Consider the following 49,930-nt stretch of genomic DNA (forward strand, 5'->3'; position numbering starts at 1 on the left):
ATAGTGGTTACCCGAATTGGTTGTAACATTAGGATTTTTGTAGAAATCGTTCTTCTCCATTATCCTGTCGTAAAAAAAGTTATTGGTAGCAAACGTGCCCACCTGGTAAGTTTTACCATTGTATGCCGCTTTACCTGTTTGGGCAAATATGAACGCTATACGGGTAAGCTCGGTTTTACGCGGCTCTTCCCAGTAAAGTTCCCTTTGGCGCTCATCCAGTATGGTGCCTATGTTTACCTTGCTGTCATCGGTAAGCAATGCGGCATTTGCACGTGCCCTTACTTTGTTAATATCAGCCATAGCCAAGGCGGTTTGGCCTTTCCACCAGTAAGCTTCGGCACGTAACAGGTAGGTTTCTGCCAAACGGAACACATACCAATCTGTATTGGTACCACGTGGCGGGCTCCACCATTTGTCGACCGCTGTTTTGCCAGAGCCTATAAACACTTTGTAGTGCGGCCAGCCAAACCACGCGCGGATGGTATCTTTCGCACCATTCAGGAAACGCTGGTTTACATTTGCGGCAGTATATTGCTCCAGGTTTTTACCGTACCAGGCAGGGTCGGATGTTTTAAGCCCCGGTTGGTTGTAAACCAGGTCGGTCATATCTGCCCACATGCCTTTTGCATGGCGTAAGTCGGTATTGTCCGTCCAGATGTATTTGGTAGCATACGGGGTACCGCGCATACGGCCAATACCACGGCCATACAAAAGTGTAAGCGGGAACTCTTCAGTAATTTTATCAGAGATACCCGGTTTTAGCGCGCCCGGTGTAAGGATGGTTCCATTATGCCACATAGGCACACAGTTACGCATCACTTGCGAGCCGTTTGTGGTAGCACCCTCTAAAGCTTCGCGGTCTATCACCACGTAAAGTGCTTCGGTGTTTGAAGCTATAGCTTTATTTTCGGGGCGGTGCAGGTCCCAAACAACATTTTTGGTAGCATCGCCTGCAACAATACCAAAGCGGTTTGTCATTAAGGCGTACGGGCCGTTTATGGCAATGTTCGCAGATGCGATGGCATCATCAAACAAACCTAAAGCCAGGTTAATTTTGGTTAACAAGTGGGCAGCAGCACCTTTGGATGGTTCGCCTTTGTTGCCATTGTCTACCAGTTTGGTTATCGCAAATTCGAGGTCGGTTTTCATCTTTTTAAGGATCACGATGCGTTGCGTGCTTACGAACGCGGTGTTTACGATAGTTTCTTCCTTAAGTAGCAACGGTACATCACCAAACTCGTGCACCAGGCGGTAATACCTGTAGGCACGATGAAAATAAGCGCCGGCTAAAACTTTATTCTTGTCATCGTCAGATGGCCACGTAACATCATTTATCCTGCTGATAATAACGTTTGCATCGTGCACACCCTGCCACCAAACCTGCCAATAACGGCCTATTTTGTTAAAGTCGTCGCTATTTAAGTTAGCGGTTGGCGTAATGCGGATGTTTAGGTCCTGCGCCGGGGTGGTTTTATCGGTGGTACCTTCTACAGCGGCATCCGTAAATATCGACTCGGTAAGCATTGGTGCCGAATCGCCGAAGAACTCGAACCTGATGCCCAGGTTTAAATTAAGCAGCAACGCCCTGAATGCGCCTGGGTTAGTTAAAGTATTGCCTGGTGTAAATTTTGATGGCGCCTCGGGAAACAGGTCGCTTCGCTTGGTACAGCCGCCGGCCGCAAGCATGGCAGCTACGGCAAACACGGCTATTATATTTTTATTGATCTTTTTCATGTTCTGATTTTCCTTTATACTTAAAAAGTGACATTGATACCTGCAGCCAAAAATCTTGGGGTTGGGCCGCCGTTTTGTGGGTCCCACAATGGCCAGTCGGATGCTACGGCCACGTTGGTAGCGTTTACGAAAAGCTTAGCGCTGCTCATGCCAACGCGTTTGATCAAAGCCGGGGCAAATGTGTACCCTAACGATACGGTTTGCAGCCTTACAAAAGATGCTTTGCGCCATACGTTAATGGTTGTACCCGATGACCCTGAGTTTAGGCGGGCGTAATCATTAATAGGGTTATCCGGTGTCCAGTATGGTAATACGTACGAGTTCATGCGGCCGTAGCCTACGCTACCCGCGTTATTGGTTGCCTGGTTAAACTGCTTTAGCTGGCCAATGCTTGATACCAGCATGAACGAAAAATCGAAATGCTTAAAAAAGTTGAAATCGTTACGTAACGACCAGTTTAACCTTGGCGCTGTAGAACCCAGGAAAACCTTATCATCGTTGGTGAATTTAAAGTCGCCGTTCATGTCCTGCAGCTTAAAGTCGCCGGGTACTGCGCCATATTTTTTGGCTTCGTCAAGTTCCGGCGTTTGCCATACCCCCTGGATCTTGTAATCCCAAACGGCATCAATATCGTGGCCTACAAACCAGCCGTTACCGCGGTCGTCGTTCTCTTTGGTGATGTCGTTTCCATTAGCATCTTTTGTTTTGTACTCGCCATAAAGGTGTTTGATCTTGTTACGGTTCATGTAGAATGTACCTGTTGCGCTCCAGTTAAAGTTCCTGTTCTGGATTATCTTACCTTCTATCAATACCTCTATACCCTTGTTATTAACCTCGCCAATGTTGGTGTACAGGTTTGAGGTAGCCAGGCCCTGCAATTGCAGCAACTCGCGTTTTACGATAAGGCCGGTTGTTTTACGGTTGTAAACATCTATCGAGCCGCTAAGGCGATTATTGAAGAAACCAAAATCTAAACCTAAGTTAGGGCCGGTTGTACGCTCCCAGGTAAGGTCGTTGTTTTGTAATGATGTAATTAAGATGCTGTTGTTATTTACCACTGTGCCATCCGGGCCAACAGTTGGGTATTTGTTACCACTGATAACAGCTAAAGCAAGGCTTGGGTCGGCAGTACCGCTAACTAAACGGTTACCGTTGGTACCGTAACCAAAGCGCAGTTTACCATAGTTAAGCCATTTAAAGAAATCTGTTTTAAAGAAGCTTTCCTCGCTGAATGTCCACGCTACGGCTGCATCCTGGTAGTTTTGGCGCGGCCTTTTTAAACCGAACGGCGAGAAACCATCCCGGCGGGCAGTAAACGTAAAGTTATATTTACCTAACAGGTTGTAGTTGATACGCCCCATTATCGCGTCGGCGTTGTAAACGCGGTCATCGCTGCTTTCTACTGGTAATGTGCCGCCGCCAATGTTGTGGTAACCTAAAACATCGCTTGGGCTAAACTGGGAGTTATTGGTACGGGTGTACCAGGTTTGGTATTTTTCTTTATTTAACAGGAATGTTGCATCAAAGGTGTGAATACCAAAGGTTTTGTTCCAGGTTAAAATATTATCGAGGTTATACCTGTAGCGTTGCTCCATAGAGCGGTAGGCTGTGCCGGTAAGCCCGTTCACGGCTATCTCGTTAGGGTTTGCTCCCGGCCTGAAGAAGAAGTTTTTGTACGACTCGAATTGTGGCGAAAAGTTCAGCGTGTATTTGAAGCCAAAGGGAAGATCTACCTTGGTAAACAAGGTTGTAAATAACACATTTTGGGTGTACAAGTTATTGTTGTAACGGTTACCTAAAAACGGGTTACGCTGATTTAAACCGCTGTCATCTGTAGCGATACGGGTTAAACTGCCATCAGATTTATAAACATCACCATAAGGCGATGACTGGATGATCTGCCCCCAATCGGCCTCGTTAAGGTCATACCCCGAAACATTGAATGGGTTGCTGGAATGGCTTTCATCGCGTACCGCGTACTGCGCATTAACACCTACGGTTAAAAAGCTGGCGGCTTTTCCTTCCAGATTAACACGGAAACGGGTATTGTTGTAATCGCCACCGTGTATCAAGTTTTGGTTTTTGGTGAAGTTGCCCGAAAAGTAGTAGCTAACCTTATCTGTTTTGCCCGATAAACTCGCGGTGTAATCCTGGCGGATGCCATCCCTAAAGATCAGTTTAGACCAATCGGTAACTTTACCCGCTTTGTAATTGGTTATCTCGTTAGGGAACAAACCAAGGCGCTGCAGGTAAATATCAACCGGGTCGCCTGTAGCACCCGATAAAAACTGATCGAGCGTTACGCCTGATGGCAGGTTTCTTGGGTCGCTGTAAAAATAGCCTGGTTTAGATGAGTTTGCACTCCGTTGCACATCAGACCGCCAGTGGAGGAAATCTTCGCCCTGGTAAAATTTCTGATTTTGCAGCAACTGGGCCACACCCGTATTGGCATTGATGCTAACCACAGGGCCGCCTGTTTTACCTTTTTTAGTGGTAATGGCAACCACACCACCGGCAGATTGCGCACCATAAACAGCCAAAGCACTTGGGTCGCGCAGTACATCTACCCTGTCAATGTCATTTGGATTAATATCGGCAAGGTCACCAAAAAAGATCACCCCATCCAAAACGATCAATGGAGATACATTACCCGATAAGCTGGCCTTACCCCTAATTTGCAGGTCGCCGGCGCCGCCGCCTTTGGCAGATGTGTTTAGCCCCACCGAGATGCCCGGTACCGCGCCACGCAACACATCGGTTACACTGGTTGGATTATCGTTCTCAAATTTATCTGCCTTTACGCTGGTAATTGCGCCGGTTACATCTTTTACAGCACGTGTGCCATAGCCAATAACCACCACCTCGCTTAAATCGCGCGAGTTTGGCAATAATTGCACATTGTATTCGGTAGCGGCACTAACGGTTACTTCTTTTGGGTTGTAACCGATAAATGTGAATACCAGTACAGCGCCTTCGTTGGCTTCTAACGAGTATTTACCGTTAGCATCTGTAGTGATACCTATTGTTGTACCTTTTATACTTACGCTTACGCCGGGCAATGGCAGGTTCCGCTCGTCGGTAACGGTACCTGTGATTTTAGCCTGGGTTGCATCGGGGTTATTTTTTATCACCGCTTTTGCAGATCTTGCTTTCCAATCCGGGCGGGCTTTAGTGCTGTGCGCATAGGTGTTCCCGGCTACCACCAATAAGGAGATGGTGGTGAAAACAGCGTACTTTTTTAGTGTTTTTTGTAGAGGTCTATTCTTCATATTTATATGCTAAGAATTAAGTTTCAAAAAAATTGGCAAAAGGGATCCCCTGCGTGTATTGCACCGCAAATTTTTGCTTCCGATAAGGGTTATCTGATTTCTTTAAAGGCTGCCGGGGTATGGCATCAGCGGTGAATTATATCACTGGCTTCCGGGGCTTTTCTTCGTCATTGGTTTTCTGGGGTTTAGTTAACACTGGTTTATTGGTTAGATTGGTTGTGAGATAAAAGGAATGTAGCAAGGTCTGTAGCCGCCTTGTCATTATCGAATTCTGCGGGGAGGCGTCCGTTTACGTATTCATTGTAAAGCCAGGGGTCGCCAACGGCAAAAACGGTTCCCTTGCCATATTTTACAATGGCTGCTATTGTGGCACCGTTTGATGATTTTAAAATAGGTTTTGCTGTACCGGGCAGGGCTATGCTGCAAACATCTTTCATAAAAACTTTTCGGGCCGTTTTAAAGACGAAATTGTGGCGGATTAAAATCGCGCCGTCTTCAAAATGAGCGTCGTCAATCACATGGTTTTGCATATCGTTGTTAAAATGCAGGCCAAATTTTTCTGCAAGGATATTGAAGTGAGGCAGCTCCACATTGGCGCTATCGTTAGCCATCAGCACCAGTTTGCCGCCAGCCTTTACCCATTGGGCAATGTTATAGGCATCTGCTTTTTGGATATAATTTGGCGACGGATTTTCCTTTTTGCTATCGGGGTCTACAATGATATAAACGGATGTGCCTTTCAGGTTTGCAAGCGTTGGCGCAACCTCTAAACTATTTAAAACAGCACCCTGCGATTTGAAGATCCCGCCCCATTTAGAAAAACCTGTATTGGCGGTATCTTCCCATAAATAATGGTAGCGTTCGGGCTGCGTAGTTTTGTTAGCATGGGTTTCCCGGTTAAAGTAATAATCGAGCGTAACGGTTTGCCCCATCACCTTAACGGTAACAATTGAATACACGAAGAGTATTACAACAAACAGTTTGCGTTTCATTTCGGTAAAAAACTTATAATATGTTTACAGCGTTTATAATTGGTATATCTATAACTGCACTAACCAAAAATACCTTTGTTAGCTTAACCTTGTTGTAGTTTAGGCATATTTATTTACTACATCGTTTTCGCTACGTGATAGTTACGTAATATTTGACGTGTGTAACCTTGTTCGGGCGAGAGCCGTCACAAAAATATTTAAAAACACTAAGGGGGAGTTTTAAAAGAGCCGCGGACTATTTTGCTTTTGGGGCGGTAGAGTCGCGGGTTACCAACTGGGTCGGCAGTACAATTGTTTCAAATTCGTACACGGGGCGCTTGGCTAAAATAAGTTCTAAAAGCTTTTGGGTGGCCTTTTGCCCCATCTCGAAACCGGGCTGGTAAACCGAGCTGAGCGAAGGGTTCAGCACATCGGCAAGGGTGGTATTGGTGTACCCTATCAATGCAATTTCCTGCGGAATTTTGATCTTTAGTTTATTCATCAAAAACAGGGTGGTGGTGGTTATCCTGTCTGATGTGGTGAAGATGGCGTCGGGCTTATCGTCTACCGCAAGCAGATCGGCAAGGGCGTTCTCTATCTCGCCAATATCGCGGCCGCCATGCGGGCAATATTTAATGATGCTTTCGTCTATAGCAATGCCTGCTTCTTCCAAAGCTTTTTTATACCCGGCAAAACGCTCTTTGGTAATGGAAATATTTGGCGGGCTGGTAATGTGCGCTATCCTTTTATACCCCGAATCCAGCAGGTGGCGGGTGGCATCGTAACCTCCTTTAAAGTTATCGGCAATAACTTTATGGGTGTCAATCTCGTCGGTTATCCGGTCAAAAAACACAATGGGCAAGCCCTGGCGGTGCAGGGTTTTCAGGTGTTCAAGGTCGCTGGTTTCTGTCGATAATGAGATCAGCAAACCATCTATAGAATGGTGAGTAAGCTGCCCAACGTTTTTTACCTCAATATCAAACGACTCGTGCGTTTGGGTGATGATGACGTTAAATCCCGCCTCGTAAGCAACCGATTCGATACCGTTTATAACTTGGGAGAAAAACTGGTTCTCGATGGTAGAAACCACGATACCTATTGATTTGCTGTGTCCCTGTTTAAGGCTTTGGGCTATGGGGTTGGGGCGATAATTATGCTCTTTGGCGTACTCGTTTACAACTTTTTTGGTATTCTCGCTTATCTCGTAACTATCCCGCAAGGCCTTTGAAACCGTAGACACCGAGAGGTTAAGCGCCGAAGCAATATCCTTAATTGTAATTGAGCTGAAATTCATATTAGATTGCATGTTAAGCAAACATCACTGCACCGGCTTAACATTGTACCAATATAGAAAATCTTTACCTGTTTGCCTAAATTTAGGTGGCTACAATTTTACAACCTTAGATCTGGGCGACAATAAATGCATGATAAGCCACGCCAGCAAATAAGCACAGGCGCAAATAATAAACAGGATATTATAGCCTCCGGTAATGTTCCCCGCGGCCTTGGCCGAGTCCAATATCCAGCCTATAAAGAACGGGAAAGCTATACCCCCAATAGAACCGGCCATCCCCCCAATACCAACTACCGAACTTACGGCGCGTTTCGGGAAAATATCTGACGCGGTTGTAAAGATATTGGCGCTCCAGGCCTGGTGTGCCGCGGCTGCCAGACTAATTAAACCTACGGCCTGCCAGATGTTAGTTGCGTACCGTGCCGCAAATATGGGCACTACACAAAGCGCGAAAATGAACATGGCGGTTTTACGTGCCTTAAATATGGGCATGCCCCTTTTTATAAACAACGATGATAAATAGCCCCCGCCTATACTGCCAATGGTGGTAGCCGTATAGATCAAAATTAGAGGCAACGATGGCTTTTTTAGATCAAGGTTAAAGGTGCTTGAAAAATAAGAAGGAAGCCAGAACAGGAAGAAATACCACATGGGGTCGGTAAGGAATTTACCCACCACAAACACCCAGGTTTGCCTGATGCCAAATAGTCTGCTCCATTTTACTTTGTCTTCGGGTACGTTCTCTGTCGCCGGCTCTTCAATATCGCTGTGGATATGCTCAAATTCGGCCGCGTTTATTTTTTTGTGCCTTGATGGGATCTCGTATAATATCACCCAAAAAAACAACCATACAAAACCTATTGCGCCGGTTATGATAAACGCCATTTGCCAGCCATAAATGCCCAAGATCCAGGGGACCATGGCCGGTGCCAGTACCGCGCCAATGTTAGCGCCCGAATTAAAGATGCCTGTAGCCAGCGCACGCTCCTTTTTAGGGAACCACTCTGCCACAACCTTTATAGCCGCCGGGAAATTACCCGCTTCGCCCAAACCAAGTGCTGCCCTCACCGCGCCAAAACCGAGGGTAGATTTTACGATGGCATGCAGCATGGCCGCCAAACTCCAAACAATTAATGATATGGTGTAGCCCAGTTTGGTGCCTATTTTATCTATTATCCCACCAAAAGCGAGTAAACCAAGCGCGTACGCGGCAGAGAACGCCATAACAATGTGGCTGTAATCGGTTTCCGTCCAGCTAAATTCTTTCTCAAGCGTGGGCTTCAAAAAGCCGATCACCTGCCTGTCCAGGTAGTTAATGGTAGTGGCAAAAAACAACAGGGCAACTACCACCCATCGGTAGTTGGTTCTTTTGGTATCGCTCATAATTGGTTTATATTTACCTTGCCGATGCTACCATTTGCAGCGCCCGCAAGGTTTCGGTATATAATTGGTCGTATGCCTGGTTATCTACAATGTCTTTCGTGATCAGTTTGCTGCCCATCCCAACTGCTGATACACCTGCTTTGAACCAGCCGCTAATATTTTCCTGGTTCATCTCCACCCCACCCGTCGGCATCATTAGTAAACCCGGGAACAGGTCTTTTACTGCTGATACAAACCCCGGCCCCAGCACATTGGCAGGGAACAGTTTTACAAACGTGGCCCCAAGTTCCTGCGCCTCGTAGATCTCGGTTGGGGTCATACAACCGGGGATCCAAAGCAGCTTGTGCTGTTTTGCCACGGCGGCCACTTTGTGGTTCACCAACGGCGAGATCAGGAAATCGGCCCCGGCCTCAACAAATGCTTCGGCCTCCTGCGGCGATTTAATAGTACCGATACCTAACAGCAAACCCGGCAGGTCCAGGTTTTTCAACGCCTTAAAATTCGCGATAGCTGCCTCACCACGGTTAGTATATTCAATAACCCGGATGCCCGCCTCATAGAGTTTTTTTGTGATAGCAACGCTTACCTCGGCGCTGTCGTTATAAAACAGCGGCAGCATCCCCTGCTGAATAATGCTATCCTGTATGGCTTTCTTATCTGTCATGTTTAATGGCTTTAGTTATTTGCGCCACAGTGCTTTTTGTAGCATCACCGGGGATGGAAAGTTTATCGAAAGCAGCCGCTGTCGCGAAGTGTAGCGTATCGGCAGGTTGCATTTGTTTGCAATATCCATAGATCAATCCTGCCATAAAGCAATCGCCGCTGCCAACCTTATCGGTTACCTGTTCGGCAACATATTCGGCGCTATGGTGCAACTCTCCATTCTGGCATAGTGCAGTATAATATTTTATCCCCTGTTGATGATCAAACCTGAAAGTATTCGCAACCGCCCTGCATTTTGGGTATTGTGCCATAATCTTTTCTGAAACTTTCGCTGCTTCTTTAAGGTAATTCTCTTTTGTGCCGATGTTATGGATATCAGTATCAACCACAATCCCTAACAGACTTTCGGCAGCCCAAACGTTGCCCATTACGAGGTTGCAATACTTCACCAGGTTTGGCATAATTTGCTGCGGTTGCTTACCGTATTGCCAAAGTTTGGCGCGGTAATTCAGGTCCATAGAAATCGTAATATCGCGTTGCGAAGCGGCTTTTAATACCTCCTCGCAAAGGTCGGCGGTTTGCTGGCTTAATGCCGGACAAATAGCACTGAAATGAAACCAGCTTACACCTTGCAACACTTTGTCCCAGTCGATCATTCCCGGTTTTAACTCCGCAAAGGCCGAGCCTGCCCGGTCATAGATCACGGCATCGTGTTTCATGTCAGCACCCGTGGTCAGGTAAAACAGGCCAAGCCTGCTGCCCCCTTTAAAAATAGCCGAGGTATCAATACCCCTGCCATCCATATAATCAACCAACGTATTGGCAAGGCCATTATCCGGTAGGGCCGTAAAATATTTTGTATCGATGCCCCACAAGGCAAGTGCTGTGGCAACGTTAAGTTCCGCGCCGCCAACATGTACAGGCAATTGACTTGTTTTTAACCAATCGCCATTTGCATCGGGGCTTATCCTCAGCAATAATTCGCCAAAGGTTAAAACAGCACCATCATTTGAATTAGCTATATCCATTATACCCCGCCAAATATCGAGAACCCACCATCAACACATATCATAGAGCCGGTTACAAATGCCGACGCATCGCTTAGCAGCCAAACCAGCGCTCCTATCAGTTCATCGGGGTTACCAAAACGTTTAAAGGGTGTTTGTCTGATAACTTTTTCGCCCCTTTTGGTAAATCCGCCATCGGGCGTAGTTAGCAGGTCGCGGTTTTGCTCGGTTAAAAAGAAACCGGGCGCCAAAGCATTCATACGGATAGCATCGCCATAACGGTTAGCCAATTCTACCGCGAACCATTGGTTATAGCAATCTACCGCGGCCTTGCCCATATTGTAGCCCAGCACTTTTGTAATGGCCCGTTTAGAATTCATGGACGAGATATTTACAATACTGCCCCTGCCCGTTTTGGCAATAGCTTCTCCAAAAACCTGTGTAGGTAAAAGCGTGCCCCAAAGGTTCAGGTCAAGCACGCGTTTGATGCCTTCTATATTCATTTTGAAAATATCCTCATCGGGTTGCAGCACACCTTCGGGCATGTTGCCGCCTGCGCCATTCACCAGGCCATCCAATCCCCCAAATTTATCAAGCAGGGTTTGTTTGGCGGCTTGCAGATCTTGTTCATTCAAAACATCGGCAACCAAAGCGATAGCTTGCCCGCCATTTCTATTAATGACATTGGCACGTTCTTCCGCAACTTCTTTATTGCGGCCTAAAATACCTACCGCGCCACCCGCCTCAACAATACCGTTGATGAACGAGTTGCCAAGTATGCCGGTGCCGCCGGTTACCACTATTACCTTACCTTTTAATGAAAAATTATTATCCATGTTTCGTTACCTGATGTCTTCAATTTTCACTGCGTCCATATCAGTATAGTCCAGGTTTTCGCCGCCCATACCCCATATAAAGCTGTAATTACTTGTGCCCGCGCCCGAGTGCATGCTCCATGGCGGCGATATTACCGCGCTGTAATTATCAATTACAATATGCCTTGTTTGTGTTTCCTCGCCCATAAAATGGAAAACCCTTTGCCCCGCGGGGATGTCAAAATAAAAGTAGGCTTCCATACGGCGGTCGTGCACGTGGGGCGGCATAGTGTTCCAGATGCTACCCTCGTGCAATATAGTTAAACCCATCACCAATTGGCAACTTGGGATGCCCGCGGTGTGGATGTATTTATTAATGGTGCGTTTATTCGCGGTATCATCAGCCCCGGCGTTTACCTTTTCGGCTTGGTCGAGCGTCATCACCGCGGTGGGATGATTTGCATGCGCAGGTGACGATAAAAGGTAAAAAACAGGCGGATCCTGGTCATTTTCGGCTGCGAAAATTACGTCTTTTGCGCCTTTGCCTATGTACAGGCAATCCATTTTTTGCAGGTTGTACACTTGCCCGTCCACCGTAACGATACCATTGCCGGCAACATTGATGATGCCTATTTCACGGCGTTCTAAAAAGTAATCGGCCTTAAGGTTGTCGTAGGTTTCCAGCTTTAACGGTTGGTTTACGGGATGCGCTGCTCCTGCAATTATACGGTCATAATGTGTATAAGCAAAGTTTACCTGGTTGGGCTGCACCAGGTTATCTATTAAAAAACGGTCGCGTATCTGTTCTGTCTGATAACTTTTAAAGTCGTCAGGATGAACGCTGTGTATTACTCTCAAAACAAAGGAATATTAAGTTTAAACTATAATTGTATGGCAAGTGTACAATTATGAAGCAGCAATCAAAAGCAATCGCCCCGTTATTTCTACGATAACGTTATCGAAGAATTTTTACCGACCTTGTAACGATAACGTTTGCGTAGAAATAGTACCCCCGGGACATTAATTTAAACGGATTTCCTTGTATTATTGACGTGCAATAGCCAAAGTCTCGCCCCGGAACGACCCGCTACCGGCAAAAACCAATTAGTACATTAAATGAAAAGTAAACCTTTATTTAAGCTGGCAATAGCTGCTATAAGTTTTATCACCATGGAAAATACCGCCATAGCACAAACCAAAGCCGACGGAAGCGTTAGCCAAAAAACAGCCCAAAACTGGCTTAAAAGCAGTAAATGGAAAGACGGCCTTAAGCTGGAGGTAGCACCTTCTGTTAACGCTACCGAGTTTTACAAGCAATACTATAATAATAAAGCGGTTTGGGATAAGGTATTCCTGTATCTGAAGCAAACCAACCTGGATACCCTAAGCACAGGCAAACACCCCATCGATGGCGACAACGCCTACGCCAGCGTTACCGAAGCACCATCGAAAGAAGCGGACAAAGCCAGCTGGGAATCGCACCGAAAATACATTGATCTGCAATACGTGATAAAAGGTAAGGAGCGGATAGATGTTACCGACATTAGCAAAGCAACCGTAACAAATCCTTACAACGAAGCTAAAGATGCAGCTAATTATACCGCCGAAGGAGTATCTCACACTGCCGAACCCGGTACATTCTACCTCTTCTTCCCGCAGGATGTTCACCGCCCTAATATTAAAGTCGCGGGGTATGATGTTGTTAAAAAATTAGTGATCAAAATTAAAGTGGTTAATTAAGATGAAGATAAAACACCTACTCCTACTGATAGTATTAAGCGCGGTAAGCATCAGCGCATCGGCACAAAACAATACTGCAAAGGCAATGCTTTTTGCTGAACATCAAACCAAATTATTGCTCAAACAAACCGCGGAAACAAAGGCGGCTACAACAAAGCCAAACCTGCTCTCGCCACGAACCTTAGAGAATGGCAAACTATCCATTGTGTCGCCCAAAGACTGGTGCAGCGGCTTCTTCGCGGGCAACCTTTGGTTCTTATACGAGTACACGGGCGATAAATTCTGGAAAGAACAATCCGAGCCTTTTACAGCTGTACTGGAACAGGAAAAAAGTAACACCGGTACACACGATCTGGGCTTTATGGTTTATAACAGCGTGGGCAATGCCTATCGCTTGACAAATGAACAGAGATACAAAGATGATATCATCCGGGCCGCCAAATCACTCATCACCCGCTTCAACCCAGCTATTGGCTGCATCAAATCATGGGACCATCAAAAGCAATGGCAGTTCCCGGTTATTATAGATAATATGATGAACCTCGAATTACTGTTTGAGGCCACCAAGCTGAGCGGCGACTCCAGCTTTTACAAAGTAGCGGTTATACACGCCAATACTACGCTTAAAAACCATTACCGTGCAGATAACAGCTCCTATCACGTTATTAATTACGACCAGGCAACGGGGCAGGTTTTAAACCGGCAAACGGCACAGGGCTTTGCGGATAGCTCGGCATGGGCGCGCGGGCAGGCATGGGGGCTTTACGGTTATACCATGTGCTACCGCGAAACTAAAAACAAGGTTTACCTGCAACAGGCAGAGAAAATTGCCAAATACATTTTTAGTAATCCTCAAATGCCTGCCGACCTGGTACCTTACTGGGATTACGATGCCGCCAAACTGGGCAACCAGCCACGTGATGCATCCGCCGCAGCGATTGCGGCATCGGCCCTGTATGAATTGAGTACTTACAGCAAAAACGCGAAGGTTTATAAAACCACTGCCGATAAGGTTTTGAGCAGCCTTGCAACCAAATACCAGGCACAACCGGATAGCGCGCGCGGCTTTTTACTGCTGCACAGCACCGGCCACAAACCCGCCAATAGCGAGATAGATGTGCCTATTATTTATGCCGATTATTATTATCTGGAAGCCTTGCTCCGCCAGAAGAGATTGGCCGAGAAGAAGCCGGTTATCAATGTATCGGGCCGTTTAAAGAATTAGTGGTTATGATACAAAGCAATTTGTTCCAGTTTGAGGAGAGCACCGAATGGCTAACCGTTGGCGATGGCGTGCAGCGGCAGGTTTTGGGTTACGATGATAAGCTGATGCTGGTGAAAGTAAAGTTCGCCAGGGGTGCGTGCGGTACGCTGCATAGTCACGCCCACTCGCAGGTAAGCTATGTGGAAAGCGGCGCTTTTGAAATGACGATTGGCGAAACAATGAAAATAATACGCAAGGGCGATGGTTATTATGTGCCGCCCTTTACCGTACACGGCTGCGTGTGCCTGGAAGATGGTATGCTGGTTGACGGCTTTAGCCCCGCCCGCTGGGATTTTATAAACACGGACAGCGAACAATATACTTTGTAAATTAGGCCGACAAAAATCTACTGAAAATGAGTTTAGAGCAAACATGGCGCTGGTACGGCCCGAATGACCCGGTAAGTTTAGCTGATGCCAAGCAAGCCGGCGCTACAGGCATTGTTACCGCCCTGCACCATATCCCTAATGGCGAGGTTTGGCCTGTAGATGAGATCCTGAAAAGAAAACACTTGATAGAAGATGCGGGCTTGAGATGGTCGGTAATTGAGAGTGTACCCGTGCATGAAGATATTAAAAAACGTAGCGGAAATCACCAGCAATACCTGGAAAACTATCGCCAAAGCTTACTGAATATTGGCCAATGCGGGTTAAATATTGTATGCTATAACTTTATGCCGATACTGGACTGGACACGTACCAATCTGGATTACCCTATGCCGGATGGCTCTACAGCATTAAGGTTTGAGACCACTGCATTCGCTGCGTTCGACCTGTATATTTTGAACCGACCAGGCGCCGAGAAGGATTACCCCGAGGCTGTTAAGGTTAACGCAAAAACGTATTATGATGGCCTGAACGAACGCGCTCAAAAGCAATTGATAAAAAATATTATCGCGGGGTTACCGGGATCTGAAGAAGGTTATACCACCGAACAATTCCTGCAGATGCTGGCAAGTTACGGTGAAATTGACGCGGCAATCCTCAAAGCCAACTTAGCCTACTTTCTGCAACAGGTTATCCCCACTGCGGAAGAAGCCGGTGTGCTGATGTGCATTCACCCGGACGACCCGCCTTACCCCATTTTAGGGTTGCCACGAGTGGTTAGCAACGAGCAGGATATATTAGATATTTACAATGCAGTGGATAGCCCTAATAATGGACTGACCTTTTGTACGGGGTCGTTCGGGGTGATCGAAAACAATGACCTGCCTGGTATGGTAAAGCGACTGGGCGACCGTATCTATTTTATACACCTGCGCAGTACTAAACGCGATGAGGAAGGTAATTTCCACGAGGCTGACCATCTTGCCGGCGATGTAGATATGTACGCCGTGATGAAAGCCCTGTTAGAAGAACAACAAAAAAGGATTGCTAATGGCCGTAAAGACGTTAGCATGCCCTTCCGCCCGGATCATGGGCACAAGATGCTGGATGACCTGGATAAGAAAACAAACCCCGGCTACTCTGCCATTGGCCGCCTGCGTGGCCTGGCAGAACTGCGTGGGTTAGAACTGGGTATTAAACGGGCGTTTAATCTATAATGTCACTATGAAAAAGTTCGTTTGCTTTTTTGCCCTGATGGCGATGGTGCTTTTTGCAAAGGCGCAAATTATCAGCCTCGATAAAAATGAAATAGCATTGATGTGTAAGGTTGTTAAGAGCGAGGACATGTACAAAAAAGTATTTGACCTTTTCCAAACCACCGCCGACAAGGCGTTGAACGAAACACCAAACCCGATAGAAACCATATTATCACAAGGCTTACTGGCCGGCGACCCAAAAAAAGTTGCCAGCCTTAAAGCTTTAGAAGATGCAAACAAAGTTTACGCACTGGCATTGGCTTATAAATACGCCAATAAAAAGAAATATCTGGACAAGGCTACTGAATTTTTAACCGCCTGGGCTAAAGTTAACCATGCTACCGAAGACCCCATCAACGAGACCAAGCTGGAGGATCTGATTACCGCGTATGATCTTATCAGGAACGATATTAAACACGCCGACCGCACTTTGATAGATGGTTGGATGCACGCCATGGCCGATGCCCAATTAAACAGCGGCACAGCAAAGGCTAACAAGGGTACAGCCATCAATAACTGGAACTCGCACCGGATAAAGATGTTTACGCTGATTGCCTATACCTTGCACGACACCAGCTACCAAAGCCCCATCACCCAGGCCTTAGAACATCAACTCAATACCAACCTAAAACCCGACGGCACCACGCATGATTTGCTGGAGCGCGATGCTTTCCATTACCAAACTTATGATATCGAACCGCTGCTGTCGGCTTGTGTTGCCATCTACCGGGCAACGGGTAAAAACTATTTTACCTGGAAAACCGCCAATGGATCTACCCTTAAAAAATGCGTGGATTACATGACACCCTACATGACCGGGGAAAAAACGCACCCTGAGTTTGTGAAAAGCAAGGTGCCGTTTGATAAAAAACGCGCTGAAAACGGTGAAAAGGGTTATGCGCCGGGGACATTGTTCGAACCTCTAAACGGCATCTATATGTTTAGCCTTGCCGCCTTTTTTGATGACGCTTATATTCGGATTATTCGCAAGGCGGCAAAAGACCACAATTACATAAACTGGCGAATGGCGCTCAATAGCTTCAGTATTAACTAAAATAAAGAAGGCCTCCGCGAATAGCGAAGGCCTTTTATGTTCTCTCACAAGGATTCGAACCTCAATTGTCTGAACCAGAATCAGAAGTGCTACCGTTACACCATAAGAGAAGGTTTCAAGCGTACCTGATACTGCAAAAGTAATAAAAATGGCAATGCTATACCATGCCTTTATTTTAAATTGACATAGGGTCCAAATGTGGTTTCTAAAGTTTGATACCTATCCTTTGAGATTGCTTCGTAACTCGCAATTAAGTAGGGTTTGCATTTGCATATCTGCACATCTACACATCTGCACATCTTCCTATATATTCCACCAATAAGTCCACTTGATAGTTAGCTGGCGGTTTTTGACTGTGAAAGGCGACGGAATAGAGTTATCGCCATATACGATGAACAGATCTGATGCCGGTTTGTAACGCCATTGAAAGCGGCTGTTGATGTTCATGTTTTTAGCCTGCTCGTTATACTGCACAAAGGTGGTAAAGTACAGCGTGTTGGTAAAGGTAACATCCGCCCGCGGGCCGATAAGCCAGAATTTGTTGTGGCCATATGGTGCAGGCAAATGCAGATCGTTATAAGAGGTGTTCAATATCAAATTTACATAAGGCTGAAAGCGGTAGCCTACTTGGCCTATCAGCGTGGTTTTGGTACCGTTATCGTAATATCCACCGCGGGCAACCTCAAACAGGTACGTGAATACGCTTTGCGGTTTTGAGGCGTATTGCACATCTATGGTGTTCCAGTGGTTCTCAAAACCTGTTGCAAGCATTGGCTTACCCGTGTTTGTAGGATCAAAAGGGCGCAACAGTTTTACGTAATCATCCAATCCGGATACCGTTAGCGTGCTGCGGTTACGGAACGTGATGAGGTAACTCAGGATGGTTTCGTTATCTGTCGATTTAAAGCCTTCATCAAAAAAGTAGATGCCTGATGCCTGTAAGCCGTGCGATAGTATAGCCCCGCTTTTTGGAAAAAAGTTATGCTGAATTAATGGGTTCAGTTTATTATAACCTACACGCGGCACATAGCCTGCTTCGGCATTATAGTTTTTGCCTACATATTGCTGTTGCATGGCAAATGTCCAGTACTTACTTAGGTATTGCAGGTTGGCGGCAGCTACAAAATCGCTTCCCGTAACACCTGGTGTAAATGATTTCAGCCCGAGCAACTTACCCGTAATTTGGTTATTTGATGATGCAAGGTTAAACTCGGCACCCACGTTGCGGTTATAGGCGTTTGCGGTGCTCCCGGCCATGGGCGCGCTGCCCGTGCCATCCTTATTTACAAATATAAAACCAATGTTAGATCGCGACAGCACACGCCTTTGCAGCGTAACTATCCCGAAGTTTTGCCCCGGTAAATTGGCCGAACCCGATTGCCCCGTCTGGATATCCATAACGCCTATGCGCCAGTCTTTATCAATTTTACCCGTAAGCCTTGCCCCTGCCCGGATGGGCGCATTCAGCCCTATCCTTCGCGAAAAGAACGGACGGATATCGGCATAACCAAAATTGGCAAATAAGTCGCCGTTCTCTAAAAAGAACTGCCGTTTTTCGGGGAAGAAAAGTTCATATCGGTTCAGGTTGATAACTTGCTGATCTACATCCACTTGAGAAAAATCGGGGTTAACAGTCAAGTCGAGGTTTAGGGAAGAGGTAAGTCCAATTTTCACATCGCCGCCTATCTCCTTACGGTAAACCGCGTCTTTCTTATTCTCAAAATCTTTTGTGACACCACCCAGCACGTAAGGGATGATAGAGATATTGCGGGTAGCCACGGGTGGCGCTTCGTCCCAAATTATGGTACCCGTATAAGCCAATGCCGCCGTCGGGAACTGCCTCGGCACAGGCGCCCAGGCCGATTTTTCGGTGGTTTTTAAGTCGTTACGGCTAAAGTTTATCCCCCACTCTTTGATACCTTTTTTATAACGGATGCTTTTGAACGGAATAGCCGCCTCAAATACCCATTTGTTATCGTAATTTTTTACTGACGAGTACCATTTGTTATCCCAGCTCAGATCAACCTTGCCACCCTCGTACATGGTGCCGTCCCATTGCGCACCGGCCGCGTTTGCGCCAAAGCTAAAGCCATCGGTACGGGCATCAAAGGGGTCCATAAAAAAGATGAAGTTATCGTTTTTTTGGAAACCAAAATCGCGCTTAAGCGACTCCACCATGTAACCTGGTGTGGGCATATAACATTCTGCAGAAATGTAAAAATTATCATCGTCATAAGCCATGCGTACAACCGTGCGCAGTTTGGCAAAGCTGGTATCCATTGGTAAAACCATAAAGAACTTGCCTGCCGTATCGGCGCTGAGCCAGTCGGCCTCGTCAAGCAAGCCATCAATTTTTATGGGCGATGCCGCGCGGCGGATATGGTATTTGTAGTTGGCGTTCTTTTTTTGCGCGGAGGCGTAACTACCAAGCATGCAGCAGCATAGCAGTAACAGTATGGTTTTAATTTTAGGCAATTTGGTATGGTACTTGGGTTGTGAGATAATACCATCGCCATTGTGTTAGCGATACACAATAATAAAAATATATGCGATAATGTGCAAGCCGAGTAATTGATTATTAAAACAGTTGGCAATATTGTTACATTAGGGCCTAAAAGTTGACTCACCCCCTGCCCCCTCTCTGCTGCGCAAAGAGGGGGTGTGAACACCCTGACTTTTCTAACCCTCTTTGCGCAGCAGAGAGGGTCGACCAGCGAAGCGGCGTCAGGGTGAGTAATCTGCGATAAACATCAACACTATGAACACCCTGCAACAACAATTCGGCAATATTGATATCTACCTGTTCGACCAGCTTCTGAAAGGGCGGTTTGATGATTGTAAAAAAGTGCTGGACGCGGGCTGTGGCGGCGGGCGCAACCTCATTTATTTCCTGCAAAACGGATTCGACGTTTATGGCATCGACCCAAACCCCGACGCGGTTGCGCAAGTACAAGATCTTGCCAAGATCCTTGCACCTGAAGTATCGGCCGAAAACTTCTCAATGGCCCAGGCAGAAGACCTGCCTTTTAAAGATAATGAATTTGACCTGGTGATAAGCAATGCGGTACTGCACTTTGCTACCGATAGCAACCATTTTGATGCCATGCTACGCTCGATGTGGCGGGTGCTAAAACCGGGCGGTTACCTGTTTGCCCGCCTGGCATCTGATATTGGGATTGAGGATAAAGTTATTGATTTGGGCAACAGCCGTTACGCCCTGCCGGATGGCTCCGAACGGTTTTTAGTGAACGAGCAGATCCTGTTGGAATATACCTCAGAATTAGGCGGCGAACTTTTTGAGCCGATAAAAACCACCAATGTGCAGGGTTTGCGGTGCATGACGACATGGTGTGTGCAGAAGATAAGTTCGCCTAAAGCACAAATTGAGGAGCGAAGTTTTTCGTTTTAGTTTTTTTAATTCCTCTCACAGAAGGGTTAGAGAGAGATACCGGATGTTCACGGCGTGAACACTGCAAAATTTCCACAAGAACCTCATTATCAACAGATTTAGATTTTATAAATTTGCATTTTCCGTGAACATGCATAAAAAAATTGTCTGAATGGCTGCTTTTTTTATTATCCTCTTCTTCACTCCCTCTCCTTCTGAGAAGGCCGGGGAGAGGCTAATTATTCCTTCAATCCCTGCAGGTTACACTCCAAGCCCTTATCCCAATTGCCTGTAACGGCAGCGGCATTATACGTGCTTTGCAAGAACTTCTTCAATGTTTCTTCGGGGTTGGCAGATTGCTGCACCACTTCGTAGGTTAATAAAAATTCGCCTAATTCGCCGCTGTAAAATGCTTCGGGCGGGCTCACCTGCTGCTTGCTGAAGGCGTCCGGAGTTGGGTAGCAGTAGCTGTAAAACGCAGGGTGCGGAAATTGCTCGCCGCCCAGCCAAAACCCGCATGAACTTACCTCGTGCGAGTAAGCTTCCTGCATCACATCGTCGGGCATGTTTGGTGCGCCGCCGGGGTGTTTCGGTGCTGTGCGGCCGCTAAAACGGGTAACCGCTAAGTCGAACGCGCCCCAAAAGAAATGTACCGGGCTGCACTTACCCAAAAATCCAGACCGGAAATCGGTAAACACATTATTCACATGGATCAGTGCCTGCCAAATGGTGTTCATCGCATCGGGATGATAGGTACATGGCGCGGTATTTTCTGCAAAGGGGGTAGCCGTTTTCAGTTCATTCGGCACGGCGTAAATTTCTACCTCTACGCCCACTGCTTTCAGGTTTAGCATCAACTCGTTGTAAAACCCGGCAATGGTTTCGGCACCCAGGGCCGATGTTACCTTTTGGCCCGTGCTGGTAGATATATGCAGTTGATGATCAATAAAATCGAGGTCAACCTGGAAAAGCCCTCCTTCGTAAGGGATGCTGCCTGTGGTCAACCCTGTCGCGCTTACATAAAGCGTAACCTGCCAGGAGTGGTTTATCCAGGGCATTTTCTTGAGGCGCACCTTGCCAATCATCTGCGTCCACATGTGTACGGTGGCAATGGTATCTTTTAGGTAATGAAAATCAAGTTTAGGCCAGGTATGGGTTGGGTTGCTCATATATGTAAATATACAAGTGAATGGTGGGATTGTTATTAAATAAGCCAGTTCGCCATTTTACTCACGCCGCGGCACTACGTGCGCTACCCTCTCTACTGCGCAAAGAAGGTTAAAGATTTTTTAGCCTCCCTCTCCTTCCCAGAGGGCTGGGGAGAGGTTTCTTAAACAAAGAAAGCGATGAGCCCCCCGGCCCATCGCAATCAGTTAGTCAGTTATTATAGTTAGGACGTCGCGGGTAGATTCGAACTACCGTTAAAGGTTTTGCAGACCCATACCTATCCTCTCGGCCACGCGACTCTATTATCAGCCCTTATTTATTGGGCTGTGGTGTTGTACGTAAATATGGTTTCACCTCGGTAAACCCTTTAGGGAATTTAGCCGGGATATCTTCAGTTTTTATAGATGGCAGCACTACAACGTCTTCGCCATCCTTCCAGTCGGCAGGGGTTGCTACGCTGTGGTAGGCCGTAAGTTGCAGGCTATCAATCACTCGCAATATCTCCTGGAAATTCCTTCCGGTTGATGCCGGGTAGCTGATGATCAGTTTTATCTTTTTATCCGGGCCGATGATGAACAACGAGCGTATGGTCGCCACTAAAGATGCATTGGGGTGGATCATGTCATAAGCCTGCGAAATCTCGCGGCTTTCGTCGCCAATTATCGGGAAGGTAACTTCCACGTTCTGCGTTTCGTTGATGTCGCTTATCCAACCCTTGTGCGATTCTGCACTGTCTGTACTAAGGGCAATTACCTTTACATTGCGTTTCTCAAACTCGTCTTTAAGTGATGCGGTTTTACCGAGTTCGGTGGTACAAACGGGTGTATAATCTGCCGGGTGCGAGAATAGCACGCCCCAGCTGTCGCCCAGGTATTCGTAAAAATCAATTTCGCCTTGCGATGTTTGTGCTTTAAAGTTTGGGGCGTCGTCGCCAAGTCTTAAACTCATGGTTATATTTTTTTATATTTTAAATGTTAGCCCCTGTTTCTAAGCCCTCTCCTGCGGAGAGGGGTTGGGTAAGGCCGATAGCGTAAAGCTATGCATTGCAAATTTTGTTGTCAATAAAATCCAGAGAAGTGTTTTAAGAGAGATAAGCCTTAATGGCTAAAAGAGAATGCCGCGTGGCATTCAATTCAATTAAATCAGCTTATCTGTCTCCGCCAAGTTGCGAAGCAGGAATTAGCACCTTACACAAGCCCGGGGGCCGTACAGGTTGCTAAGACATCATAGGGCCTTTCCCTCTGTCTTTCTGGATAAGTATATTTAAAGAACGATTACATCACAAAAGTAGATATTAATTCTATAATTCCTATAGACTTTATATTTATTATTTGATCTTGTGCTTAATTCGTTGAATTTCAGGGAGAAAAATAAATCTGGATTGCCCGGTGAATAGTAGTGAGTAAGTGCAAAGTGTTTTATAGCGAATAAAAGTATTTACTAAACTAAAGGAGAGGAGAACCTTTTCCTAACGCACTTTCTTCTCCGTTGCCACATGGTAGGCCGGATCCTCGAGGATATTTACATCGATAACATTAGCAGCATTGGTTAGCAACCCGCGGCAATCGCTGCTCAGGTGTTGCAGATGGAGTTTTTTGCCTGCCTTTTGGTACCGTTCGGTTAGTTTGTTCAAAGCATCGATGCCCGACATATCCGCAAGGCGGCTATCTTTAAAATCTATCACTACTTCATTTGGGTCGTTGGCAACGTCAAACTTTTCGTTGAAGGCGGTTACCGAACCAAAAAACAGCGGACCGTAAATTTCGTAATGCTTTACGCCACTGCCATCAGTGTACTTGCGGGCGCGGATGCGTTTGGCGCTTTCCCAGGCAAATACCAGGGCAGATATGATCACGCCAATTAATACTGCAAGCGCCAGGTTATGAAGCACTATGGTGATAATGGCTACCAGTATGCCTACAAACACATCCTGCCGGGGCATTTTATTAAATATTATAAAGCTGATCCATTCAAAGGTGCCAAAAGCTACCATCACCATTACACCCGTAAGCGCAGCCACAGGTAATTGGCCAATAACCGGGGCGCCGAACAAAATGATCATCAAAATGGTTAACGATGCTATAACACCCGAGAGCCTTGCCCTTGACCCCGCGGATAAATTTACAAGCGTTTGGGCTATCATAGGGCAGCCACCCATCCCAAAGAAAAAACCGTTAAGGATATTGGCGCTGCCCTGCGCGATACATTCACGGTTGCCGTTGCCCCGGGTGGCGGTCATTTCGTCGACAAGATTTAGGGTTAGCAAGCCCTCGGTTAAACCAACAGCAGCCATAATTAACGCGTACGGAAAAACAACAGTAAGTGTATGAAATGTAAACGGGATCTGTGGGATATGAAACGGCGGGAAACCGCCACTAACCGATGCAATATCACTAACAGTTTTGGTGTGGATACCAAAGCCTATCACTACTGCAAAAACAACAATTATAGCTACTAACGACGGCGGCACCGCCTTACTTACCTTAGGGAATATTACTACAATGGCTATGGTGAGCGCAACCAACGCCGCCATAATATATAACGGCGAACCCGTTAGCCATACCTGCTGCCCGTTCACTATGGTTTTAAATTGCTCCAGCTGGGCCATAAAAATCACTACGGCAAGTCCGTTTACAAATCCATACATAACGGGTTGTGGCACCAACCTGATCAGCTTACCCAGCTTAAACAAACCGATAACGATCTGTATAACGCCCGCTAATGCCACAGCTGCAAAAACAAACTCGATGCCGTTGCTTTTCATGAGGGCTATAAGTACAATTACCGTAGCCCCTGCCCCGCCCGAGATCAGGCCCGGCCTGCCACCAAATACCGCTGTTACCAACCCCATTATGAACGCCGCATACAAGCCAACCAACGGCGGGAAACCAGCCAAAATAGCAAAGGACAATGATTCGGGCATCATGGTCATTGCTACGGTAAGGCCTGCTAAAAGTTCGGTACGGTAGTTAACCTTTTGCGAAAAGTCGAATAATTTAAGGCTGGCCTTCATGGGTGCAAAGCTAAAAAAATGCATGCAACATGTTTAAAAGCAAGCTACGCTATTTCCCGTTCATCTTTTTAATTAGCTCCACTTCCTCCGGCCTGTAAGGCGTACCGTCCTTGCGGAAAATATCATGGAACCATTCTTTTGGTTCGCTGCCATCGGGCATTGGGTTATCCCAGGCGTAAATGGTATTCGTTTTCCCCATTACAAAACCCCAGTTTAGAGCGCCTACGTTTTCTTTTTTAAGCATTGGCATTACATTGGCAAACTTGCTGCCGCGGGTACGGGCCATATATTCGGTACAAATAAGCGGCTTGCCGTGGCTTTTTAAAAGCTGTATGGTTTTGAGGTGAGATGCCTCGTCGGTATAATCGTGATAGGTAACAATATCCGAGTTTAGGGCCTGGTAAGCGTTAAGTTTTTCATAGCTCCAATCCCAAAGGCCGGCAGATATAGGCTGATCGGGATTAACAGCACGTGCCCATGTAAATACTTTTACAAGCAAACCCATCGATGCTTCCTTTTTGTTGGAGTTTCCGGGCTCGTTGTAAAGGTCCCACAGCAATATGCGCTTATCATGTTTAAAGCTTGTCATCACATCGGTAACGTAAGCCTGCAGCATGTCTGTTTCGCCTGCGCTGTTTAAACGGTTGCCGGGGTCTTGCAGCCAGCCCGAATTATGCACCCCAACTTTAGGCGAGGGTTGTTTGCCAATTTTAGCGTCGCCGTTCCAGCAGTCGTCAAAAAATACAAACATGGTTTTTATGCCATGTTTGTTAGCAATGGTAAGGTATTGGCCTATGCGTTTTTTAAAGCCAGGTTTATCTTGTTTCCAGGCAAGGCTATATAAGAACACACGCATGGTGTTAAAGCCTATACCCTGGGCGTAGCCAAGTTCACGGTCGATAGTTGCCGGGTCGAAGCTATCAGCCTGCCACATTTCCAGTTGATTTATGGCGCTGCTGGGGATAAAATCGGCACCACTCATCCATTTATGCTGTGCATACCAGGTGTTTGCTTTTGCAACACCCCAAGCTTTGCCGGGGGCGGCTTTTTGTGCAGATACGCTTACAGCTATCAGCAATAAAACTGTAAGTAGTTTTGAGAAGTGTTTTTTCATAAAAGTTATAATTGGCAGAGGTAAATATAACCGTTTTATTTACAGTTATCAATTTTATGCTCACACGTATTTACATTCTATTTTTTTCAAAGCAAGTTCAATTTCATCTCCGAATCATCCATTAGATCTCACTCCAAAAAGCAATTAAATTTCTTTCCACTTTAATATTATTTCGGTAAATATTATACTATTTTTACGCACCCAAATTTTCATAACCCTGCGGCTAATTAACCGTATAAGACGCTTACATTATTTTAATAGCGTAACTTCCAGCATTATAGGAACTTTAGATGTGTTGAGGGTTTGTAAAAACAATGTGATTAACTACATAGTTTAAAATATTAAACCTATTTGGCAGTTTGTAACAACACTGGGTTGTAAATGATGGATATTTGCCCGTTTGGCATGTATTTTATAATACCCTGTGGTAATTAAAGTAGATTAGAGATCAAGTGTACAATGAGTTCTGAAGAACATAAGTTTTCCGGCGAAAGCATAGCTCATATTGCGCGTATAATTGATCATATTAATTTAGGCATTTGGGAGTATAACACCGATACCAGGCAAGCAAAATGGTCGGTTGGCTTTTATGCTGCGCTGGGGTACACACCGGGCGAGATTGAATGCTCATATAATTACTTTTTTGAACACCTTTTATATTATCACGACAGGCAGGCATTTTTAAATGCTACCTATCACCCAAGGCAGGGCGGCTCGCCTGTTGCTCATATAAGGCTGCTTACCAAGCAAAGCGGCTACCAATGGTTTGAAAGCACCACCCAAAAACACGACACCAACGATGGCCCCGTTATTTACGGCGTTATCACCAATATAAACGCGCTTAAACTGCACGAAATAAAAGCTGCCGAAAGTGATTTTAGGTGTGCCGAGATCGGCCGGATCGCAAAATTAGGCAGCTGGGAAATTGATGTGGCTACCGGTAGGCTAAAATTCTCGAAAGAAATGTACGAGATATTTGAGCTGAACAACCAGCCTAAAATATCTATAGAAGAAGCCATTGCCTTTTTTGAACCCCAGTACCGAACTTTAATTGCCGACGCTATTGACCAGGCAATAAAATATTGCAGGCCTTATGATATCGAGCTGCAATTCCGCACGGCTAAAAACAACGTGATATGGGTGCGGTCTAAAGGCGTGCCCGTATTAAATGATCATAGCCAATGCGTTACGCTTAGCGGTATTTTTCAGGATATTGACAGCATCAAGAAAAAAGGCATTACCCTGCAATCGTCCATCAATTTACTGGACGACCAGAATAAACGCCTGCAAAACTTCGCTTACATTGTATCGCATAACCTGCGATCGCACGCGGGCAACCTTAAGTTTATGGTGAACTTGTTTGAAGACAGTTTGCTTAAGGATGACCGCACGGAGATCTTCTCGCACATTAAAACCATCAGCGAGAGCTTGAGCGCTACTATGGGCCACCTTGATGAAATAGTGCGCATACAATCAGAAATTAGCAAGGAGCGCAAGTTAGTTGATTTTGAGACCATATTCAATAACGTGGCATCGGCGCTGCACACTAATATTATAAATTCGGATGCTAAAATAAACACCGACTTTTCTGACTGCCCTCAAATTGATTACATCCCGGCGTACCTCGAGAGCATATTCCAAAACCTGCTTACCAATGCCATTAAGTATAAGCATCCCGATAGAGCGCCCGTAATTAACGTTAACACGCAAAGAGTTGGTAACGAGATTTACCTGGTGTTTGAAGATAACGGTATAGGTATAGACATGCAACGGTACGGCGACCAGGTATTTGGCATGTACAAAACCTTTCACCAAAATAACGACTCGAAAGGGATAGGCCTGTTTATGACCCGTAACCAGGTGGAAGCACTGGGCGGAAGTATCCAAATTAACAGCGCTGTAAATGTTGGCACAAAATTTACAGTAAAGCTGGTATAACCAATACGATAAAATGAATACCGAAAACAAAATTGTGATTGCCGGGATTGTTGATGATGATGAAATTTTTACTTACGGTTTCAAGAAATTAACAGTAATAAAGGGCTTATTTGACGAAATAATGAACTTTAGCAATGGCAAGGAAGCCATTGATTATTTACTTAACCCTCAAAACCGCAACCATTTACCCGATGTTTTATTTGTAGATATTAATATGCCGGTGATGAACGGCTGGGAATTCAACATTGCTTTTGAGGAAATAAAATCTCAACTGGGTAAAAATATCGCTATTTATAATATAAGCTCATCTATTGACCTTGAGGACATTAAGCGAGCAAAAAGCACCCCCGCAGTTATCGATTATTTATTAAAGCCTATAGATGAGGGTTACCTAACAGAGATTTTTTTATCGCTACAAAACCCTGTTGAGCGGTTAAAATATAATTAACCGGGATTAGGCCTGGACCATAAAATACAAACGCTTTTACAAAATAAAAAGACCGGCCTGATAAACAGGCCGGTCTTTACTTTTATAGGTGAGATCACAACATAATCAGTAAAATCATTACTCAATATAGCTTTCTAATATTTTAAAGCCCGCGGTAGTTTTTAGTTCCACCTTATCGATAGTTTTTGGCAGCAGGATACACTCGCCCATTTTAACCGGGTAAGCAAGCTCGTTGTGTTTAATAGTGAATTCACCTTCGATACAAACGTATATCACAAAAGAATCGAGGTTAGCGTAATCTTTATAAACACCCTGGGTAAAATCTAACACGTTGGTAGTAAAATACGGGCAGGTTACCAGGTGTACATCCTCATTTTTTTGAGGGGTGTAAAGGGTTTTATATTCCGGGTAGTGTTTATAATCTATAGCTGCTAAAGCTTCTTCGGTATGCAGTTCGCGTTTGTTGCCTTTATCGTCAACACGGTCAAAATCGTATATGCGGTAGGTAATATCTGACGTTTGCTGGATCTCGGCGATCAGCAAGCCTTTACCAATGGTATGCACACGGCCGGCCGGTAAAAAGTAAACATCGCCCGCTTTTACATCTTCCTTGTTCAGGATATCCATGATATGGCTGCTGTTTAGGGCATCTACATATTCTTGCTCCGTCATTTCGCGGTTAAAGCCGGCAATAAGTGAAGAACCCGGATCAGCCTCAATCACGTACCACATTTCGGTTTTACCAAACGAGTTGTGGCGTTTTTTTGCCAATTCATCATTAGGGTGTACCTGCACGCTCAGGTCATCATTGGCATCAATAAATTTCACTAACAGCGGGAAGATATTGCCAAAATGCTTGTAAACCTTTTCGCCTACCAGGTCGCCCTGGAATTTCTCCAGCAGGTCGGCAAGCGACTGGCCCTGCAGTTCGCCACCCTCAACCACAGAAACATCCGATTTTACACCCGAAATCTCCCAGGTTTCGCCGCAGTTTGGCAGATCGCCAATATTTTTATGCAGGTAAGTTTCTATTTTATGGCCGCCCCATATTTTGTCTTTAAATATGGTTTTAAATTTTAATGGATATAGAGTTGACATGGTAGTGTGTATGCTTGTTGGTGCGGCTAAGTTAGGGATTTTGGGGAAGTAGGGAGAAATATCATACAAAAGTATTCATAAACTCTTTTAAACATACACTATCTCTGGGTCTATCACCTTCAAATATCTGTCTTTAATCCCGCCCCTTGATACAAGGTCAACCTTACGCTGTAACTTATTTTCTAACTCATCGGCTAAAGTCACAAACTCAATTCCGATTGGCCGGTTAAATTCAACGATGATATCAATATCACTTTTTTCGGTAAAATCATCGCGCACAACAGAACCAAACAACCCCAGTGTCGCGATAGGGTATCGTTGTACCAACTCTTCTTTAAAAAGAGTTAACGTTTCTTTAATATTGTTTAATTGAACCACTTCAAACGCTAAGTTAGGGATTTTGGGGAAGTGGTGCTAAATTTTATCTACAAAAAAGCCCGCTCTTTTCTGACCGGGCTTTTCTATTATTTTTAATCGGCTAAATTTACTTACCCAATTTTGCTTTTAAATTTTCGTTGATGGCTTCTAAAAACTCTTCGGTGTACAGGTAATCGGTACCATGCTCAACCTTAGCTTTTACTGTGATAGCCAAATCTTTGGTCATTTTACCGCTTTCAACGGTTTCTATACAAACTTCTTCCAGTGTTTTACAGAAGTCTACCAGTTCCTGGTTACCATCGAGTATCCCGCGGAACTCTAAACCACGTGTCCACGCAAAAATTGATGCGATTGGGTTGGTAGATGTTGGGCGGCCTGCCTGGTGCTCGCGGTAGTGGCGGGTTACCGTACCATGTGCAGCTTCGGCCTCCATAACGGTACCATCCGGTGTAACCAAGGTAGACGTCATTAAACCTAATGAACCAAAGCCTTGTGCAACGGTGTCAGACTGTACGTCGCCATCGTAGTTTTTACAAGCCCATACAAAGTTACCGTTCCATTTAAGGGCCGATGCAACCATGTCGTCAATTAATCGGTGCTCGTAAGTGATGCCTGCATCCGCAAACTTGGTTTTATAATCTGCCTGGTAGATCTCTTCAAAAATATCTTTAAAACGGCCATCGTATTTTTTAAGAATGGTGTTTTTGGTAGACAGGTATAAAGGCCAACCTTTCATCAGCGCCTGGTTAAAACAAGCGTGTGCAAAACCGCGGATAGACTCATCGGTGTTGTACATAGCCAATGCAACGCCATCGCCTTTAAAGTTGTACACCTCAAACGATTGCTCGGCACCGCCATCCTCAGGGGTAAATTTAATAGTTAGTTTACCTTTGCCTTTGGTAACAAAATCTGTAGCGCGGTACTGGTCGCCAAAAGCGTGGCGGCCAATACAGATAGGGGCAGTCCAGTTTGGCACTAAGCGCGGTACATTGTTCATCACGATAGGCTCGCGGAAAACCGTACCATCTAATATATTACGGATGGTACCATTTGGGGACCTCCACATTTGTTTCAATCCAAACTCATCAACACGCTGCTCATCGGGCGTAATGGTAGCACATTTAATACCCACGCCGTATTTTAATATAGCGTTTGCGGCATCAATGGTAACCTGGTCATCGGTCTCATCACGATACTCGATACCCAAGTCATAATATTTTATATCCAGGTCCAGATAAGGGATGATCAATTTATCTTTTATAAATTTCCAGATGATGCGGGTCATTTCATCACCATCCAGCTCTACTACCGGGTTTTCTACTTTAATTTTTGACATGCCTTATTTTTATTGGTTAATTTCTGTTTTTAACGGTTTCAAACTTACATAAAATTTTATTTGCAAAAATTTAAGCGCGATAAATATTAGTTATTTATTTACCCTCATATGTTAAAAGCGTATTGTGTTATAATAGTATTTGCAAAATGCCGTTGTTAACCCGTGTAACAATTAATTTAAGCATCGCATTGCTTTTTAAAAGTTAGATGTTACTTTTATAAAAATTAAAATATGCCATTCGGCAAAACCCGGCGTTTACATTATGATAAAATTGCTTACTAAAACCATATTTTTCACGCTGCTATTATCTGCAATAACCACAATATCAAAGGCACAAATTGGCTATGACTACGCCCAATACGACGTTGGTTTTGGTGGCACTATTAACCAATTGTATGGCGACACAGAGGGCAAGTTAAAAAGTACACCCTCAGCATTTGTAAATTTCAATTACAATCAATCGCCATATTTAAATTACCTTATCGAGATACAAACCGGTAAACTGGAAGGCGGTGATAAATTAACCACGCTATCCGGCCGTTACTTTAAAAATAACTTTACTGCTATTTTATTTAGGGCGCAGCTACAAGCAGGCGAAATTATGGATTATTCTAACGGCGGTGTAGCAAATGCCTTAAAAGGCCTTTATGTATCAACAGGTTTGGGTTACATCCTGAATGATATACATGACGACAATATCAACCGTGCATCAAACACCGACCCTCAGTTCTTTACCCCCGGCCTCAACAAAAGCAACGAGCTTTATATCCCAATACGCCTGGGTTACGAGATCAAATTCTTCAATCAATACAACCAGCCCTCTTTTAAAGTCGATTTAGCATACCAGTTCAACAACGATTTTACCGATAATATGGACGGTTTTACAGCCGGCAAAAGCAAGGATAAACTGGTACAATATTCTATCGGTTTAAAGTTTGCCCTTGGCGATGTTACCTCGTATCGTAAATCGGTTCAGTAATAAGGCGCTACTCCTAAAACAATATTTTTTTGGCAGGGTTTTTAAGGTATATTAACCAAATATATAACCTATGATACCCGAAAACGAAAACGAGGATTTTGTTACTGACCCGGAGGACAGGAACAATCCATTGAACGACGATAGCAACGAAACCGTAGATAGCGAAAACCTAAATTACGACGAGAAAACTAACAGTTACGAGTACGATGTTAAAGGTGATAATCCCGACTACGACCACCCCGACCCTTATGATACCGCCGTTAAAGATGGCGAGGATATGAACTCGACATATGACGAGGCTAACCCCTACGATACCAACGGCGAGTACGATGCCAACCGCTCTTTAGAAACCGACGCGGATACCTTGGGGATGCATATCGATAGCGGTAAAATAGTGGAAATAAGCCCCCGAGACGCCGCTTTGGCACACACGCCCGAGGATGACCGCGATGACCTTGACGAAGAAGGTTATCCTAAAAATGATACACCAAAACAGTAAATACTATTAGTGACCTCATTATAAAGGCACAGAGCTAAAAACAACAAGAGCACAATGGATTTAAAATCTTTGTGCTCTTGTTGTTTTATGAATTAGAAGATCTTTCGTATTCTTTGTGGTTACCCAGCCTAATCAAAATCAAGATTGAATTTATTCTTCAGATCTATAAGCTGTGGGTTTTTGGCGGCCAGGTATTGGAATTTCTCCATGGCCGTGTAGGGTTTACGCACCACGGTAGATTCTTCTACTTTAGCGTTAACCTCGATACAAAAATTTTTAAGTGTAGTACGCAAAAAGTTTAAAATATAAGGGCGTTCATCCCTAAAGGCCTGTTCCTGTACTTTGTTAGATACCGGCACCTCAAAATTTTCTGGGCCCAACACCTTTGGTGTTACCGAGGTAAATATGGTGTAAAGTGTAGCGGCCCTGTTCTCCTTTTTAAGCTTAGCACCATGGTCCGTCCATAATTGCAGGAATTGGTCAATGGTAAAGGATTCTTTGTCCGTACCTTTTAAGTAGGGGTCTTCTTCTTCCAGCGCGGCCTCTTCTACCTGTTTGCCCAGGTCTTTTAAGGATGGTATTTTAACCGATGATGCCCCTGCGTGTGCATTCGGTACAAAAAACTTTGGCTTCTCGGCAGGTTCGGGTTTAACCTCCGCAGGCGGCACAACCATTGATGGCGTGGCAGGCGCGGTAACCGGTGGCGTACGGTTATAGGTAATGGGATTATCCCTCGCTACGCTCATTTCATCGGCCGTATTTTGGGCCGATGGGGCGTTATTTACTGTGGTATCAGGTTTTTTTTTTAACTCCCCGTTTGGGGCAGCAGCATTTTGAACGGCCGGCAATGCCGACATATTGAATATGGAGAGCAGGTTGCTCATCTTTAGCAAGGCAAGCTCTACCTGTAAACGTTGGTTCTTGCTCAGTTTATAACTGATATCGCACTGGTTGGCAATATTCATGGCCGATAGCAGGAACGATACCGATGCCGCCTGCGATTGCTGCAGGTAACGCGCCTTTATGGTTTCGCTAACCTCCAGCAATTTTATGGTTGATGCATCTTTACCCACCAACAGGTTCCGGAAATGCTCGGACAAGCCGGATATAAAATGCGCGCCATCAAAACCCTTGCCCAGTATCTCATCAAACAGCAACAACGATTGCGCGCTGTCCTCACTTAACAGTTTATCGGTAACATTAAAATAATAGTCGTAATCAAGGATGTTCAGGTTATCGATAACCGAGCGGTAGGTAACGTTACCGCCGCTAAAGCTCACGATCTGGTCAAACATGGAGAGGGCATCCCGCAAACCACCATCAGCTTTTTGGGCGATGATATGCAGGCCATCGTTCTCGTAAGCTATGTTTTCTTTTTGGGCGATACCTGCCAAATGCCCGGCCATATCATCTACCCTGATGCGGTTAAAATCAAAGATCTGGCATCGCGACAGGATGGTTGGCAGTATCTTGTGCTTCTCGGTTGTAGCTAAAATAAATATGGCGTAGCTGGGTGGTTCTTCAAGCGTTTTCAGGAAAGCGTTAAAAGCCGCCTGCGATAGCATGTGCACCTCATCAATAATATAAACCTTGTAACGGGCGGCTTGTGGCGGTATGCGCACCTGGTCTATCAGACTGCGGATATCATCAACCGAGTTGTTTGATGCGGCATCCAGTTCGTGCACATTGAACGAGTTACCGTTCATAAATGCTCGGCAACTGTCACACGTGCCGCAGGCTTCGCCATTGGGTTGCAAATTGGTACAGTTGATGGTTTTGGCAAGGATGCGCGCACAGGTGGTTTTACCAACGCCCCTTGGCCCGCAGAACAAAAATGCCTGCGCCAGCTGATTATTCTTAATAGCGTTTTTTAACGTATTAGTTATATGCTGCTGGCCTACAACGGTTTCGAAGGTTGCCGGGCGGTATTTACGTGCCGAAACAATGAAATTATCCACAGGCACTAAGGTAGCAACAAATTAAGAATGTAAAATAGCTGTTTGCTAAAATTGTTAACATCCCCAATCCGCTTGAATTAATTTTTTTGTATTTTTGAATATCATGCTATTATCAGATATCGATCTAACGAAAGAATACACATATGCCGATTACGCTAAATGGGCTATTGAAGAACGTCTGGAACTTATAAAGGGCAAGATTTTCAAAATGAGCCCTGCTCCAGGGTCTCTCCATCAGCGAATTTCGCACCGAATAACTTTAAAATTAGGTAATTACCTTGTTGGTAAATCCTGCGAAGTTTTTTCGGCTCCGTTTGATGTGCGCATTCCAAGATTATCCGGCAACGAAAGAGAGATTATAACCGTTGTACAGCCTGATATATGTGTTATTTGCAACCCTGCAAAAGTGGATGAAGAGGGTTGCCTGGGTGCGCCGGATATTGTTGTGGAGATCCTATCCCCCGGCAATAATAAGAAAGAACTTCAAAACAAATATGAAGTGTACGAAGATGCCGGGGTGCTTGAGTATTGGATAATCCATCCGCAAGAAAAAACTTTCTTAAAATACACGCTTACAAACGGCACTTTCCAGCCATCAAAACTTTTAACGATAGGCGACCACGTAATTACTCCTATTTTACCCGATTTTATTTTGAACCTGGACGAGTTATTTGCCGAAAGAAATTAACCCCTACTTCTCGTCGCCGTTTGGCATGTGGTCGTCATCCTCGGGGTCAGGTTCGCCAATGTCATCATCAACCTGTATCTCGTGCAGGTCGTTTAAAGATTCGGTCTGGTCGTCAAAGTCTTCGTCCTCTTCGTCATCCCAATCGCCTTCAACAGGGTTACCCTCGTCGGTAGGTTTCAGGTTTAGGTCATCTGCTAAGTCTTCGTTATTGTCGTCAGGTCCAATATTAGCTAATTGCATAAATGTTGTATTTATTAATAAAGACAGATTGACGGGCGGTAATGTTTTACAAAACATCAACCCCAACAATTTCCTTTACCTTATAATAACCTTTGGCAGCAGGCAAATAAACTTCCATCTCTTGCCAGGTTACCTTAAGCTTTTTGCCAGTATATTTGGTGGTAAGCCCCATAAAATTTTCGGACCCAGGGAATTGCCTTAGCCAGATAAATGATTTTTCGCTACCGGTGGCATCGGTTATCACTATATAATTAAAGCCTTTACTATCTATCCGTTTAAAAGTACCGCTGGTACTAAGCGAAGCTGCGGCATCTTCCTTTTTTTTGTCGTTCATTTTAACGGCCAGTTTTATGAACGCGCTACATTTTTGTTTAAGCAGGTTAGCGCCAATATCCGCGCCTATTTTATTCATGGCGCCGCCATCGTCCATAGTAACATTGCGTTCGGCAGCGAGGTCTACAAGCAGATCAGACTGCGCCATAAAACATTCCATAAAAGCCTTATTTGCTTCTTCGCTGGTTTTGATGGTGGTTTGGTCGAGCTTACTTAAACAATCGCACAACGATGTGGTAAATTTTTGCTCAATAGGCCCAACGGCTGTTTTTTGAGCTTTAGCGATATTAACAGCACAAAAAAACAGCAATAACAGTATAATTTTTTTCATATCAGCGTATCGGTTAAAGCCCACAAAATACAACATATCGGGCTTTGATTATAAATTATTTCTTCATACATTTGCAGCCCCGATATACAGGGATAAATAATTAAAAATCAAAATAATAATGCAACAGTACGAAATCGTGATCGTTCTAACCCCGTTGTTATCTGATGAAACTGCTAAAGAGGCAATTGCCAAATACAGCAAGACATTAACAGATAACGGAGCCGAAATTGTCCAGGAGGATAATTGGGGTTTGAAAAAATTAGCGTACCCTATTCAGAAGAAAACTACAGGGTACTATCACTTAACTGAATTCAAGGCTCCGGGTGATTTAATTAATAAACTGGAAGTTGAATTAAGGCGCGATGAGCGTGTTTTGCGCTTCCTTACCATTGCTTTGGATAAACATGCCATTGCTTACAATGATAAAAAACGCAGCGGAGCCTTTAACAAGAAACCTGCAGCTAAAGTGGAGGAAAACAACTAATGGCAAACGACCAAATTAAATACGTTACCGCTCCTAAAGTGGAGGATAACCGTAAAAAATACTGCCGTTTCAAAAAGAATGGTATCAAGTACATCGATTACAAAGACGCAAACTTTTTATTAAAGTTTATTAACGACCAGGGTAAACTATTACCCCGCCGTTTAACAGGTACTTCTTTGAAGTTCCAGCGTAAAGTGGCACAGGCTGTTAAGCGTGCACGCCACATCGGTTTATTACCTTATGTTACAGACTCATTAAAATAATCGGGAGGTAAAAAGCAATGGAAGTTATTTTAAAACAAGACGTAAAAAACCTCGGCGATAAAGACGATGTAGTGAATGTAAAGCCAGGTTATGGCCGCAATTTTCTTATCCCAAAAGGTTACGCAATATTAGCAACTGTAAGTGCACGTAAAGTTTTAGCAGAAAACTTAAAGCAAGCTCAGTTTAAACAAGAAAAAATACGCAAAGATGCTGATGCAATAGCAACTAAATTAGAAGGCGTTAAGCTTACTATTGGTGCTAAAGCCGGCGAAAGCGGCAAGATCTTCGGTGCTATCAATACCATCCAGGTGGCTGATGCATTGAAAAAAGAAGGTTTTGAAGTTGACCGTCGCCGCATCACTTTTGACCAGGAGCCTAAATTTGTTGGTGATTACACCGCAATAGTGAACCTGCATAAAGAAGTTAAAGTTCAGGTTCCTTTCTCAGTTGTTGCTGAGTAAGGCCTCACCCAACCCTCTCCGAAGGAGAGGGCTTTGAGAAGTCTCCCCTATCGGGGGAGATTTAGAGGGGGCTTTTAAAAAGGTGTTTAGTTTAGGCTAAACACCTTTTTTGCGTTTAATAAAAAGATTATCCTGAAATTAGCAGGCACTAATATCACAATGGCTAAAAAAGTACAAAGCCGTAAAGGCAGCAGCAAAACAAAAGGTTTTTTTAATAACGGCATAGTAAGGCTTGTACTGCGCATTGTAAAGCTGATCGTGATTGTGTTTGTTGCCGCCAGCCTGTTTGGTGTGCTGCTGTTTAAATTTGTAAACCCTCCCTTTACCTGGCTAATGATACAACGCGGCTTTGAGCGCAAGGCTGATGGTAAAGACTGGAAGATCGACAAGCAGTGGGTAGCGTTTGACGATATTGCCGACAACATGAAGCGCGCCGCCGTTGCCGCCGAAGATCAATCTTTTTTAGAGAACCACGGTTTCGACTTTAAGGCCATTGAACGTGCTATCCAAAAAAACGCCAAAAGCAAAAAACTGATAGGCGGCAGTACCATAAGCCAGCAAACAGCCAAAAACGTTTTCCTTTACCCCGGCCGCTCGTTTGTGCGTAAGGGTTTCGAAGCATGGTTTACCGTACTGATAGAAGCCTTTTGGAGTAAGAAGCGCATCATGGAGATTTACCTCAACGTAATTGAAATGGGCGATGGCATTTACGGCATCGAGGCTGCATCGCAGGCATATTTTCACAAACCGGCATCGCAGCTTACCCGCAGGCAGTCGGCAGCCATCGCGGTGATCTTTCCAAGCCCCTTACGGTGGAGTGCCACCAAACCTACCCGCTACCTAAGGCACAGGCAATACCTGATCATGAAAAACATGCGCAGGCTTGTGCCGTTGGCGTTTTAAAGAAGTAACAACTAATTATAGTGGCATTACGTATAATTTGATAATGAAAAACAACTATCTGTTATACCTGCTCCTGCTTATTGCTGTAAGCAGTTGTAAGCTGGACCCGGTAATATATCCCGAAGGCGTAATTTTTGTGCCACCGGGCCAACCCGGTACGCCGGGGACTACCACTCCCGACCCGGGCACAGACGCTACTTACACAGTAGGCATTGGTGCTGATGACTCGTTTATTTACCAGATTGACAACGGGCCGCTAATAACCATGCATAACACTGTAACGCTTGACCAAGACCCCGACCCTTCTGTTCCCTTTGCCGGTAATACAAACTTATCTGCACATAGCCTTGATGATAAGGAAATTGACATATCATTTAGTGTAGGTGTAAACGATGTAGTTGGCGTATTTCCTGTTTCGCAGTTCTCGTTAAAATCTACAACCTTCGATTATGAAAAGAATGGAGACGGAACGGTAAAATTCACTTCGTTTACAGAAGATGCCGACGGATTTGACATTATAAAGGGATATTTTAAAGTAAACGTTGTAGATAAAAATACAGGCTTAAGTCACGTTATAACAGGCTCTTACAATACCGGCGGGTAAATAACCAATAGCTATGGCAAAGCGTGGCGATCAATAAGATCAATTACTACCACAGCTGTTTTGATGCTACAATATTAGCAAATTAATGATGCCTAAGCCGAAACTTACCGATACCGAACAGGTAACCCAACACATCCAAAACCTCGACCCGGCTGTCCGCGACGCGGTAGAAACACTCCGACAAACCATTTTAGGATCCGACGGCAACATTGCGGAGCAGATAAAATGGAACAACCCCAGTTTCTACTATAACGGCCCCATGGCGCCGTTTGACCCGAAAGAATACAAGCGCGATATAGCGGTGATGAACTTGCACAAGAACCGGTTGATGCTGGTGTTCCCAAGCGGCGCCAGTGTTGATAATACCGGCGGCTTACTGGAGGGTGATTACAAGGACGGGCGCCGTTTAGCTATCTTTAAAGATAAGGCAGATGCCGAAGCAAAGGCCGGTGTTTTACAGGATGTAATTAAAAAGTGGTTGAGTTTGGTAAAGAAGTAATTAAACCAACCTTTGTTGGCTTATCCAATGGCTAACGGATCGGCATGCGTAAAAGCCAATACCTTGAAATAATGGTAACAGTGTTTTGTCAGGATCTTAAAAATATAAATACCTGATTATAAAGGTATCGTAAAATATAATTACCGTTCACGGCCGTGAACGTGAACAAAACCGTTAAACAGACAATTATTATTTATACTTCCAATGCCTTGTCTTTCCCTCGGCTATCCAGGCCATCCCCTCTGCTAATCTTTTATCGCGTGTGGCTTCTGTTTTGGCCTCCTCAAACCAAGTAATGTATTCCTTTTTTTGTGACGGACTGAAGTTATCAAAGTAGTCGGCGGCCTGCGTATTATCGGCCAAAAGCGCTGTCAGGTAATCGGGTGTTGCAACTGCGTCGGTATTGGAGGGCTCCTTTCTGACCTTTGGCGTGGCAATTGTTGCAGATGGCGCGTTCTTTAGCTCCATTGCCTGGCGGATATACCAGATCAGGATATCGTCATTTGGCAGATCTGCAAGGGTGGTCAATTTGCCTATGCTGCCCGCGTTCCCTTCGTCTTTAATCAAACCGTGCGGGTCGGGCAGGGTATCGGCCTTCCAAAAACCGAAACCGGCATGTTGCTTGAAGGCCATCATAAAGCAAAGCACGCCCTTATATTCGAAAAACGGCGCACTCCATTTCATGGTCTCTGTAATCTGCGGCGATGCACGGTGCACCAACTCACGCAGGTGATTTAAGATAGGTTTGGCAAAATTTGCCGATTTTTCGATATAGGCATCTACCCTTGCATCCATGTTTTCCATGATGCAATTTAATAAAAAATTATCTCAACAAATGTTTTAGGTCGGGGTGCGCTTGCGACGCCTGGAATTCGGTTATTTCAAACTCTGCCAGCTTGTGCAGATGGAAAGGGTCATCGGCGATGATCTTCTCCAGTATCTCTTTTGAATCCGCCTGGGCGATGATAATACCACCCGTGCGCGGCACTTTGCGGCCACTCATAATAAATACATCAGCCGCGTAATATTTCTTCAGATACTTGACATGAGCATCCATGTGCTGGTCAAGTTCTTCTAACGGGACGATGTAGTTGAGGCTGATGATGAACATGGGGCAGGTAAATAATTATTAGTGAGCAGTTAAACCAAATTATTAACTAACCAGATCCCTAAACAGCTGGATATGCCAGCTATCTTTAAACGGCACTTCCCATTTGGTATGCAGTTCGGTGATATTTTGGGCGAGGTTGTTGAATACAATGGTTTCGGTATTGATGATACCGGCTTTAAGCAGGTCTTCAAACTGGTGGCGGGGCACTGATACTACTTCTTCACCATCGCGGTAGGCCAGGTTAAACCTATCGAACAGGTTAATGCCAAAATGCTGCTCCAGTTGCTTCATAAAATTGACAGATTTATCTATAGAGCAGCCGCTTGCACCTGCCTGGCTTTCGTCAACTATCAGGATCAGGAACCGGTTGTACCTTATCTCGGCTTTGGCAAGCAACTGGTTGTTATGGGCCGTCCACCCGGTGGTAAAATTATCCAGCAAAACCTGTGTTTGAAGCACTTCAGCGTCGGTTAATTTACGGTCGGATTGGTAAACCCAAACCCTTGAGTGTGAAGAAAATTCCATATCGCAAATTTATCAAAATATTAACTTAGGTTTATTATAAGTTGTCATGCAAAAATCACTTCTGCCGGGAAATAAAAAAGCATTGCTGATTGCGGCAATTGTGCTCCCGGCGCTATTTTTATGCGCGTTTAAGGCATATAATACCGAGCTGGAGTGGATAAACTGGGGCAACCGCTTCCTGAATGAGAGCTACAACCCTACCGTTGAGCCCACCCTGAAAAAGTTTGAAATAACCCTCACCCCTGATCATTTTATGCGCCTGCGCAAAACTTATCAACATGGTAAACTTGAATATTATTCGTTCAGTTTAAAGCGTTTTTCGGAATTGGAGTACATTGCCGGAACTTCTACTACCGATACCCTCGAAATTAAAACCCAGGCCGACGATATCATTTACCAAACTTACGAAGACCCCAAAGGCGATGTAGATTCCATGGCTACCCGGTGGGACATCCCCGTAAAAAAATTATCGCCCCAAAGGCTGGATAGTTTGAAGCAAGCCCTGAACTTTTTGAAGGGTAAAGGCTTATAAAAATATGCATCACCAGGAATTTGAATCGCCGGAGGGTTTGCGGGATGCCGTTAAATGTTTTTGGTACACCCGGCAGGATCTTGGCGAAGCCATAACCAGTTTTGAAGTAGTGCCCGATGGTTATGCCGAGATCATTTTTCACTTTGGCAGCGGGTGCAGCATTTTAAAGGATGACATTTTACAACCTCTCGCCTCGCCCTTTATGATTGGGTTGCTCAACCAGCCTGTGCATTTTTATACAAAAAGCAATTTCGAGATCATCGGCATAAGATGCTGGCCCTGGGCGGTGTTCGGGTTGCTTGGCTTGCCACCGGGTAAAGACGGCGTACGCATTTTTGAGCATCCTATTGCAAGCCTGCAAATTACCTTAAGCAAATGCATAGAGGCAGGCGATATAACAAAAGCGGTGGAGCAGGTAAAACATTACTTACTCACCGCGCAGTTAACACTAAACACAGATAACACGCTAACTAAGGCCGGAATTGCGATTGGAGGGGCAAACGGTATTATGCCCGTAAGCGACGTAGCCGCTGTGGCACACGCCACGGTGCGCACGCTGGAACGCAAATTTAAGCAGTCATCGGGTTACACGGTTAAAGATGTATTGGGATTGATGCGGTTTGAAAAGGTGCGCAACGCATTGTGGATCAACCCAAAAAGTAAGCTCGCGAGCCTGGCACATCAACTTGGGTATGCCGACCAGGCCCACCTAAGCCGCGAATTTAAGCGGTATAGCGGCACCACCCCGGGGGCCTTCGCTCGCAAAACCAAACAATGGAAGTACCCAGCGGCAGTGATTTTGTCGCGTTTATACAAGCCTAATGAGCAGGCCTTCCTCAACTTTGTGTTTTTAAACGTGATACTATGTTACTACACAATAAACAAGTTGCCATTATTGGCGGCGGCCCCGGCGGGCTAACGCTGGCAAGGCTTTTACAGCTAAAAGGCGCTAATGTTAAGGTCTACGAACGCGATGCTAATAAAAATGCGCGTGTTGTTGGTTCCCCGCTGGATATGCACGAAGATTCGGGCATGGCGGCGCTGCGCAAAGCAAATTTGGTTGCTGAACTTAAAAAGAACTTTCGGGTTGGTGCCGATAAAAAAGTTATTGCAGACGAAAATGCAACTGTACTTTTCAGCGACCACGGTGCCAAAACGGAGGAAGACATCGAGAGCGGCTCCTTTAACCCCGAAATTGACCGAGTGCTGTTACGCAAGATCTTCCTGGATTCTTTGCAGCCGGAAACTGTTATTTGGGATAGTCACTTTATTTCGATGGAAGTAAAGGGTGAGGGTTGGCTTTTGCATTTGAAAAATGGCACAGCCGCCTACGTTGACCTGGTGGTAGCGGCAGATGGTGTCAATTCAAAGGTTCGCCCGTACATAACCGACATCAAATCGTTTTATGTTGGTGTTACAATGGTAGAACTCAACGTGCCGAATGCCGAAGAAACCGCACCTCTTATTTACAATTTGCTAAACGGTGGCAAAATAATGGCCTTTGGCGATGGTAAATGCATTTTGGGTGGGCAAAAAGGCGACGGCGACCTGGGTTTTTACGCCAGTTTTAAACCCGAGGAAAATTGGGCTATCAAAAGCGGGATTGATTTTAACGACAGGGTGCAACTACTGCGATGGTTTAAAACCGAATATGCCGGTTGGAGTAATATCTGGCACGAGTTAATTAAAAACGCTACAACCCCCTTTGTCCCCCGCCCTATTTACTGCATGCCGTTAAACCAGCAATGGGAAGCCCAACCCAACGCAACCATGCTTGGGGATGCCGCCCACGTGATGCCACCCTTTGCTGGCGAAGGTGCAAATATGGCTATGCTGGACGCGCTGGAATTGAGTGAATGCCTAACATCGGGCGAGCACAATACGTTGCACGAGGCGATTACATCATACGAAATAAATATGCGTGAAAGGGCATCCGCAGCAGCAAAACGCTCGCTTGAAAATGGCGAGCGAATGCATTCGGAAGGTGCGCTGGCAAAGATGCTGGCAATATTCGGAAGAAAATAATTTCCAGGCAAAAAACGGGTTATAACCCGTTAGCCCTAACCGTTATCTCGGCAATATCCAGCACCTTTATTTCTTGTTCTTTTTCCATGTGTTTAACTCCGTCGGTCAACATAGTCATGCAGAACGGGCAGCCGGATGCTACAATGCTGGCACCTGTTTGGATCACATCCAGCATGCGCTCGTCGTTAATGTCTTTTTTGCCCGGCTCGGGTTCTTTAAACATTTGCGCACCGCCTGCGCCACAGCAAAGGCCATTGCTTTTGCAGCGTTTCATTTCTACCAGTTCGGTATCCAAAATCTCTAAAGCCGCGCGGGGTGCCTCATAAACATTGTTTGCGCGGCCAAGGTAACAAGGGTCGTGAAAGGTTATTTTACGGCCTTTAAAGCTTTCGCCGCCTTCGGCCTTTAGCTTGCCTTCGTCGATAAGGGATTGGATCAATTGGGTGTGGTGGATCACCTCGTAAGTACCGCCAAGGCCGGGGTATTCGTTACGGATGGTATTGAAGCAATGCGGGCATCCGGTCACTATTTTTTTGATATTATAACCGTTAAGCACCTCGATATTTACCATGGCCTGCATCTGGAACAAAAACTCGTTACCCGCGCGTTTGGCCGGGTCGCCGGTGCAGCTTTCTTCGGTACCTAAAACGGCATAGCTCATGCCCACATGGCTAAGGATCTTGCAAATGTCGCGGGTTATTTTTTGCGCGCGCTCGTCAAAACTTCCGGCACAGCCTACCCAAAAAAGTATTTCAGGCTCTTTGCCTTCGGAAGCCAGTTGGGCCATGGTTGGTATCGTCTGCTCCATTATTCTTCTTCGCTAATGTCAGTTATAAACTCCTGTATGCTGCTGTAGTTGGCAAATGTTATGGCCGAATTTATCGCACCTAACCTGTTCAAAACATCAAGCGCCACCACTAAGGCATAAGCTTCTGTACCAAATAGTTTGGTGTCCCACTCGATGCCTGCCAATACTTCATTTTCGGCCATATCCAAACAGAAATCCTCTAAAAAAGCAGCCAGCGGGATCTCCGTAGGCACGTAACTTTTCCAATCATCGCGCGCGCAGGCTTTGGCCCCTGCCCTGTCTGACCAGAACGGGATAACCGACAATTCTTCGTTATCCGTAGCATCGGCATTTGCCCAGCCCGTTTTACTTTTTAAGCCCCAAACCTGTTTGCCGGCAGCTACCTTTTCTACAAAGGCTATATATTTCGATTCTAAATCTTGCGACATATTCTATTATTCTTTTTCGGCCCAGTTTAACCTGTCGGCCTGGCTATATTTCCATGGCGCACCGTTGTTTTCCATATTCCCGAACATGTTGTTGAGGCTTGCAGGTGCCTGCGATTCTTCCATCACCACGTAACGGCGCATTTCGGTGATGATTTCCAGCGGGTTTATATTTACCGGGCAAGCCTCTACACAGGCGTTACAGGTGGTACAAGCCCACAATTCTTCGCGGGTGATGTAGTTGTCCAGTAAGCTTTTATCGTCGTTGTGCTCCTTGCCGTGTTTATCAATATTGTTGCCCACCTCTACCAGCCTATCGCGGGTATCCATCATAATTTTGCGGGGCGATAACAGCTTACCCGTGATATTTGCCGGGCAAACCGATTTACACCTGCCACACTCGGTACAGGTGTAGGCCTCCATCAGGTTTTTCCAGGTCAGGTCGGTTACGTCCTTCGCCCCAAAACGACTAATCTCTGCAGGCTCGGGCACGAAAGAAGGATCAAGCATCGCCTTTACCTCGTTGGTAACCGATGCCATATTGCTGAACTCGCCTTTTGGCTCCAAATTAGAATAATATACATTGGGAAAGGCCAGCAGAATATGAAAATGCTTCGAATACGGCAGGTAATTTAAGAACGCCAATATCCCGATAATGTGGAACCACCAGCAGCCCCGCTCGATAATCACCAACGAATTAGCACCCGATGGTAACAACGGCGCTATCAGATCGCTTACCGGGAAACTGCCTGCAGTTAGGTAATGCCCAAAATGCAGGGCCTGTAATTTATAATCGGCGGCATTCATGGTCAGGAAGGCCGTCATCAACAAAATCTCGATAATAAGAATATAGTTTGCATCCGACTTTGGCCAGTTGGTCATTTCGGTACCACTAAAGCGTTTTAACTTAAGGATGTTGCGGCGGGCCAGGAACACCACGCACGATACCAGCACCAACAATGCCAGCACCTCGAAGCCACCTATCAGCAAGCGATACAGGCTGCCCAGTGGTTTAGAGAATATGCGGTGCGACCCAAATATGCCGTCTATCATGATCTCCAGTACCTCCAGGTTGATGATCACAAAACCAACATAGATAAAGAAGTGCATAACGGCGGCCGTAGGCCTTTTCACCATTTTAGTTTGACCCAGGGCAACTTTTGCCATAATGCCCCAGCGCTCGGCGGGGCGGTCGCTCCGGTCGGTATCACGGCCCAAGAGGATGTTGCGCCTAACCTTGGCAACGTTTTTACCAAAAAGGTAAGCAGCGCCCAGTAAAATGATGATAAAGATAACCTGTCCGACCATATATAATATTATGCGTGCATAGTAATTTAAGGCTAAAGTAGGGATTTGATTTAAAGTAAAGATAGATATTGCCTAAATGTTTTAAACTTAGAATTTGTTTAAATAAGGCGTGTTATACCACCTCCTGAAAAAAACTAAAAATAATTTTAGGCTGTAATTCCCTGAAATTCAATTACCGGCGGCCTGAAGATGACATCCATCCAACTAAAATTGAAAAAAAAGTTTCCGGAAATAAAAAAAACGCTACATTTGCAAACCTCAAATAGAGCGGGGTGCCATAGCTCAGTTGGTAGAGCAAAGGACTGAAAATCCTTGTGTCGCTGGTTCGATTCCAGCTGGCACCACACCTTAAATTAGCCTCTTAGTAATCACTAAGAGGCATTTTTTTGCTTTAAAACAGCTTATAGAGGCTATAAGTGCAGATTTTATAATTTTGTTATTTATTTAAAGTGTAGAACTACGATTTATTCTACTTATCGCAATTTAGTAATTTTATAGGTAATTATTCAGCTTTTGGCGCAGTTTTGGCGCAGTTTTTCAATTCTTTTGTAGCTTTTCCATATCTGTTTTTGATTTAAAGTGAATGAATGATTATGATGCCCATACAGGCGTAAGGGATAACTAAATGCAAGCAGGAACGGAATAAATGAAGGGTGGTGTTGGAGGTTGTGTTTATGCCGTAGTTCCTTGCCATGTGTTGTTCCTGGTGCCTAACTTTGCCGAATAATCATCTTCACTCTCTCTTTCCTAATTCGGAATTGTTAAGATTTCTTACTTTATAGAGGTAGCTAAAATCCTGAATTACTCTTTCTCAGTTAGCTTTTCTTCTATTAAATTAAAAGGGAAATATAGGGTTACTATGCTTTCTTGATAATACCCTCCTTCATTTACTTCTAAAACTCCCTTTGAGTAAGAGTCTTGATACAAAAAAATAGGTTCGTATCCTGTAGTTAAGCGTGGAAGTCCATGTTCGTTAAATAGGTATGGCACTTCTTCGAATCGGTCGCTCACTATATGTATCTCATGTTTATATCTATCATTATGTATTAGATAGTATGGGGTGATTTCCAGAATTAGAAGATCAGATCCTACTCTTTTAAATGCATCAAGATAATATGGCTTGTAATTTCTACTATCAAACTCTTTGCTAAAGTCTATCGTTACGTAGTGATAAGAATTCGATTGCATGCCAGTAAGGTACGCAAATTACTGTTACGTATGCAACTAACTAATTCAGAAAGAGGGTCTATTTTAGGTATATACGGGTAGCTAAAATCCTGAATTGAGAATCCATGAATTAAGAGTTTTTAACTTTTATAGACCCTTAAAGTTTCTTGGGTTAGGTATTGGTGATATTGTAAATGTAGTCCCAACTAATTTTTTAAAAGGCAGACTTCGAGAATAAGATTATTAACAGTATAATAAGCGTTACCGTTGCTGCGATTCTCTACGCCAGGTTAAACCTTTAAATACTAATGCAGAATCTTTTAAGAACACGTCGTCTTTAAGCTGGTACTTCTCTTCAACAAATCTTATCATACTGTAAGGTGACGTTGTTCTAATCAACCTCGGATATACAATACTAGTAGTGACGAATGTTTCTTGTTCCTGAACAACTATAAAATCTTCCCCATTCCTATAAACACCATTGTCCTTCCAGTCAAATGATGGAGTGATTAAGGCTATACCCATTAGCAATAGTATTAAAAGAGAAGAAATACCTCCCATCACTTTTAGCAATGAAGTAATCCGACTTTCATCTTTAACAAATATGTATAACGTACAACATACGCCTAATAGACCTATCATGCCTGTTACTCCATTAGTCATGGATTTTAATGTCTGATTAACAATTTGAATAGGAAATATAGATTCCCACGGCATTAGTCCAATTATCGAAATAACAACAAATAGAACAATAAGCTTTATTGGAAGTTGCAAGCGATGAACGTTTAGAATGTTAGTATGCGCATTGGTTGTGTGCTGCAATTTACCAATTTAAATTATAGAGAGGTGTTTATATATAGTCGAAACTCTGAATAGTTAAACTCAGTTGCTACACTTTTTCGAAATTAGGGGTTATTAAGACCCTTTTTATTAACTGTCCCAAAGTGGAGAATTGGAAGAGATGGTAGATGCGATGCTTTCCTTATTTTTTAAAAGGTACTTTTCGAAATAGTGTTTCAAATTGCATTTGCAGTCATTATAGATCTACTACTACGTTTTTAAAAAAGGGTACTATAACCCCATGTTAACTAATTTGTAGTAGATGAATATCGTGTAGGATAGTTGATGGGTGCTTGTGAATGGAGTTTATCCTTATTCTTTATAAGGTACTGTTCGAAATATTTGGGAATAGGACCTTTTAAGAAATAAATAGCAACGTTATAAAAGCCTAGTTTAACATGGTAGTTTATTTAAAGCTGTGGCCTCAACGTCTTTGTAATAATCAAAGGTGCAATCCAAGCAGCCCAATCATACTCAGATCTTTCTCCCGCGTTAACTCGTAGTTCAACTGAAAAATCGTCAGGAATGTCGTTTGGAAAATCGCTTGACAGGTCAAACATTTTGCCATCACTGTATTTGTGATAACTAACTAAGCGCGTTTGTTGGGCGCGATTTGCGAATGTGTAGTGTAACCATACCTCAAAACTCACACCATCCGATGATATAGCATTTTTCAGAAAGCCTACTTTTGCTTTAAAAGTTTTTGCACCTGGTAAATATATTTGCTTGAAAATCCCGGATATGCTTCCTTGAGGTTCCCACATAGGATGCATTCGTAAAACCTTATAACGACTACCGTCTTCCATGTTTACATCTTCGTTTCTTACAAATCCTTTGGTATCGTTTCCTGCATCCTGCCATAACAAATCAAATCTATTACTTATGTTAAAATGATATCCGTCAACTGATAGAATACCGCTTTTCCAACTTGCCTTTTCAGCGCTGTCAATTAAACTAACAGATGTGTTTTGAACGCTATACTTTTTTAAATATACGGTGCTATCTTTATTTAGTAGAGAAAGGTTAAACTCTTGTTTCAGAAATGCCTTCGCAAGATCCGGAATCTTTACGACAATCGACAAGCTGTTTTTAGAAATAACAACTGCTTCTTTATCATTAAAGTAAACTTTCAACTGCTCATCATTTAGGTACTTTCCGTTTATAGTTATATCGTTGCTATATTGATTTGTGGAAACATAATCGATTTTAATACGCTTTACAAAACTTAGACCCTTTTCAAAAACATTGCCTGAGCTGTTAGCTAAAACCAATTTCACTGAATTTGTTTTGGCGATAGTCGTGTCTCCAACATCAGGTATAGCTACAACCATTTTGTTAAAAGATACAGACTTTACAACAGCTGGTTTCCCATTGAATGAAGCTGTTACGCTGCTCAAATCCAATTTACCGCTACTATAGATAGTGAGAACCGAGTCAGAATAAACCTTATCCTCGTAAATTTGGAATTGATCGCCATTACGCGTCTTTGTTAACATGACGATAAAAGTCACTCCTCCAATTAATATTAACGCACCTAAGAACCATGCTACTTTCTTATATGTCATAATGTTTTAATAATTAAATAAATATAAGAAAAGGTTAGACGAGATAAATAACCGAAATCATGCAAAAAGAAAAAGCCCGTTAGGGCTTTAAAATCATGCAGGTTGATACGTAACCGACATAATGTAATCGGCGGCTCGTTGAGCCTGTGCAGCAGCTTTAATGATTAATGTTTTATCATTCTTTAATGCTTTAAGCCAGCTTTCAATGTAGGCTGCACTGTTGTCGATAGTTGCTTGACCTATTCCGGTTATTGCTCCCAGGAATGCAGCAGTCATTTCGGCAGTAAGTTCTTCTTTAGCGTAGGTAGCAGAGCCAAAGCCATCGGAGTTTAAAAGTTCTTTACGGTTCAATCTACTTTCATGGCCGGTACTGTGTGCCAGTTCGTGGAATAGTGTACTGTAATAAGCTTCGTTAGATTTGCACTTTTTAAGGCTTGGTACGACAACGATATCGGTAGTAAGTTGATAGTATGCGTTTGTGCCATTCTTGCGTATGGTGGGCTTGTTTGGCATGTTTGCAATAACGTCTTCGCAAGCTTGTATTATTTCTGCATCGCTTCTCAACTCTGCTTCAAAAGCAGGAAAGTCAATGTCCTCGGTTTGCGCGATGTTAAATACGGTGTAAGCCTTTGGTACCATTATCATTCTCGGCTTTGTCGCTTCATCAACTTTAGGTTGTTGATTAGTTTCTGCTGATTGATTCTTCAGTTCGACTTCGGCCCAATA

The 49,930-nt window shown here is 44.5% G+C and carries 49 protein-coding genes, 2 tRNA genes and 1 riboswitch (1 of these 52 running past the window's edge); of the genes, 21 read left to right on the forward strand and 30 right to left on the reverse strand.

Annotation, left to right across the window (positions count from 1 at the left end):
* The 9 genes from ABIB39_RS18045 to kduI all read right to left on the reverse strand — a co-directional run.
* Window positions 1-1,734 carry the 5' portion of a RagB/SusD family nutrient uptake outer membrane protein gene (locus ABIB39_RS18045; protein WP_354431574.1) on the reverse strand. 138 nt of this gene lie to the left of the window's left edge, so 1,734 of the gene's 1,872 nt are visible here — the first part of the coding sequence; its start codon is at window positions 1,732-1,734; its stop codon lies off the left edge, out of view.
* Window positions 1,735-1,754: 20 nt separating this feature from the next.
* Window positions 1,755-5,003, reverse strand: a complete 3,249-nt coding sequence (locus ABIB39_RS18050) for a SusC/RagA family TonB-linked outer membrane protein (protein ID WP_354431575.1) — start codon at window positions 5,001-5,003, stop codon at window positions 1,755-1,757.
* Window positions 5,004-5,203: 200 nt separating this feature from the next.
* Window positions 5,204-5,995: a DUF4350 domain-containing protein gene (locus tag ABIB39_RS18055; protein ID WP_354431576.1), complete on the reverse strand. Its 792-nt coding sequence runs from the start codon at window positions 5,993-5,995 to the stop codon at window positions 5,204-5,206.
* 235 nt (window positions 5,996-6,230) lie between these two features.
* Window positions 6,231-7,268 (reverse strand): LacI family DNA-binding transcriptional regulator, encoded by a 1,038-nt coding sequence (locus tag ABIB39_RS18060; protein ID WP_354431577.1) that lies wholly within the window; start codon window positions 7,266-7,268, stop codon window positions 6,231-6,233.
* A 90-nt stretch (window positions 7,269-7,358) separates the two neighbouring features.
* Entirely contained in the window at window positions 7,359-8,651 is a 1,293-nt protein-coding gene (locus ABIB39_RS18065) for an MFS transporter (protein ID WP_354431578.1), read from the reverse strand.
* 13 nt (window positions 8,652-8,664) lie between these two features.
* On the reverse strand, window positions 8,665-9,315 hold the full coding sequence (locus tag ABIB39_RS18070) for a beta/alpha barrel domain-containing protein (protein WP_354431579.1): 651 nt from the start codon (window positions 9,313-9,315) through the stop codon (window positions 8,665-8,667).
* Complete coding sequence (locus tag ABIB39_RS18075; RefSeq protein ID WP_354431580.1) at window positions 9,305-10,342, reverse strand: PfkB family carbohydrate kinase; 1,038 nt, start codon at window positions 10,340-10,342, stop codon at window positions 9,305-9,307. Before ABIB39_RS18075 ends, ABIB39_RS18070 begins: the two co-directional genes overlap by 11 nt.
* A complete protein-coding gene (locus ABIB39_RS18080) occupies window positions 10,342-11,157 on the reverse strand; it encodes an SDR family oxidoreductase (protein ID WP_354431581.1) in 816 nt (271 codons plus the stop codon). The genes ABIB39_RS18075 and ABIB39_RS18080 overlap by 1 nt, the downstream gene beginning before the upstream one ends.
* A gap of 6 nt (window positions 11,158-11,163) precedes the next feature.
* Window positions 11,164-11,994 carry a 5-dehydro-4-deoxy-D-glucuronate isomerase gene (gene kduI / locus ABIB39_RS18085; RefSeq protein WP_354431582.1) on the reverse strand — a complete coding sequence of 277 codons (831 nt, stop codon included), beginning with the start codon at window positions 11,992-11,994 and terminating at the stop codon, window positions 11,164-11,166.
* Between the two features lie 258 nt (window positions 11,995-12,252).
* On the opposite strand from kduI, the gene ABIB39_RS18090 reads away from it, so the two are divergent.
* From ABIB39_RS18090 to ABIB39_RS18110, 5 genes are read left to right on the forward strand one after another with little or no spacing between them, the layout of a single operon-like run.
* Window positions 12,253-12,876: a NanQ anomerase/TabA/YiaL family protein gene (locus ABIB39_RS18090; protein ID WP_354431583.1), complete on the forward strand. Its 624-nt coding sequence runs from the start codon at window positions 12,253-12,255 to the stop codon at window positions 12,874-12,876.
* A 1-nt stretch (window position 12,877) separates the two neighbouring features.
* The gene (locus ABIB39_RS18095; RefSeq protein ID WP_354431584.1) at window positions 12,878-14,101 is read left to right on the forward strand and encodes a glycoside hydrolase family 88 protein; all 1,224 of its coding nucleotides are present in this window, start codon (window positions 12,878-12,880) and stop codon (window positions 14,099-14,101) included.
* A 5-nt stretch (window positions 14,102-14,106) separates the two neighbouring features.
* The gene (locus ABIB39_RS18100; RefSeq protein WP_354431585.1) at window positions 14,107-14,469 is read left to right on the forward strand and encodes a cupin domain-containing protein; all 363 of its coding nucleotides are present in this window, start codon (window positions 14,107-14,109) and stop codon (window positions 14,467-14,469) included.
* Window positions 14,470-14,495: 26 nt separating this feature from the next.
* A complete protein-coding gene (uxuA, locus tag ABIB39_RS18105; protein WP_354431586.1) occupies window positions 14,496-15,683 on the forward strand; it encodes a mannonate dehydratase in 1,188 nt (395 codons plus the stop codon).
* A gap of 7 nt (window positions 15,684-15,690) precedes the next feature.
* Window positions 15,691-16,776 carry an alginate lyase family protein gene (locus tag ABIB39_RS18110; RefSeq protein ID WP_354431587.1) on the forward strand — a complete coding sequence of 362 codons (1,086 nt, stop codon included), beginning with the start codon at window positions 15,691-15,693 and terminating at the stop codon, window positions 16,774-16,776.
* A 303-nt stretch (window positions 16,777-17,079) separates the two neighbouring features.
* Here the strand turns inward: ABIB39_RS18110 and ABIB39_RS18115 are convergent, their stop codons facing one another.
* On the reverse strand, window positions 17,080-19,251 hold the full coding sequence (locus tag ABIB39_RS18115) for a DUF5916 domain-containing protein (RefSeq protein WP_354431588.1): 2,172 nt from the start codon (window positions 19,249-19,251) through the stop codon (window positions 17,080-17,082).
* Window positions 19,252-19,534: 283 nt separating this feature from the next.
* Between ABIB39_RS18115 and ABIB39_RS18120 the strand changes: the two genes are divergently transcribed.
* The gene (locus ABIB39_RS18120) at window positions 19,535-20,185 is read left to right on the forward strand and encodes a class I SAM-dependent methyltransferase (protein WP_354431589.1); all 651 of its coding nucleotides are present in this window, start codon (window positions 19,535-19,537) and stop codon (window positions 20,183-20,185) included.
* A gap of 218 nt (window positions 20,186-20,403) precedes the next feature.
* Here ABIB39_RS18120 and ABIB39_RS18125 read toward each other — a convergent pair whose 3' ends face one another.
* The 5 genes from ABIB39_RS18125 to ABIB39_RS18145 form a co-directional block, all read right to left on the reverse strand.
* Window positions 20,404-21,333 (reverse strand): DUF5996 family protein, encoded by a 930-nt coding sequence (locus ABIB39_RS18125; protein ID WP_354431590.1) that lies wholly within the window; start codon window positions 21,331-21,333, stop codon window positions 20,404-20,406.
* Window positions 21,334-21,559: 226 nt separating this feature from the next.
* Window positions 21,560-21,630, reverse strand: a tRNA-Cys gene (locus tag ABIB39_RS18130).
* Window positions 21,631-21,643: 13 nt separating this feature from the next.
* Window positions 21,644-22,279, reverse strand: a complete 636-nt coding sequence (locus ABIB39_RS18135; protein ID WP_354431591.1) for a peroxiredoxin — start codon at window positions 22,277-22,279, stop codon at window positions 21,644-21,646.
* A 196-nt stretch (window positions 22,280-22,475) separates the two neighbouring features.
* Window positions 22,476-22,591: riboswitch (SAM riboswitch) on the reverse strand.
* Between the two features lie 208 nt (window positions 22,592-22,799).
* The gene (locus ABIB39_RS18140; protein ID WP_354431592.1) at window positions 22,800-24,344 is read right to left on the reverse strand and encodes a SulP family inorganic anion transporter; all 1,545 of its coding nucleotides are present in this window, start codon (window positions 24,342-24,344) and stop codon (window positions 22,800-22,802) included.
* Window positions 24,345-24,393: 49 nt separating this feature from the next.
* On the reverse strand, window positions 24,394-25,458 hold the full coding sequence (locus ABIB39_RS18145) for a glycoside hydrolase 5 family protein (RefSeq protein WP_354431593.1): 1,065 nt from the start codon (window positions 25,456-25,458) through the stop codon (window positions 24,394-24,396).
* Window positions 25,459-25,917: 459 nt separating this feature from the next.
* On the opposite strand from ABIB39_RS18145, the gene ABIB39_RS18150 reads away from it, so the two are divergent.
* Together ABIB39_RS18150 and ABIB39_RS18155 are read left to right on the forward strand one after the other, a co-directional pair.
* Window positions 25,918-27,396 (forward strand): PAS domain-containing sensor histidine kinase, encoded by a 1,479-nt coding sequence (locus ABIB39_RS18150; RefSeq protein ID WP_354431594.1) that lies wholly within the window; start codon window positions 25,918-25,920, stop codon window positions 27,394-27,396.
* Between the two features lie 13 nt (window positions 27,397-27,409).
* Window positions 27,410-27,844: a response regulator gene (locus ABIB39_RS18155; protein WP_354431595.1), complete on the forward strand. Its 435-nt coding sequence runs from the start codon at window positions 27,410-27,412 to the stop codon at window positions 27,842-27,844.
* 117 nt (window positions 27,845-27,961) lie between these two features.
* On the opposite strand, the gene ABIB39_RS18160 is transcribed toward ABIB39_RS18155, so the two are convergent.
* The 3 genes from ABIB39_RS18160 to ABIB39_RS18170 form a co-directional block, all read right to left on the reverse strand.
* Window positions 27,962-28,942: a type I phosphomannose isomerase catalytic subunit gene (locus ABIB39_RS18160; RefSeq protein ID WP_354431596.1), complete on the reverse strand. Its 981-nt coding sequence runs from the start codon at window positions 28,940-28,942 to the stop codon at window positions 27,962-27,964.
* An 87-nt stretch (window positions 28,943-29,029) separates the two neighbouring features.
* Window positions 29,030-29,320: a nucleotidyltransferase family protein gene (locus ABIB39_RS18165; RefSeq protein ID WP_354431597.1), complete on the reverse strand. Its 291-nt coding sequence runs from the start codon at window positions 29,318-29,320 to the stop codon at window positions 29,030-29,032.
* Between the two features lie 106 nt (window positions 29,321-29,426).
* Window positions 29,427-30,656, reverse strand: a complete 1,230-nt coding sequence (locus ABIB39_RS18170) for an NADP-dependent isocitrate dehydrogenase (RefSeq protein ID WP_354431598.1) — start codon at window positions 30,654-30,656, stop codon at window positions 29,427-29,429.
* Window positions 30,657-30,918: 262 nt separating this feature from the next.
* Between ABIB39_RS18170 and ABIB39_RS18175 the strand changes: the two genes are divergently transcribed.
* Together ABIB39_RS18175 and ABIB39_RS18180 are read left to right on the forward strand one after the other, a co-directional pair.
* Entirely contained in the window at window positions 30,919-31,635 is a 717-nt protein-coding gene (locus tag ABIB39_RS18175) for a hypothetical protein (RefSeq protein WP_354431599.1), read from the forward strand.
* Between the two features lie 70 nt (window positions 31,636-31,705).
* Entirely contained in the window at window positions 31,706-32,134 is a 429-nt protein-coding gene (locus tag ABIB39_RS18180) for a hypothetical protein (RefSeq protein ID WP_354431600.1), read from the forward strand.
* A gap of 128 nt (window positions 32,135-32,262) precedes the next feature.
* On the opposite strand, the gene ABIB39_RS18185 is transcribed toward ABIB39_RS18180, so the two are convergent.
* Window positions 32,263-34,092, reverse strand: a complete 1,830-nt coding sequence (locus tag ABIB39_RS18185) for a DNA polymerase III subunit gamma/tau (protein ID WP_354431601.1) — start codon at window positions 34,090-34,092, stop codon at window positions 32,263-32,265.
* Between the two features lie 103 nt (window positions 34,093-34,195).
* Between ABIB39_RS18185 and ABIB39_RS18190 the strand changes: the two genes are divergently transcribed.
* Window positions 34,196-34,780 (forward strand): Uma2 family endonuclease, encoded by a 585-nt coding sequence (locus ABIB39_RS18190; protein ID WP_354431602.1) that lies wholly within the window; start codon window positions 34,196-34,198, stop codon window positions 34,778-34,780.
* Window positions 34,781-34,783: 3 nt separating this feature from the next.
* Here the strand turns inward: ABIB39_RS18190 and ABIB39_RS18195 are convergent, their stop codons facing one another.
* A complete protein-coding gene (locus tag ABIB39_RS18195; protein ID WP_354431603.1) occupies window positions 34,784-35,020 on the reverse strand; it encodes a hypothetical protein in 237 nt (78 codons plus the stop codon).
* 46 nt (window positions 35,021-35,066) lie between these two features.
* On the reverse strand, window positions 35,067-35,684 hold the full coding sequence (locus tag ABIB39_RS18200; protein ID WP_354431604.1) for a hypothetical protein: 618 nt from the start codon (window positions 35,682-35,684) through the stop codon (window positions 35,067-35,069).
* A 118-nt stretch (window positions 35,685-35,802) separates the two neighbouring features.
* Between ABIB39_RS18200 and rpsF the strand changes: the two genes are divergently transcribed.
* The 6 genes from rpsF to ABIB39_RS18230 all read left to right on the forward strand — a co-directional run bounded on the left by rpsF (window position 35,803) and on the right by ABIB39_RS18230 (window position 38,898).
* On the forward strand, window positions 35,803-36,168 hold the full coding sequence (gene rpsF, locus ABIB39_RS18205; RefSeq protein WP_354431605.1) for a 30S ribosomal protein S6: 366 nt from the start codon (window positions 35,803-35,805) through the stop codon (window positions 36,166-36,168).
* Entirely contained in the window at window positions 36,168-36,431 is a 264-nt protein-coding gene (gene rpsR, locus ABIB39_RS18210) for a 30S ribosomal protein S18 (RefSeq protein ID WP_354431606.1), read from the forward strand. The genes rpsF and rpsR overlap by 1 nt, the downstream gene beginning before the upstream one ends.
* A gap of 17 nt (window positions 36,432-36,448) precedes the next feature.
* Window positions 36,449-36,892: a 50S ribosomal protein L9 gene (rplI, locus tag ABIB39_RS18215; RefSeq protein ID WP_354431607.1), complete on the forward strand. Its 444-nt coding sequence runs from the start codon at window positions 36,449-36,451 to the stop codon at window positions 36,890-36,892.
* Between the two features lie 159 nt (window positions 36,893-37,051).
* Window positions 37,052-37,795 carry a monofunctional biosynthetic peptidoglycan transglycosylase gene (gene mtgA, locus ABIB39_RS18220; protein WP_354431608.1) on the forward strand — a complete coding sequence of 248 codons (744 nt, stop codon included), beginning with the start codon at window positions 37,052-37,054 and terminating at the stop codon, window positions 37,793-37,795.
* Window positions 37,796-37,838: 43 nt separating this feature from the next.
* On the forward strand, window positions 37,839-38,399 hold the full coding sequence (locus ABIB39_RS18225) for a hypothetical protein (protein ID WP_354431609.1): 561 nt from the start codon (window positions 37,839-37,841) through the stop codon (window positions 38,397-38,399).
* 85 nt (window positions 38,400-38,484) lie between these two features.
* The gene (locus ABIB39_RS18230) at window positions 38,485-38,898 is read left to right on the forward strand and encodes a DUF1801 domain-containing protein (RefSeq protein WP_354431610.1); all 414 of its coding nucleotides are present in this window, start codon (window positions 38,485-38,487) and stop codon (window positions 38,896-38,898) included.
* A gap of 189 nt (window positions 38,899-39,087) precedes the next feature.
* Here ABIB39_RS18230 and ABIB39_RS18235 read toward each other — a convergent pair whose 3' ends face one another.
* The 3 genes from ABIB39_RS18235 to ABIB39_RS18245 are packed head-to-tail and all read right to left on the reverse strand — an operon-like array spanning window position 39,088 to window position 40,534.
* Window positions 39,088-39,702, reverse strand: a complete 615-nt coding sequence (locus ABIB39_RS18235) for a YdeI/OmpD-associated family protein (RefSeq protein WP_354431611.1) — start codon at window positions 39,700-39,702, stop codon at window positions 39,088-39,090.
* Between the two features lie 19 nt (window positions 39,703-39,721).
* Window positions 39,722-40,009 carry a YciI family protein gene (locus tag ABIB39_RS18240; RefSeq protein WP_354431612.1) on the reverse strand — a complete coding sequence of 96 codons (288 nt, stop codon included), beginning with the start codon at window positions 40,007-40,009 and terminating at the stop codon, window positions 39,722-39,724.
* Window positions 40,010-40,051: 42 nt separating this feature from the next.
* Window positions 40,052-40,534 (reverse strand): ABC transporter ATPase, encoded by a 483-nt coding sequence (locus ABIB39_RS18245; protein WP_354431613.1) that lies wholly within the window; start codon window positions 40,532-40,534, stop codon window positions 40,052-40,054.
* A 46-nt stretch (window positions 40,535-40,580) separates the two neighbouring features.
* On the opposite strand from ABIB39_RS18245, the gene ABIB39_RS18250 reads away from it, so the two are divergent.
* The 3 genes from ABIB39_RS18250 to ABIB39_RS18260 are packed head-to-tail and all read left to right on the forward strand — an operon-like array spanning window position 40,581 to window position 43,091.
* Complete coding sequence (locus tag ABIB39_RS18250; protein WP_354431614.1) at window positions 40,581-41,066, forward strand: hypothetical protein; 486 nt, start codon at window positions 40,581-40,583, stop codon at window positions 41,064-41,066.
* Between the two features lie 4 nt (window positions 41,067-41,070).
* Window positions 41,071-41,985 (forward strand): helix-turn-helix domain-containing protein, encoded by a 915-nt coding sequence (locus ABIB39_RS18255; RefSeq protein WP_354431615.1) that lies wholly within the window; start codon window positions 41,071-41,073, stop codon window positions 41,983-41,985.
* Window positions 41,931-43,091, forward strand: coding sequence for an FAD-dependent oxidoreductase (locus tag ABIB39_RS18260; protein WP_354431616.1), 1,161 nt, complete (start codon window positions 41,931-41,933; stop codon window positions 43,089-43,091). The genes ABIB39_RS18255 and ABIB39_RS18260 overlap by 55 nt, the downstream gene beginning before the upstream one ends.
* Before the next feature lie 19 nt (window positions 43,092-43,110).
* Here ABIB39_RS18260 and ABIB39_RS18265 read toward each other — a convergent pair whose 3' ends face one another.
* From ABIB39_RS18265 to ABIB39_RS18275, 3 genes are read right to left on the reverse strand one after another with little or no spacing between them, the layout of a single operon-like run.
* Window positions 43,111-43,899: a (Fe-S)-binding protein gene (locus tag ABIB39_RS18265; RefSeq protein ID WP_354431617.1), complete on the reverse strand. Its 789-nt coding sequence runs from the start codon at window positions 43,897-43,899 to the stop codon at window positions 43,111-43,113.
* The gene (locus tag ABIB39_RS18270; protein ID WP_354431618.1) at window positions 43,899-44,327 is read right to left on the reverse strand and encodes a DUF2750 domain-containing protein; all 429 of its coding nucleotides are present in this window, start codon (window positions 44,325-44,327) and stop codon (window positions 43,899-43,901) included. The genes ABIB39_RS18265 and ABIB39_RS18270 overlap by 1 nt, the downstream gene beginning before the upstream one ends.
* Before the next feature lie 6 nt (window positions 44,328-44,333).
* Complete coding sequence (locus ABIB39_RS18275; RefSeq protein ID WP_354431619.1) at window positions 44,334-45,632, reverse strand: 4Fe-4S dicluster domain-containing protein; 1,299 nt, start codon at window positions 45,630-45,632, stop codon at window positions 44,334-44,336.
* A 271-nt stretch (window positions 45,633-45,903) separates the two neighbouring features.
* On the opposite strand from ABIB39_RS18275, the gene ABIB39_RS18280 reads away from it, so the two are divergent.
* Window positions 45,904-45,976: transfer RNA gene (locus ABIB39_RS18280), tRNA-Phe, on the forward strand.
* A 457-nt stretch (window positions 45,977-46,433) separates the two neighbouring features.
* Here the strand turns inward: ABIB39_RS18280 and ABIB39_RS18285 are convergent.
* The 3 genes from ABIB39_RS18285 to ABIB39_RS18295 form a co-directional block, all read right to left on the reverse strand.
* Complete coding sequence (locus tag ABIB39_RS18285; RefSeq protein ID WP_354431620.1) at window positions 46,434-46,820, reverse strand: hypothetical protein; 387 nt, start codon at window positions 46,818-46,820, stop codon at window positions 46,434-46,436.
* Window positions 46,821-48,049: 1,229 nt separating this feature from the next.
* On the reverse strand, window positions 48,050-49,204 hold the full coding sequence (locus ABIB39_RS18290) for an IPT/TIG domain-containing protein (RefSeq protein WP_354431621.1): 1,155 nt from the start codon (window positions 49,202-49,204) through the stop codon (window positions 48,050-48,052).
* A 93-nt stretch (window positions 49,205-49,297) separates the two neighbouring features.
* On the reverse strand, window positions 49,298-49,930 hold a 633-nt coding region (locus tag ABIB39_RS18295), incomplete at its 5' end, for a zincin-like metallopeptidase domain-containing protein (RefSeq protein ID WP_354431622.1).

It is taken from the genome of Mucilaginibacter sp. UYP27 (assembly GCF_040547175.1).
Lineage (GTDB): Bacteria > Bacteroidota > Bacteroidia > Sphingobacteriales > Sphingobacteriaceae > Mucilaginibacter.

Bases quoted from the DNA above. Each gene is read 5' to 3' on its own strand.
- ABIB39_RS18050 (WP_354431575.1), bottom strand. From the start codon at position 5,003: ATGAAGAATAGACCTCTACAAAAAACACTAAAAAAGTACGCTGTTTTC.
- ABIB39_RS18055 (WP_354431576.1), bottom strand. From the start codon at position 5,995: ATGAAACGCAAACTGTTTGTTGTAATACTCTTCGTGTATTCAATTGTT.
- ABIB39_RS18060 (WP_354431577.1), bottom strand. From the start codon at position 7,268: ATGAATTTCAGCTCAATTACAATTAAGGATATTGCTTCGGCGCTTAAC.
- ABIB39_RS18065 (WP_354431578.1), bottom strand. From the start codon at position 8,651: ATGAGCGATACCAAAAGAACCAACTACCGATGGGTGGTAGTTGCCCTG.
- ABIB39_RS18070 (WP_354431579.1), bottom strand. From the start codon at position 9,315: ATGACAGATAAGAAAGCCATACAGGATAGCATTATTCAGCAGGGGATG.
- ABIB39_RS18075 (WP_354431580.1), bottom strand. From the start codon at position 10,342: ATGGATATAGCTAATTCAAATGATGGTGCTGTTTTAACCTTTGGCGAA.
- ABIB39_RS18080 (WP_354431581.1), bottom strand. From the start codon at position 11,157: ATGGATAATAATTTTTCATTAAAAGGTAAGGTAATAGTGGTAACCGGC.
- ABIB39_RS18090 (WP_354431583.1), top strand. From the start codon at position 12,253: ATGAAAAGTAAACCTTTATTTAAGCTGGCAATAGCTGCTATAAGTTTT.
- ABIB39_RS18095 (WP_354431584.1), top strand. From the start codon at position 12,878: ATGAAGATAAAACACCTACTCCTACTGATAGTATTAAGCGCGGTAAGC.
- ABIB39_RS18100 (WP_354431585.1), top strand. From the start codon at position 14,107: ATGATACAAAGCAATTTGTTCCAGTTTGAGGAGAGCACCGAATGGCTA.
- uxuA (WP_354431586.1), top strand. From the start codon at position 14,496: ATGAGTTTAGAGCAAACATGGCGCTGGTACGGCCCGAATGACCCGGTA.
- ABIB39_RS18110 (WP_354431587.1), top strand. From the start codon at position 15,691: ATGAAAAAGTTCGTTTGCTTTTTTGCCCTGATGGCGATGGTGCTTTTT.
- ABIB39_RS18120 (WP_354431589.1), top strand. From the start codon at position 19,535: ATGAACACCCTGCAACAACAATTCGGCAATATTGATATCTACCTGTTC.
- ABIB39_RS18125 (WP_354431590.1), bottom strand. From the start codon at position 21,333: ATGAGCAACCCAACCCATACCTGGCCTAAACTTGATTTTCATTACCTA.
- ABIB39_RS18135 (WP_354431591.1), bottom strand. From the start codon at position 22,279: ATGAGTTTAAGACTTGGCGACGACGCCCCAAACTTTAAAGCACAAACA.
- ABIB39_RS18140 (WP_354431592.1), bottom strand. From the start codon at position 24,344: ATGAAGGCCAGCCTTAAATTATTCGACTTTTCGCAAAAGGTTAACTAC.
- ABIB39_RS18145 (WP_354431593.1), bottom strand. From the start codon at position 25,458: ATGAAAAAACACTTCTCAAAACTACTTACAGTTTTATTGCTGATAGCT.
- ABIB39_RS18150 (WP_354431594.1), top strand. From the start codon at position 25,918: ATGAGTTCTGAAGAACATAAGTTTTCCGGCGAAAGCATAGCTCATATT.
- ABIB39_RS18155 (WP_354431595.1), top strand. From the start codon at position 27,410: ATGAATACCGAAAACAAAATTGTGATTGCCGGGATTGTTGATGATGAT.
- ABIB39_RS18160 (WP_354431596.1), bottom strand. From the start codon at position 28,942: ATGTCAACTCTATATCCATTAAAATTTAAAACCATATTTAAAGACAAA.
- ABIB39_RS18170 (WP_354431598.1), bottom strand. From the start codon at position 30,656: ATGTCAAAAATTAAAGTAGAAAACCCGGTAGTAGAGCTGGATGGTGAT.
- ABIB39_RS18175 (WP_354431599.1), top strand. From the start codon at position 30,919: ATGATAAAATTGCTTACTAAAACCATATTTTTCACGCTGCTATTATCT.
- ABIB39_RS18180 (WP_354431600.1), top strand. From the start codon at position 31,706: ATGATACCCGAAAACGAAAACGAGGATTTTGTTACTGACCCGGAGGAC.
- ABIB39_RS18190 (WP_354431602.1), top strand. From the start codon at position 34,196: ATGCTATTATCAGATATCGATCTAACGAAAGAATACACATATGCCGAT.
- ABIB39_RS18195 (WP_354431603.1), bottom strand. From the start codon at position 35,020: ATGCAATTAGCTAATATTGGACCTGACGACAATAACGAAGACTTAGCA.
- ABIB39_RS18200 (WP_354431604.1), bottom strand. From the start codon at position 35,684: ATGAAAAAAATTATACTGTTATTGCTGTTTTTTTGTGCTGTTAATATC.
- rpsF (WP_354431605.1), top strand. From the start codon at position 35,803: ATGCAACAGTACGAAATCGTGATCGTTCTAACCCCGTTGTTATCTGAT.
- rpsR (WP_354431606.1), top strand. From the start codon at position 36,168: ATGGCAAACGACCAAATTAAATACGTTACCGCTCCTAAAGTGGAGGAT.
- rplI (WP_354431607.1), top strand. From the start codon at position 36,449: ATGGAAGTTATTTTAAAACAAGACGTAAAAAACCTCGGCGATAAAGAC.
- mtgA (WP_354431608.1), top strand. From the start codon at position 37,052: ATGGCTAAAAAAGTACAAAGCCGTAAAGGCAGCAGCAAAACAAAAGGT.
- ABIB39_RS18225 (WP_354431609.1), top strand. From the start codon at position 37,839: ATGAAAAACAACTATCTGTTATACCTGCTCCTGCTTATTGCTGTAAGC.
- ABIB39_RS18230 (WP_354431610.1), top strand. From the start codon at position 38,485: ATGATGCCTAAGCCGAAACTTACCGATACCGAACAGGTAACCCAACAC.
- ABIB39_RS18235 (WP_354431611.1), bottom strand. From the start codon at position 39,702: ATGGAAAACATGGATGCAAGGGTAGATGCCTATATCGAAAAATCGGCA.
- ABIB39_RS18240 (WP_354431612.1), bottom strand. From the start codon at position 40,009: ATGTTCATCATCAGCCTCAACTACATCGTCCCGTTAGAAGAACTTGAC.
- ABIB39_RS18245 (WP_354431613.1), bottom strand. From the start codon at position 40,534: ATGGAATTTTCTTCACACTCAAGGGTTTGGGTTTACCAATCCGACCGT.
- ABIB39_RS18250 (WP_354431614.1), top strand. From the start codon at position 40,581: ATGCAAAAATCACTTCTGCCGGGAAATAAAAAAGCATTGCTGATTGCG.
- ABIB39_RS18255 (WP_354431615.1), top strand. From the start codon at position 41,071: ATGCATCACCAGGAATTTGAATCGCCGGAGGGTTTGCGGGATGCCGTT.
- ABIB39_RS18260 (WP_354431616.1), top strand. From the start codon at position 41,931: ATGTTACTACACAATAAACAAGTTGCCATTATTGGCGGCGGCCCCGGC.
- ABIB39_RS18265 (WP_354431617.1), bottom strand. From the start codon at position 43,899: ATGGAGCAGACGATACCAACCATGGCCCAACTGGCTTCCGAAGGCAAA.
- ABIB39_RS18270 (WP_354431618.1), bottom strand. From the start codon at position 44,327: ATGTCGCAAGATTTAGAATCGAAATATATAGCCTTTGTAGAAAAGGTA.
- ABIB39_RS18275 (WP_354431619.1), bottom strand. From the start codon at position 45,632: ATGGTCGGACAGGTTATCTTTATCATCATTTTACTGGGCGCTGCTTAC.
- ABIB39_RS18285 (WP_354431620.1), bottom strand. From the start codon at position 46,820: ATGCAATCGAATTCTTATCACTACGTAACGATAGACTTTAGCAAAGAG.
- ABIB39_RS18290 (WP_354431621.1), bottom strand. From the start codon at position 49,204: ATGACATATAAGAAAGTAGCATGGTTCTTAGGTGCGTTAATATTAATT.